Origin of the sequence: Paenibacillus tritici (genome assembly GCF_018207515.1) — a bacterium.
GTDB lineage: Bacteria > Bacillota > Bacilli > Paenibacillales > Paenibacillaceae > Paenibacillus_AQ > Paenibacillus_AQ tritici.
Genome location: NZ_CP073365.1, coordinates 6,280,326 through 6,337,390 on the forward strand (window position 1 = coordinate 6,280,326; position 57,065 = coordinate 6,337,390).

The following is a 57,065-nucleotide window of genomic DNA, read 5'->3' on the forward strand; positions in this document are numbered from 1 at the left end:
AAAGCACAGTTCTATCTAAGTCTCAGCGTCCCCGGCGGCGGTTGCCCAGCCACAGCGGGAAGCGGAAAATAAAGTTGATCAGCAGGACAACAAACACCAGCACCGCAGCGGATTTGTCGGCGATCTGCCGCGCATCCTCGACAATCGCCTCGGATTGCACGTACCACAGATGAACAGCCAGCGTCTCGCCCGGTGAGAACAGGTTGAAATCCCACATCTCGCCGGAGGTGCTGAGTCCGGCGGTCAGGATAATGACCGCCGACTCCCCGAAGGCGCGTCCGGCCACCAGGCAGACGCCGGTGACGATGGCCGGCAGGGCTACCGGCACGACCACCTTGCGGATGACATGGAACTTCGTCATGCCGAGGGCATAGCCGGCTTCACGGATCTCGCCGGGAACCGCACGCACCGCTTCCTCGGTGACGCGGGCGAGCATCGGCAGGTTCAGCAGCGCCAGGCTGACTCCCCCGCCGAGGATCGTGAGGCCGACGCCGAAGTACTCGGCGAAGATCGCGAGTCCCAGGAGGCCGAACACGATAGACGGCACCGAGGACAGGGATTCCACGCAGATGCGCAGCGCACCCGTGAAGGCATTATCCGGCGCATACTCCGCCATATAGATTCCTGCACCGATCCCGACGGGAACCGAGATCAGTAGGGAGATGAACAGGATGTAGAAGGAGTTGAAGAGGACAGGACCAATCCCGCCGCCGGGATCAATCTCTTCCGGCTGCTTGATCAGGAAGTCCGGCCTGAGCGCCGGCAAGCCTTTGCTAAGGATCGTGAAGAGCAGCCAGAAGATCAGCAGCATGACCAGAGCGCCCAAGGTATAGAAGCCTATAGTCGCCAGCTTATTGCGCCGCTGGGCTCTTGCCGAATGACGTGTGCGGGTGAATCCGTTCATCAGGCATCCCTCCGTTTGCGGCCCAGGAGCCGGATGATCAGGATCAGCACAAATGAAATGAGCAGCAGCAGGAATGCCATCATATGCAGAGCATAGTTCCAGGTAGAATCGAATTCGACGTTGGAAATCTGCATAACGATATTGCTGGTCAGTACGGAGGTTGGCGCGAACAGGCTCTTCGCCAGCTGCGGCGTATTGCCGATGACCATAACCACCGCCATGGTCTCACCGACTGCACGGGTCATGCCCAGAATCACGGCCGAGATAATTCCCCGGCTGGCTGCCGGGAGAACGACACGCATAATGACCTGCAGACGGGTCGAGCCGAGCGCATAAGCAGCGTCCCGGTATTTGCGCGGAACAGAGACGATCGCATCATCGCTGATCCGGCATATCGTCGGCAGCACCATCAGTGCGAGCACAAGGGCAGCGGCGAGCAGCCCGTCTCCCAGACCTTCCCCGCTGACTCTGCGCAGGAAGGGAAGGAGGACGGTCAGGCCCAGATAGCCATATACTATAGAAGGAATACCGACCAGCAGATCCAGTACCGGACGGATGAAGCTCTTCAGCCATTTCGGCGCAATCTCCGCGCAGAGTACGGCCATTGCTACCGATACAGGCACAGCAATAATCAGGGTCAGCGCTGTAAGCGACAATGTATTTACAATGAAGGCCGCGGCGCCGAACGCCTCCTCTTCGGGCGTCCAGTTGAACGAGAAGAAGAAGTCCTGCGGTGAGATGCGGGCGAAGAGCAGCAGCGCCGTTTGGCCGATGAATACAATAACTAGTCCAAGCACGAGACACAGCGCAAGGATGCTGAACAAGAAATAATAACGGGATATGCTGTTGCCAAGCAAATGTCTTCGGTGTCTTTTGGTGTTACGTTTAACTTCCTCTAGCCTTGCCTGTGTCTGTGCCGTCTGTGCTGTCAGGCCATGCACCGGTGCGCCCATACTTTCCCTCCTGTAAGAGGCCAACCCCGTATAACCGGAGCTGGCCGCTGTTGCCTATCCATCTATGGTCTTGCGTGCTGCTGAAGCTTAGTTCTGCATGGCAGAGATCGGAATGAACTTCAGCTTTTTGAGCGAACCCTGCTGGAATTTCTTGCTCTGCACATATTCAATGAATTCTTTGGTCGCGCCGGTTGGCTGTCCATTCGTCATATAGTAGCCATATGCCCAGATCTTGTACGAGCCGTTGATCACATTATCTGTAGTAGCTTCGACACCGTTGAACTTCACGGCTTTGATATCGCCGCCGGTTACATAGACAAGGTCGATGTATCCGATAGCATTCGGAGTAGTGCCTACCGCTGTTTTCATGTCGCCGCTGGAGCCGGTTTCCTTGTAGTTCTTCTCTTTTTTGACGATATCTCCGCCACCCAGAGCCTTGGCCTGATAGTTGACACGGGTACCGGAACCGAAGGCACGGGTGATCACTACGATATTTCCATCCGCTCCGCCGACTTCTTTCCAGTTGGTGATTTTGCCGGAATAGATTCCTTTAAGCTGCTCTGTGGTCAGGTTGTCTACGCCGACGTTCTTATTGACGATGGTTGCAAAAGGAATAACTGCGACCTTATTCGCCACCTGCCCGTCAAAAGCCTTGAAGCCCGGAACATCAATGCTGGCATCCCAGTCACAGGCTCCGATATCGGCAATCCCTTTCTTCACGGCCTGGGGCCCGGTCACGGAGCCTTTGCCGGAAGCCGCGATCTTCACTTTCGGGTGAAGCTTCTGGAATTCTTTGGCGGCCTGTAAGGTCAGCGGAAGCAGGGCCGTAGATCCGTTAACGGTGATTTTACCCTTAAGGCTGTCTGCTGCTGAAGCTACCCCTGCAAAAGATGCGGTAAGTGCGATAACTGCGGTGAGCGCTGTAACTGTTAATTTTCGAAAAACCTTCATGTCTGAATTCTCCTCCCGGCGACCTGCGCCGATATATGTTGTATTAATTAACGGCTTCTGGTGAACTGGACAGCTCCAGAGCTTTGCCGTTCTGAATCACTAGCACTTTACCATCGCTGACAATGGCCAGCTTGCTGCCGTCGCCCGATACAGACACTTCCGATACATCATCCGCTGTACGGTATAATTCAACCGGAGCGGCGTTGCCGGCAATGGAGTAGATCACTGTGCTGCCGTCTGCTGTAGTGCCGGAAACAATCAGGCCGGTGGTGACACCCTTGGACCAGTTAGCTTCTGCACTGAGGGCGATGTCTGAGGTGGTGCCGTCTGCGGCAATCTGCTTCAAGGTATTAGCGGCATTGCCGTCTGGATCAGCACTCAGGTACACTACGCTGCCGCCTGCAAGAATCTCAGGATACAGCTTGTTGTCGAGTGCCGTAGTCAGAGCTGCCGGCTTGGCGCCTTTGGTGGTGAGATCCAGCTTGTACAGCTGTTCTCCCGCCTTGCTGTAGTCTACGGTAAGCGAAGCTTCTGTGCTGTCAGCGTCATTCTTGGCAACGCCTGTCACATTGACAATGTACACGGCACTTTTGCCGTCGGCCGATACACGAAGCTCCGATTTGTTCTCGACTTTATCTTCAAGCAGAGACTTGACCTCTCCGGTCTCCACTGAAATTTGTGCCAGCTTCTCCTGCTTGTCGCCCTGGACGAAATAGATCGTCTTGCCGTCGCCGGACCATACGAGATCCGTCTTCACGCTGGTATCTTTGCCAAGGGAGCTGATTACGCCGGTGGACAGGTTGATCAGCTTCAACTGGCCGGTCTCATCGTTAAATGCGCCCCACTGCTGATCGGCAGACACCGCATAATCCACTGCACCTTCGCTGGTAGTAAACAGATCATAATTACCCGGGGTCTGGGTGAATTTATAGAGCAGCGTAGATTCAGCGTCGCTCTGGCTGGCGATCAGGCCGCCGTCCGCACTCCAGTGCAGGGTATCGAATGAACCCGCCGGCCGGGCGAAGCTCAGGATAGTGCGGGCATCGGCCTGCAGTTCGCCGCCAAGTGCCGTAACCAGCTTCGTTAGCTCCACGTAGATTTTACGGTCATGCATTACAGGCGCAACTGTAAATTCCAGGGTCTCTCCGTCTACCTGATAGCTTCTCACACCTGCCTGGATCTGTACGTTATGTAGTCCTTTGCTGTCATTCAGCTGGAATCCGCTGCTTCCCCGCACAAGTCCGGCGCCCTGCTCTGCGGCTACCTGGCTTAAGGAGTAGAGCTTATACCCGCCGCTGTTGATGGTGCTGAGTGCAACCTGCGTACCGTTGATGCTCCAGGTCGTGCTGCTCTCCTCAGCTGCGGCTGTCTTCACGGCTGCGGCACTCACATGGCTGCTTGTGGCCAGAACGCTAACGGCTCCCCCTGTTACGAGAAGTGCTGAAGCCAGGGCCGCACCGATCCATTTACGATTTGTCAATTAGATTCACCCTTTTCCTATAGGTAACTGCTACTGTTATTTTCGTCTACGAGTGTCAATTCTGTTGCGCAGGAATGTTATGGAAATATTAACTGTACAAATAAAAATAAAAGACCCGCCCGGGAAAAGTATCCCGGGCCGGTCTATTGTCAAACCTGTGTTAATTCTCGATCCATGTCACGATAATCTCGTTCCCGCCGCTCTGCGATTCCGAGCTGCTCCCAATAATGGAATAGGAATAGGCCCCCTTCACTTTGCCGTTAATGAGAATGTTGCGGCTGTCCACAATCTCCGTCCCGCGTTCCAGCGCCTTCTCTCTTACATACTTCTGATAGGCAGTGCCAAGCGCGGCCATACTCTCATTCGTCTGATAGATCAGCATGGACGATTTCTTGCCCTCTGCCAGATCGCCTTGTGTAAAAGTAATCCCCGCACCTTCGGGAATCGGCAGATCCTCAGGCAGATACTGCTGTGCCTCTGTGTTCTCTTCGGCCAAGGTATGAAAACGTCCGCCGCCGGCCTCCTTGCCTGAATCGGAGCAGCCGCTCAGTCCGGCCGCAGCCAGCAGCACTCCCAGAGTCAGGAGCAGCTTAGGTCCTGCCATGATTCCACCGCCTTTAGGGAATGGGGTTCCAAGATGCCGGATATCTTAAATGTCCCCTTTATTACCCGGATATAGGGTGGGGGTAAACGGACAATCTATAGAATTCAAAATAATTTTGCAGGCCAAAGAAAGAGATTTACTTTTGAACGGGATATCATTAGTATAATGAGTGAGCGCTCACTCATTGCTGTGAGAATGGAGGAATTAGGCATGAATCAGGTGAAGCCTGTGATTAAGGTTACCGGTGTGGACCGGTCTTTTGGTAATAAAAGGGTACTTAAGAATATTACGCTCCAGGTGGATGAGGCAGAGACCTTCGGGATTCTGGGACCTTCCGGCTCCGGCAAAACTACGCTGATCAAGCTGCTCACGGGCATTGACGAGGTGACCTCCGGTGAGGTTCAGCTCCTCGGTGTTAGGATGCCGAAGCTGAAGATGCTTCAACAAATCGGGTATATGGCCCAGGCGGATGCCTTGTATACGGAGCTGAGCGCCAAGGAGAATCTGGAATTCTTCGCCTCTCTCTATGGACTGAAGGGCGGCAACCGCACACGCCGGATCAGAGATGTCATGGAGCTGGTGAACCTGCAGGAGCATCTGCGCAAAAGGGTGGATCAATACTCCGGAGGCATGAAGCGCCGTCTGTCCCTGGCGATCGCCCTGCTGCATGAGCCGCCGCTGCTCCTGCTGGATGAGCCTACCGTGGGCATTGATCCGGTGCTGCGCAGGTCCATCTGGCAGGAGCTGAAGGCGCTGAACCGCAAGGGAACGACGATTGTGCTGACCACACATGTGATGGATGAGGCGGAGAAATGTGACCGGCTGGCGATGATCCGGGATGGCGTTCTGCTGGCTGTGGATACTCCGGCCGGACTGCTTCAGGCTACCGGCTCCGCCACCATCGAGGAAGCCTTCCTCTACTATGGAGGGGTGCGCCAATGAGAATCCGTGCGATTACCCAGAGAATTCTGCAGCAGTTCATCCATGATAAAAGAACCATGGCCCTGATGTTCATCGCTCCCCTGCTGGTGCTTAGCCTGATGAGCCTGGTGTTTAGCAGCCCTGCCTATGAGCCTAAGATCGGTGTGTCCGCCGATACGGCGGTGTTCCGCACAGCCCTGGAAGCCCAGCAGGCGGAGGTTACCGGATATGGCGATGTAGAATCCGGCAATGCCGCCCTGAAGGCGGGCGACATTGATGCGTTCATTACAATGAAGGGAAGCACTCCCTCCGTTGTCCTCGAAGGCAGCAACCCTGCGGCGAACCGCGCCGTAATCATGGCGCTGCAGGAAGCTGCGCAGAGTCTCCAGCCTGTGGCATCCGGCAGCGGGTCACACATGCCGCAGATCAGCTACCTCTACGGCTCCCAGGATATGAAGACGATTGACCGCTTCGGCCCGATTATGATTGGGGTATTTGTCTTCTTCTTCGTCTTCCTGATCGCAGGTGTCTCCTTCCTGCGCGAGCGGACAACAGGAACACTGGAACGTCTGCTCTCCACCCCGCTGAAGCGCTGGGAGATTGTAACCGGTTATGTCTGCGGCTTCGGCATCTTTACTATCTTCCAGGCCCTGCTGATCTCCTGGTTCTCGATCCAGGTGCTGGGGATTATGATGAACGGCAGCTTCGGCTATGTCCTCCTGATGACCCTGCTATTGTCGATGTCGGCGCTGACGCTCGGTACACTGCTCTCCGCCTTTGCCGCCAATGAGCTGCAGATGATCCAGTTCATCCCCCTGGTCATTGTGCCGCAGATCTTCCTGAGCGGGTTATTTCCGCTGGATACCCTTCCGCTCTGGCTGCAGCGCATCGGACTCGCAACTCCCATCTACTATGGCTCGGAGGCATTGATGGATATCATGCTGCGCGGCCAAGGCTGGGAAGATATCGCACGGGATGTCTTCATGCTGATCGGCTTCTCCCTGCTGTTCATGCTGCTCAATGTGCTGGCTCTGCGCAAGCACCGCAGAATGTAAAGTGTGAACGGGCTATGTTACACTAGGAGGAATTGCAAGAGTCTGGAGGTTCTATCATGGAGAAAGACCATGCTGCCGGGCAGCTGGAGGAGGAGCAGTGGGTCCAGGAGCTGCTGGCTCTCAGCGAACAGGAGCAAGTAACACCCAAGCAGCTGTCCATTCTGCGGGCGGCCATTGATGTTTTTGCAGAGAAGGGGTTCTCGGCAGCCGCCACCAGCGAGATCGCCCAGAAGGCAGGCGTGGCGGAAGGAACGATCTTCCGTTATTACAAAACCAAAAAGGATCTGCTGCTGGCCATCGTTGTCCCGACGATGAGCCGGATGATTGCTCCGTTTGTCCTGCGCAATTTCAGCGGGGTACTGGATGTCCCCTTTGAGAGCTACGAGGCTTTCCTGAGGGCCTTCATGGTCAACCGGCTGGATTTCGTCCGCAGGAATCTGAAGATCGTCAAAATTCTGATCCAGGAGATCCCCTTCCAGCCCGCGCTGAAGGAGCAGCTGGTCCAGAATATTTTCGAGCAGGTGCTGGCGCGTGTAACTGCAATCACGGAACACTTCAAGCAGCAGGGCGAGATTATTGATGCCCCAACCCCTGCGATCATCCGCTTCACCATCTCGGCCATTATCGGCTATCTGCTGGTCCGCCTGCTGCTGATGCCGGACCATGACTGGAACGACGAGGAAGAGATTGAACAGACGCTCCGCTTCATTCTGCACGGCATTGGCGGAGTGGGATGATTCACCTGCAAGGCCTAACCCGGAGGACAGCATCTATGGCTGCTCTTCCGGGTTTTTCAGCATACCGGTATAAGCAAGATAAGAGATATGGGGACGAGGAGATCATACTGGTATTTTCTCCTTTTGAAGGCGTACGCCTGTTCTGTTATTATGGGTATTACAGCTATTACAGAACGGGGCAGCTTAGTCACAAGGAATAGAAGGAAGTGATCATACGATGGGTTATCAGGTACCGGAACGGGTTATCAAGCTGCTGTGCGGCAGCGCTGCTTACGACCAGGGAGTGGCTTATTATCATGCCCGTAAGGTGGAGCTTGTCTATACGGAGCATAATCATGAAGAAGAGTATTCCAAATACCGCGCTGAGGTGCATGGACTGGAGAGCCATGAGGTCGCGCTGATCATAGACAGTGACGGGGATGTGCAGGGGGAATGCTCCTGCCCGGCCTATTCTCACGGCGGACCCTTCTGCAAGCATATTGCGGCAGCGCTGGTTGCTGTTCTCTACGCCGGCCGTGCCGCTGAAGCTGAACCGGCTGCGGATGCAGACGGCGGGGACGCGGAGGAGCCTTATACCGGGGAGACCGGCAGGCTGCTAACGCCCCGCAGCGCCGGCCCTTCCGGGGATGGGCGCAGGGGACCGGGCGGAGACAGGCAGCTGGTGAGCAGCATGCTCGGGATGTTCACCGGCGTCCGGCAGCGTCCAAGCGGTGCCGGAACTTATGTGGATCTGCGGACACCGCTGCAGGTAGAGTTCATCTGCAAGTCCTTCTCCTACAGCTACAGCAGCACGATGCTTGGGATCGAACTGAAGGTAGGCCCGAAGCGCCTCTACATCGTGCCGAGGATCAGAGTCTTTCTGGAGCATGTTCACCGTGGCGAGCCGTTTGAATTCACCAGGCATTTCACGTATGATCCCGACCAGCACAGCTTCTCCAAGGAGGATAATGCGGTCCTGCAGAAGCTGATTGACATGATGCTGAACGAAAAAATCTACCACAACACCCTTAATCCCTATGCTCCCCATGGCAGCCACCCGGGAAATGAGCGGCTGCTGCCTGTTGCTCCGTTTTTCTGGGAGAGCCTGTTCCCTGCACTGGAGGCGGCTCCCGCCGTACGTCTACAGCACGGACAGCATCTGCACGACACCTTGTCTCTCTCGGATGAGCCTCTGCCCCTGAGCTTTCAGTTCGACCAGGCGCAGGAGGAAGGATACCGGCTGGACGTTCAGGGGCTTGAGCAGCTTACGGTTCTTGAGAATTACGGGCTGGTCTTATCCGAAGGCAAGCTGCTTAAGCTGCCTGCACAGGAATGCGGGCGTCTCTCCGAGCTCAAACGGATGCTGAACAACAACCGGCGGGACGCCATTACGATTGCGCCTGAGCAGATGGAGCCGTTCATGGAGGCGGTCATTCCGGGACTCAAAAAATTAGGCCGGGTGAGCATTGCCGATGCCATTGCCGGCCGCATTGTCCAGGCACAGCTTCATGCGAGACTCTACCTGGACCGGGTGCGGGACCGGCTGCTTGCCGGGCTTGAATTCCAGTATGGCGGAATCGTCATCAACCCGCTGGAAGAGAAGGCCCATGAGCGGAGCAGCGAGGTCATTCTGATGCGGGACGGGGAGGCGGAACGGCGGATTCTGGACCTGATGGCCCATGAGTCCTTCGCGCGGACGGAGAGCGGCTATATCATGCGGGATGAGGACGGGGAATTCGACTTCCTCCACCATACTATCCCGCTGCTGGAGCCGCTGCTTCAGGTCTACGCCACCACTGCGGTCAAGGGACGAGTCCTGACTGATCATGCTGCGCCCAAGGTCAGCCTGAGCTGGAATGAGAAGACCGACTGGCTGGACTTCAAGTTCGCCATGGAGGGTATCGCGGAGAAGGACATTACACTGGTGCTGAAAGCCCTTCAGGAGAAGCGTAAATATTACCGGCTGCCGGACGGTGCCCTGCTCCCGCTGGATACTGCGGAATTCCAAGAAATCATCGCTTTGATGAATGAGCTTGGCCTCCGCGGCAGTGATATTCACAGCACAGAGCTCTCCTTGCCGCTGGTCCGCGCCCTTCATCTCCAGACGGGTAACGTCCAAGGAGAGAATATCCAGATCGGCCGCTCCTTCCGGCGGCTGCTGGCCAATATGTCGAGTCCCGAGAATCTGGACTTCCCGGTGCCGGAGAGTCTGGCCCCCGTGCTTCGGGATTACCAGCAGTACGGCTTCCAGTGGATGAAGACGCTGGCTCATTACCGCTTCGGCGGGATTCTGGCAGACGATATGGGCCTGGGCAAAACGCTCCAGAGCATCGCCTTCCTGCTCTCCGAGCTGGCGGATATCCGGCAGAGCGGCATACCTGCGCTTATTGTAGCGCCGGCCTCCCTGCTCTATAACTGGCAGAACGAGCTGAAGCGCTTCGCCCCGGAGATACAGGCCGTCATCGCTGACGGCAACGCCGGTGAGCGCAGCCGTACCCTGCGGAATGCCGCGGGGCACGATGTCATTATCACCTCGTATCCGCTGCTGCGCAGAGATGTGGAAGAGTATGCCAAGCGGTCCTTCCATACCCTCATTCTGGATGAAGCGCAGATGATCAAGAACCACGAGACTATGACTGCCCAGGCGGTCAAGCTGCTTCAGGCCCGCTACCGGTTTGCGCTGACCGGAACACCGGTGGAGAATGCGCTGGAGGACCTGTGGTCGATCTTCGGCGTAGTCTTCCCCGGGCTGTTCCCCGGCAAGAAGGCCTTCCATGACCTCCCCCGGGAGACGGTGGCCCGGCGCGCCCGCCCTTTCCTTCTCCGCCGCCTCAAAAGCGATGTGCTGAAGGAGCTGCCGGATAAGATCGAGTCCCTGCAGGCCTCGGAGCTGCTGCCCGAGCAGAAAAAGCTCTATGTGGCCTATCTGGCCAGACTGCGCAAAGAAGCGCTCAAGCATCTGGACAGCGATAGCTTCGGCAATGGGCGGATCAAGGTCCTTGCCGGACTTACCCGGTTGCGCCAGCTATGCTGCCATCCCGCCCTGTTCGTGGACGGGTACACAGGAGGCTCCGGCAAATTCGAGCAGCTGCTGGAGATTATCGGCGAATGCCGCAGCTCCGGCAAACGGATGCTCATCTTCTCGCAGTTCACGCAAATGCTCGGCATGATCAGTCGTGAAATGGCTCTGCTGGGGATTCCGCATTTCTACCTGGACGGGCAAACCCCGGCCTCTCAGCGTGTAGAGCTGTGCAGCCGCTTCAATGAAGGCGAACGCGACCTGTTCCTGATCTCGCTGAAGGCGGGCGGCACCGGTCTCAATCTGACCGGTGCCGATACCGTCATTCTCTATGATCTGTGGTGGAACCCTGCTGTTGAGCAGCAGGCGGCTGACCGGGCCCACCGGATCGGGCAGAAAAAAGTCGTCCAGGTGATCCGCCTGGTGGCCCAGGGAACGGTAGAAGATAAAATGTACGAGCTGCAGCAAAAGAAGAAAAACCTGATAGACGAAGTCATTCAGCCGGGGCAGGAGGCTCTGTCCAGCCTGAGCGAGCATGACATCCGTGAGATCCTCTCGCTCTGACCTGCCGGTCTATGGCATGCTGTTACTCATGCCAACGCAGCCTGGGGCTGGTGTATTGCTGCTTGTTGCATTGCTTGCTGCTTGCTGCTTGCTGCTGTACCACTCTGCCATTCTGCTGTATTTTGTACAACAGAACACCTCCAAACTCGTTGAGAAATTGAATCTATTGTACTTCGTACACTAGAATTTCGGGTCAGCGCTGTTTTTGAGTAGAAATCCGGGAATCAAATTTATGAAGTGCAATAGAATGCTTTTCTGAGCGGAAAAGTACGGTTTCTATTGCACTAAGTGCAATCACCTCAAATAGCTAAGGTGTGTTGCGACAGGTTGGTAGAGGCGTGGCTCTGAGATTCTGGGAATGATGTGGCTGGGAATGATGTGGCTGGGAATGTTGTGACTGGAAACGCTGAGGTAGCGAGAAGCTGACACATTGGGCGCAGCAGCACTCCCTATTATCCGCTGGAGGCAGCCTGTCCCGATTGGATGCTTCCAGCAAGTCCGGTATAATCCAAGGTCGACTTATAACTTACTCAAGAGGTGCTTGTTCATGAGCTTTATTCTGGCGCATGGAGACTCAGCCCCTGACTTGCGCCCTGGTATAACGCCAGAGCAGGGACTCTCCTAAGCGATCACGCTTGGAAGAGTCCCTGTTCTTTATATCCTATGGCATTACCAGTCTAATCTTCCGGGTTTAGTTGCTCATGCGAAACCACACGATGAGCATTCACCAGCTGGCCGGTTGATGTTTTGCCCCAGACTGAAATCTCAACGTCCTCTACATCTGCATCTCCAACCGTAAAAATAAATTCATAGCCATCCAGATCGGCAAAATAATTCCGGGTCACCACTTCATTCGGATTAACATTAATAGTCTCACTGACATACAGCGTTCTTGTCGCTCCCAGTACATAACCCTGAATAGTGACAGCGGAGCCTCCCGGCGCATTCCGTTTCAATATTCTTACCGTAACAGTCTGCGTAGGCCTGACTCCGGAAACGGCATTATTTTCAATAGGTCCTGTTGACAAAATTGCCATCCTGTCTCATCCTTCCTGTTGTAATTGGTATTGCTGCCTGTGATACTCCACTTCCGGCAATGATTAATTATTACTTGCACAATCTATTCATATTCGGGCAATGGCATAACGGTGTGGACATAGGTCTGAACCTATTCACCAATATCTGCAGAGACGCATATCTTTTACTAAGGAATACCGCCTATACTGCGCTTCCCATACGAACGCCGAACGGAAGAAGGGAGTCCCATGCCCCCTCCTGGAAAAGGAAAGAAGCCCGCCGCCAAAAAAACTGCGTCCAGCTCCAACACTCAAACGCCGAAAGGGCTTGAATTTGCCGTAGCCGCACTTCTGTTGACCGGCAAGCTGAAAGTTGACTCCATCCAGATGTACACGGACGCCTCCATGTTCGTCAGTCTGGTGGGCAAATATAAAACCTTAAGTGATCTGAGCAATGACAATGTCGATAAGCTGGTCAGCTTCCTCGATAACAACAGCAGCCTTACGCTGAACGAGATCATGACCGCTTTGAAAAAGAAAGCCGACAACTCCTGAACACCTAAACGGAAGTGAAAGTGAGGCACGGGGATATAGACAGTTTTGACGGAGAGGGGTTTGCCGGAGGAATCCTGCTGATTATTGTAATTATGCTGCTGATTTATGGCTCAACGGACATCAAGAATCTGACAGGAGCGCCCAATGATGAGTAATAATAGCCGGAGATCGGCCAGCTGCATCACAATCTGCTATTGCTTTCTGTCAGAAATTCGCTATACTGATAAAAATCCATATTGAATCGATGATCAGGAGAGTAATCGCCCTCAAATCTAGTCCCCAGCGAGCCGGGAAAGTGGAAGCCGGTACAGATTCGGACGATGAAGCGCACCTGTGAGATGGACTTCTGAACCCTAAGAGTAGGAAGCCCCGGCTGAGGACCGTTAACCTGTAAGGTGGCTGAACTGTGAGGTTTAGCAACGAGAGTGGTACCGCGAGCGCATAAGCCTCGTCTCTTTTGAGACGAAGGCTTTTTTTGTCGTCCAATTACATGAATGATCAGGAGGTCTTGTCCATGCCAATGCTAAGTGAGCTTATTCAAGAGAGTCTGAAGCAGTGTATTCACCAAATATCCGTAAGCCTGGGAACTCCCGCCGTCTCTCAGGTGACTGTTGAGCTGGAACAGCCTGCGAATGCGGAGCATGGGGACTATTCCAGTAATATAGCCATGCAATTGGCCCGTACCCTGCGCAAAGCTCCGAACGCCATAGCCGAAATGATCGTCAGTGAGCTCCAAGCCTCAGGCTCCGTAAACGGACTGCTGATGCGAATCGAGGTGGCCGCGCCGGGGTTTATTAACATGTATATGGATTGGCAGGCTTGGGCGCAGACCAGGGATACCTTTGCGCTGCCCCGGAACACCGGCGGGAAGGTGATTGTCGAGCATACGTCTGTGAACCCCAATAAAAGTATGCACATCGGGCATCTAAGAAACTCCTGTATCGGAGATGCACTGGTTCGAATGCTGAGACATACCGGCTATTCCGTCGAGGTGCATAACTACGTGGATGATCTCGGCAATCAGCTCGCTGATACGGTAGTCGGTCTGCTGAATATCCCGCTTGCGGGAGAACATGTGCGCTTCGGCGATTACTGCTGGGATATTTATGCCGAGATCAACAAGGCATACGCGCAGAAGCCGGAGACCGTACAGAAGCGGACCGAGATTCTTCATGCGCTGGAAGAGGGGCACGGCAACACGGCGTGGATTGGCAATCTTGTCGCCGGGCAGATTGTAAAAGAGCATGTGGAGGAGATGCGGAATTTCGGTATAGAGTACGATCTGCTTGTATGGGAGAGCCATATTCTGAAGGAAGGCTTCTGGTCTTCCGCGTTTGACCTTTTGTCGCAGACCGAGGTGTTCGTTCAGGAGCATGAAGGCAAGCTGGCCGGCTGCTGGATTCTGAAGCAACCTGCCGGAGATCATGCTATGCCGGATACGGGAGAAGAACATCAGAAGGATAAAGTACTGGTACGCTCGAACGGGATTTTGACCTATACAGCCAAGGATATCGCTTATCATCTGTGGAAATTCGGTCTCTTGGGCAAGGATTTGAGCTACAGTGAATTTAACAGCGGGTTGTGGACGACTGGCATGACCGGCCAGACCCTTCCGTTTGGACAGGCGGACAAGGTTGTGAATGTTATTGATTACAGACAGGAGTATCCGCAGGCGATGGTGAAGCAGGCCCTCAAGGCACTCGGATTCACCAGACAGGCCGACTCACTGCATCATGTAAGCTATGGGGTAGTCTCGCTTAGTCCAGCTTCTGCAGCAGGGCTCGGCATTGATACCTCCGGCGGCAAAAGCTCCTATGCCATGTCCGGCCGCCATGGAATCGGCATCAAGGTTACCGAGCTGGTCCGGCTCATGGAGGATATGATTGAATCCACCCGTGCGGATAAAAATGGCCTGTCCAGCCGTCTGATCGCCACCGCCGCCATCCGTTACTACCTGCTGCGCTTCAATCTGGGCACAGAAATTGTGTTTGATTTCAAGCAGGCGATGGAAATCTCCGGCAACACCGGTGTCTACCTGATGTATGCCTATGCCCGTGCGCAGCGTGTGCTCAGCAAGGGCGGCGCTGCGGCGGAAGGCAATAGCACCGGTGCAGTTAGCGGCAGCGGGACCGGTGCAGTTAGTGGCAGCGGGACCGGTGCGGTTAGTGGTAGCGGGGGTGACGCGGTTAGTGAAAAAATCAAGCTGCCGCTCTTTCCGCCGCAGCTCGAAGCCGCCGAGCTTGCCTTGCTGAGGCAGCTCAGCCTGTGGCAGGACACACTCTATACAGCCAGTCAGGAGCTTACGCCGAATACGATCTGCAACTATGCCCATGGCCTGGCCTCGCTGTTCAACCATTTCTACTCCTCCTGCCCGATCCTCAAAGGCGGGGAGGCCAGTATCGCTTTCCGCCTCTGGCTGACCCGCTGCTTCACCGGCACTCTGGGCGAGGCGCTGGATGTACTCGGTCTGCCCAAGCCGGACCGGATGTAAGCCTGGGGCTTCTCATCCTCCGAACGCAGAAACAGCCCTCCCGAAGGAAGGCTGTTTCTTGACGTCCCGGAAGGGATGCAGCCCATTCGGGCTGATTGCGAAGTAGTGCTATCGTAGCTTATGCTCCAACGTCCCCGGCTGGCGCCTTGGGTTCTCATCCTCCAGACGCAGAAATAGCCCTCCCGAAGGAAGGCTGTTTCTTGACGTCCCGGAAGGGATACAGCCAAAGTACGGCTGATTGCGGAGTAATCCTATCGAAGCTATGCTCCAACGTCCCCGGCTGGCGCCTTGGGTTCTCATCCTCCAGACGCAGAAACAGCCCTCCCGAAGGAAGGCTGTTTCTTGACGTCCCGGAAGGGATACAGCCAAAGTACGGCTGATTGCGAAGTAGTGCTATCGAAGCTTAGGCTCCAACGTCCCCGGCTGACGCCTTGGGTTCTCATCCTCCGAACGCAGAAACAGCCTTCCCGAAGGAAGGCTGTTTCTTGACGTCCCGGAAGGGATACAGCCCATTCGGGCTGATTGCGAAGTAATCCTATCGTAGCTTATGCTCCAACGTCCCCGGCTGGCGCCTTGGGTTCTCATCCTCCGAACGCAGAAACAGCCTTCCCGAAGGAAGGCTGTTTCTTGACGTCCCGGAAGGGATTCGAACCCCTGACCGTGCGCTTAGAAGGCGCATGCTCTATCCAGCTGAGCTACCGGGACATATAAAGAATATTGTACGAATTGAATCCTTTGTATTCATATGTATTAGTGCAACGTTATTCATTATACCTGATTCAGCCAAATTATCAAGACCAAACTCTTCCAAAAAAAATAAAGCTCTCCATGCCTCAGCACGAAAAGCCTCTTCTTCTAGGGTTCAGCCTATAAATCAGTGTAGGAGATGGAGCTAGGACAGCTGCCGGAAATGCTCACCCAGCTGTTTTTTCAGCTCGCCGAAGATCAGCAGTTCGCGCTGGAACTTGGAACGTTCATCCTCCGGGCTCATCACCGTGCTGCCGGTGAAGCCGCTGACCGTAACATCCTCGAAGGCATCATGCATATTGTTGTCGAACCAGTCGGTGGCCGTATCCGCATCATTCGTCAGAATACGGACAATTTCGTAGCCCTCCTCGCGCTGGTCCTCAACAATATACACCAACAGCGGGGAATCGCCCACAGCTCCAGGCAATACGCCAACCTCTGCGCATGGCGCACCGTCGTAGTCAGTCATTCTGCGGATTTTGGCGTCTTTAATGTAATACACTTGTCATCATCCCTCCTGGCAAATTTCCCTCTTCCTAGTGTTCGGATAAGGACATACATTTTATCCCTTCAATCGGCATATATCTGTATTACTTGGCAAAAAAGAAAGGACAGACAACAATCGCACAAAAGAGAGGATGAACCAGACATGTGCGGAATAACCGGATTTGTCCAGTGGCGCGGTGATCTTACAGGGCACTCGCAACTGCTTGTCAGAATGACGGAAACTCTAGCGAACCGCGGACCGGATGCAGCCGGAACCTGGATTTCAGGCCCCATCGCCTTTGGACACCGCAGACTCAGCGTCATTGACCCCGAGAACGGTGCCCAGCCGATGATTGCCCGCCATGACGATAAGCTGTACGCAATAGTATATAACGGTGAGCTATATAACGCCCCTGAGCTGAAAAAAGAGCTGAAGCAGCGCGGCCACCATTTTGTCACAGAATGTGATACGGAGGTTCTGCTGCATGCCTATATCGAATGGGGGCCGGACTGCACGGAGAAGCTTAATGGCATCTTCGCTTTTGCCGTCTGGGACAGCTTGCGCGATCAGGTATTTCTGGCCCGCGACCGGCTGGGCGTGAAGCCTTTGTTCTACAGCCAGGTGGACGATGTCTTCGTATTCGGCTCCGAGCCCAAGGCGCTGCTGCAGCATCCCAAGGTCCAGCCGAAGGTCGGACCGGAAGGTCTTGCCGAAGTCTTCATTATCGGTCCGGCCCGGACACCGGGACAGGGTGTATACAAAGATATATTCGAGCTTCGCCCCGGTCATGCCATGATTTATAGCCGCAGCGGAATCCGCACCTATGCTTATTGGAAGCTGGAGAGCGTTCAGCACACGGATAACGTAGATGAAACGGCAGCACGGGTGCGTGAATTACTTCAGGATACGCTTGAACGCCAGCTGGTCTCCGATGTTCCGGTCTGCTCTCTGCTCTCCGGCGGGCTGGACTCCAGTGCCTTGACTGCACTTGCCGTAGATTATTACAAACGGACCGGCCAGGGCCGGGTCGATACCTTCTCTGTGGATTATGTAGACAACGATAAGCATTTCAAAAGCCATGCCTTTCAGCCCGGAGCCGACGGCCCCTGGATTCAGCGGATGATTGACGAGCTGGACACGAACCATCACTTTATCGCCTTTGACACCCCGGAATTGGTAACGGCACTCGATAACGCCCTCTACTCCCGCGATCTGCCGGGGATGACCGACGTTGATTCCTCACTGTATTTGTTCTGCCAGGAGATCAAAAAGAAAGCGACCGTAGCGATATCAGGCGAAGCCGCAGACGAAATCTTCGGCGGCTACCCCTGGTTCCACCGGGAGGAGATGTTAACATCCGGCACCTTCCCCTGGTCGGTAGCTCCCGCAATGCGTGCGAGTCTATTGTCGCCAGAAATCAGGGACTGGATACATCCGCTGGAATATTTGGGTGACCGCTACAGCGATGCTGTGGCCGAGGTACCGAAGCTTGACGGCGAGACCGGCAAACAGGCGCAGATGCGAGTGATGTCCTATCTCAACATAACCCGCTTCATGCCTACACTGCTGGACCGCAAGGACCGGATGAGCATGGGGGTGGGTCTGGAGGTTCGTGTCCCTTATTGCGACCACCGGCTGGTGCAATATGTTTTTAACATTCCCTGGGAGATTAAGACTGTAGGCAACCGTGAAAAAGGGATTCTGCGTAAAGCGCTTGAGGGTGTATTACCGGACGATGTGCTCTACCGCAAAAAAAGCCCGTACCCCAAAACGCACAACCCCGCTTATCTGAATAAGGTGCGTTCGCAGGTACTGAGCATTCTGGATGATTCTTCATCCCCTATTCTGCCGCTGATCGATCCGGCCAAAATCCGTGAAATCGCCGCATCCCCGGAATCCTCCAGCAACCTGCCTTGGTTCGGCCAGCTGATGTCCGGCCCGCAGTTATTTGCTTATCTGGCCCAGGTGGACCTGTGGCTGCGGACATACAATGTCTCCATCGGCTGAGGCTGCACAAGAAGTAAATATGCCCGCCAAGAACGTATAGCTTACGTTCAGGCGGGCCATATTTTTTTACCTCCGCTCCATGACCTCCATGACAAAACGGCTTAATGCCTGCGACGACAATCCATGCTTCCTGGAAGATCTCTAGTTAATTCCACAGGTGCACCTCCCAATTGATTCTATATGTACTTATCATAAAAGCCTGGGCAGCGTATGTCGATGAGCTTTGACTTCAAGTCGTTAGGAGCTTTGTTCCCGAACACAAAGAACAGACCACCAGTAAGGGGTCTGCTTTTTGTGTTAACGGCCTACGCCTCCACCTACAGATTGATCTGAGAGAAAAACCAATAAAAAGATGAAAGTATGGAGGGGGATTTTGGAACTGTAGGAGCGTTAGCGACCGCCTGAAAGCTTTCCGTAGGAAAGCTCGCTTCGGAAGCATCAGCAGTCACCGGATTTCCACCGCGAACAGCGGTATTAATCAAGAAATCTGGGGACAACAGCGGCCGGAAGTCCAAAATTCACCGCAGCTACGACCAACATCAATTTTATCCAAAAAATCTCCGTTCAATCTATCCCACCTTAGAAATTGAAATTATCCGGGTCCGGGCCGAAGCGGTGGTTCTGATTCAGGTTTCCGATAGCCTTAACGTCGTCGTCGCTGAGCGTGAAGTCGAAGAAACCGGCATTCTCCACAATGCGCTCCGCATGGACGGACTTCGGAATCGTGATGACACCCTGCTGGAGATCCCAGCGCAGGACGATCTGCGCCACGGTCTTGCCGTAACGTTCCGCCAGTTCCTTAAGCAGCGGCACATCCAGGTTCCCCTGCATCAGCGGGCTCCAGGCTTCCAGCTGGATGTCATGCTCCTGTGCATATTTGAGCAGTTCGCGCTGGGTCAGCAGCGGGTGGAATTCGACCTGGTCCACCACAGGCACCACTCCGCTGTCTTCAATAATATCCTGAAGATGATGGGGCTGGAAGTTGCTTACGCCGATGGATTTGACCAGCCCTTCCTTTTGCAGATGGATCAGCGCTTTCCAGGTCTCTTTATATTTGCCGGCAACCGGCCAGTGGATCAGATACAAATCAACCTGCTCAAGGCCTAGCTTCTTCCGGCTGACTTCAAAAGCCTTCAGGGTCGATTCGTAGCCTTGATCAGGATTGCGGACCTTCGTGGTAATAAACAGCTCTTCCCGGGGTACTCCGCATTCACGGATCGCTTGTCCAACGCCCTCTTCATTGTTATAGCCGGCGGCCGTATCAATACTGCGGTAACCAGTCTCCACCGCAGCCTTGACTGCACGGATCACTTCATCGCCATCCTTGGTCTGCCATACGCCAAGACCCAGCCACGGCATGGTCACTCCGTCGTTCAAGGTAGGCCCGCCTGTAAATGGTGCGTTCAATTGACTCATATGTTTACCCTCCAAGCCTATTTAGTTTTCATCAAGCATCCTTAACCTTAAAAACGCCTTCATAATCATCCAAAATCAGAATCAGTATACCAGATCGGGAAGAACACTCCAAAAGTGACAAAAGCATGTCCTGAAAGAGTATGCCCGCTGGGCAGAACAAAATCACCCTGCGGGCGGATAATGTAAGAACCTCTACATTCCAGACCACTCGTATGGCTATCTCCCCCCTGCCCATCTGCCCATTCCCAGGGCATCCGGCCTACGAACCTTCGCATCCGCACATTGTATTCGGTTTTCCACATACATCCGATCCACACTTACTCGCACCCGCACATTGTATTCGGTTTTTCACATACATTTGGTCTACGCGTATTCGCACCAGCACTTGTATTCGGTTTTCCGCATACATTCTAGGCTCCTCATTTACTTTTGCGGCCTCCGGATCATTCAAAGAGCACTTCTCCCCACGCTATGTACCCTTATCTACAACAGACGGATATTATAATTCCCTCTACAATTACAATAAAAAATAGAGCACAGCCAATTTACCGGCTGTACTCTATTCTCATACTCCGTTATTTCTTGTCGATCAGCTTGAAATCATCGAAATGGAATTCCGGAGACACGATGCAGGAGACCAGCGCCGGCTCTTCACCGAGCGGACGGGCTGCCTGCCACACTCCAGCAGGAATAACTACCTGCGGCTGCTGGCCTGCGGCAATGTCCAGACCCAGAATCACTTCCGTCACGTTCTCCGGCTGTTCACCGCTGCCGCCCAGACTAAGCACAATCGGGCTGCCCGAATGATACAGCCAGATCTCGGAGGACAGCACGGTGTGCCAATCCGAGGTCTCGCCTTCATGAAGCAGGAAATAAATCGAGGAAGCTGAAGCACGCGGCCCCGAATAACTTCCGCCCAGCGTCTCCTGGGGAATCTCGAAGGATGAATTCCAAAGTCTCTTGTACCATCCGCCTTCAACGTGAGGCTGCAGCCCCAGCGCTTCTACGAGCGGGGAAATCTTTTTTTGCGTCACAATATCTTCTCCTTACAGTTTATTTACCTTCTTTGCTCGCCTTGAACACTTCGGCAATCGCACCCAGACTGCCAAGCGTTTCAACCGCACTGGTTGGCAGGAATACTTTGTTTGCCGGTCCTTTGGAGATTTCAGTCAATGCTTCAAAGGACTGATAAGCCAGCACTCTTTCATCCAAACCTGCACTGGCGATCAGGGCAATCCGCATCTTCTCGGCTTGAGCGACCGCTTCGATCGCCTTCGCCTGGCCGAGGGCTTCCAACTCCTGCGCCTGACCGAGACCTTCCGCCTGACGGATACGCGCTTCCTTATCCCCTTCGGCCTTCAGGATCTTACTCTGCTTATCCCCTTCAGCCCGGAGAATCATATCCTGCTTGGCTGCTTCCGCCTCCAAGACAATCGCGCGCTTGCTGCGTTCTGCCTTCATCTGTTTGTCCATGGCTTCCTGAATATCAAGCGGCGGCTTGATGTCGATAACTTCGACACGCTCGATCCTCACGCCCCACTTCTCTGTTGCCTCATCCAAGGCAAGACGGATGTCGGAGGAGATTTTTTCACGGCCGGACAAGGTTTCATCCAGCTCCAGCTTACCGATAATCTGCCGCATGGTGGCTGTGGAGATATTTCGCACACCATAGACATAATCGGAAATTCCGTATGTTGCTTCTTCAGGTCCAACTACCTGGTAGAAAATAATCGTGTCGATCTGTACCTGTACGTTATCCTTCGTGATCACTGTCTGCGGCGGTACATTCGCCTGTTGAATCCGCAGGTCATGGTAGACCCGCACCTGATCAATAACCGGAATCAGAATATTCAGACCCGGCGTCAGCAGGCGGTTGAATTTACCGAGACGCTCCACAACTCCGACTCTTTGCTGCGGGACAATTTTGATAGTCAGTGCGATAAATACTACAACAACAACAATAATAATCCCGATAATAGCCATTTCCATCAGTACATATCCCCCCATCGTTCTACTTCAATAATTGTGGTGCCTCTTCTTACGACTATAACCTGTTGCCCCTTGCCCAGCGCCATCGTTGACGTTGCACTCCAAGTATCGCCGCCTACCTTGACCTGCCCGTAACGGCCCGGCTCAATCGGTTCAACGACCAGCCCCTGCCTGCCGACAATATCGGTACCGGTATCCTTGAAGCCCCGGGAGTTGCGCAATCTCTTCGCCAGGGGTTTGGTGAAAACCGTCAGGATCAAAGCTAACAATGAACCGGCCACCACTTGCAGCAGCAATGCATCCGGGAGCAGCAACGCGACCAGACCGGCAGCCAAAGCCCCAAGACTAAGCCATAATAAATAGAATGTAAACGTAAACATCTCTACAACAAATAAGGCACCAGCGGCAATCAACCAAAATACCCAAACAACCATCGGTGAACCCACCACCTTCCGCTATATACTACTATAACGAAATAAACGGCATCACGTTTCACAAATTTTTGAATCCGGGACAGCCGCAAGTCTCTTCATTATATTTCAGCCTGTGGAAGCTTATGTACACCCCCACAAAGAGAATGAAGACAGCCAACTTGTATTAAACATAAATATGTCCAAACGAAGCACAAAAAACTCATAATGGCGCGAAGCTCCACACAAACGGGTGAATGAAGCATGAAAATGTACAGCCCATGCAACTTGTAAGGCAGCCTCAGCATTCTCCATTCACCTACTTTTGGCGGCATGCGGAATAATGAGGTGCACTTATGCTCCTTATTGGCTCAGTTGACCCGCGTCCGGTGAATTCAGGTGCACTTATGCTCCTCATTGGTTCATTTATCCAAGGACGGCATCAGTTTCAGTGAGAAAGCTAAGGAAGGTTTATTACACGAAGCATATAAATTCTTATCTTTCCAAAAAAAACGGTACCAGCTACAAGCTGGCACCGTCTCTTCTAATTATAGTCAGGCTGCTGCCCCTTTCGCCCTCAGTTCAGCTTCCAGAGCGCAGGAGTGACAGCAGGCTCCCAACCGGCCAGCGAGGTATGCGCCTGGAGGCAGGTGTACGATTGCCCGCTGTAAGTTACGTTGTTGCCAGCACTATAAGCGGTTCCCGCTGCCCAGGCTGCGGCGCCCGGGGTAGCCGAAGGCGTTGTCGTCGCTACAGGCGTGGACGTTGGCACCAGGGTCGGCGTAGCAGACGGGCTAACTGTCGGGGATGGCGTTGCAGAAGGCTGCGGCGTAGCGTTACCGCAGGTGCCTATCACTCTCCACACCCCGAAGGCACCGCTGAGATCCGGCCGATCCCCTTGCGTCCACCACTGGGCTTGATAGATCAGTCCGCCGTAAGATACCTGCTGGCCCTGCGTGTAGACGGCAGCCGAACTCCATGCAGCCGCCGTGCATTGACCCGGAGTAGCTGTTGGCGATGGCGTTACAGTCGGCGTAGCCGATGGCTTGACGGTCGCGGTCGGCACAGGCGTTGCTGTTGGCGTAGCCGACGGCTTAACCGTTGGCGATGGCGTCGCGGTTGGCTTGACCGTTGCGGTCGGCACCGGTGTTGCTGTTGGGGTCACTACTCCGCCGCCCAGCTCTGCACTGAGCTTGGTCTGCAACGTTTTGTTGCGGTCCCCGCTGGTCTCCCAGAACATCGCCCCGGCCAGACCTTTGGATTTCAAATAAGAGGCTTTGTAACCGATGGATTCGGCATCATCATAGCTGATGAACGTCTGGTTTGAAGAGTTATAGAGATACGGAACTTTGGAGGTATTGTTCCAGTAGCGGGTATAGCCGTTTTTATTGATGTAATTGGCTTCCAGATCACTAAAATCGTAGTTCCCCTTCTCCCACGTTCCTGTTGAGGAGATCCCGGCGGACACCTGATATTGGCCGTTGCCTGCACCCGGGGCACCGCCCCAGCCCCGTCCGTAGAACGGCATGCCGAGCACCAGCTTGTTAGCCGGTACGCCTGCACTCAAATAGCTGGTAACCGCCTTGTCGATATTGTAATTCGCCGGCTCGGTCAGTCCCGAGGAAGCGGCTGCCGGGTCATAATACAGCGGCGCATTATGGCCCGTTGTGGGGTTCCAGCTGCCGTTGAAGTCATAGGTCATAATGTTGATCCAGTCCACCACAGCAGCGATTCCGCTGAGATTATTGTTCTGGATGTATGTGGGTCCTGCACCGGAAGCGATGGTCAGGAGATAGGTTTTGCCGTCAGCAGCCCCGGCCGCATTCAGCTTTTCCCGGATCTTCTGGAGCAGCAGGATATAATTCTGCTTATCCTCTGCACGGTAGCTGTTGCCCGCGAGTCCCCCGCTGACCGGATATTCCCAGTCCAGATCGACACCGTCCATCTTGTATTTGCGGATGAAATCAACGGAGGAATTAGCGAACACCTCGCGGGTTGCCGCAGTAGCGGCCACATCCGAGAAGCGGTTCGACCATGTCCAGCCCCCGACGGAGATCATCGTTTTGAGGTTAGGATTCTTCTCCTTCAGCTTCCAGAGCTGCTTCAGATTCCCCTTGATCGGGTCATCCCATTTGTCATCGCCGAAGCTTTTCTGGGCATCGATCCAAGGATCGCCCAGCACAACCGTACCGTTCGGAACGCTGATCGTCTGTCCCTGCTCATTCTGGCATGACCACGTAACCGGATTCGGCCCGGTGGGGTCAGGGTTACCATGAATCCCATTCCAGCAAATGTCGGCAAAGGCGTAGTTGATGACATTCATTTTGGCAGGATCAATATCCGTTACATTATACGCCCGCCCATAAGCGGCCCATGAAGCATAATAGCCGACAATCTTGTAGTCTGCGGCGGCATTAGCGGTTCTGCTGTTGGCACCAAGAGCCGAAAAAAGGGTAAGAATAAGGACTGCCGCCAAACCAAGCACAAAGGGTTTGCGGATCTTTTTTTTGATAAAGGCCATTTCGTGATTACCTCCCCGGTTCTATGCGTAACCTGTAAGCCTGCTTCATAGACATACTTGCGTTCTGTCATCCAAGGACATCAAGTGACCGTTCTTCCCTAGCCGCGAATGCGAAAGCTCCAGTGCTCACCTCCCGGACCTCACTTAAACTTCACCCGGCGAAACTATTAAATTCCTGTCAGTCTGACTGATAGAGTAGAGTAACACAGCTCAAAAAGGCGCAGTTCAGCCGCATACGGAGCGCTCGCTCCGCTGCAATCGTCTGTATTTCTTCCAGGGTAAGTTACTTGCGGCTGTAGTTGTTAGTGGGAGGATGCAGGATATGCGAAGGGGTGAAGTCAACCTTATTGTCATACAAAGTCTGCGGATATGCTAGGGATAAATTTCCATAATTAGGGGGGATTATTATCTAAAAAAATAGAAGCAACCCCAAAGCATACGCTGCTTAAGGGTTACTTCTATATGGGATTACATCTTCTATTGACCGCCGTTCTGCGCAGCGGCAAGCTTCTCTGTCAGCAGGCGCAGCGCCATGCCCCGGTGGCTGATGGCCTGCTTCTCTTCCAGCGTCAGCTCAGCCATCGTCTTCTCATTCTGCGGGAGATAGAACAGCGGGTCATAACCGAAACCGCCGCCGCCCGCAGGCTCCGAGGTAATCCAGCCTTCAACCGTGCCTTCAGCCGTCCACTCCCGGCCATCGGCCGGATCGTACAGGGACAGGGCACAGACGAACCGGGCGGGGCTAAGCAGCGGCTGACCGGTGTCCTCCCCCTGCTTCAGCCGCTCCAGCTCGCTCATCAGCTTCAGATTATTCGCCTCATCATCCGCATCCTCGCCGGCGTAACGGGCCGAATACACTCCCGGACTTCCGTCCAGCGCCTCTACACACAGACCGGAATCGTCTGCAAGCACTGGCAGTCCAAGTGCGTCCCCTACGGCGCGGGATTTCTTGAAGGCATTCTCGGCAAAAGTTGCCCCGTCCTCTACTACATCCGGCAGAGCCGGGTAATCGTACATGCTTTTGACGGTGAGTCCCAGAGGGGCAAAGGCATGCTGGAACTCCCGCACCTTGCCTTTGTTCTTCGTCGCGACAATCAGAATTCCGCTGCCGGACTTCATCTTACACCTCTTGGCCGGTCTGGCCGGAAGGGATTTTGAGCGCGATGGCGCCAAGGACTTCTTTTTGCACAGCGATCAGCTCATAGATCCCCTTCTCGCCAAGGCCCAGCAGCTGGTCCAGCTCCTGGCGGGTAAACGGCCGGTCTTCGCCCGTGCCCTGGACTTCGACAAAGGCGCCGCCGCCCGTCATGACCACGTTCATATCCACCTTCGCCTTGGAGTCCTCTTCATAGTTCAGATCGAGCAGCGTTTTGTCGCCGACCACACCCACGCTGATCGCAGCCAGGTAGTCCGTAATCGGGAAGACGGTCACCTTATTCTGGAGGGCAAGCTTATTCATCGCAAAAGCCATAGCTACAAAAGCACCTGTGATCGAAGCCGTCCGCGTTCCCCCGTCAGCCTGAATGACATCGCAGTCCAGCGTGATACTGCGTTCGCCGAGCGCCTGCAGGTTCACTACCGAACGCAGAGCCCGTCCGATCAGACGCTGAATCTCCATGGTCCGTCCGGTCAGCTTGCCGCGTGCCGCTTCACGCTGGTTACGGGTCTGGGTCGCCCGGGGAAGCATCGAATATTCGGCGGTCACCCAGCCCTTGCCCTGTCCCTTCAGAAACGGAGGAACCTTCTCTTCTACGGTTGCCGTACAGATGACTTTGGTATCTCCCATCTCAATAATGACGGAGCCTTCTGCATATTTGTTGGTTTGGGTCGTTATTGTCAATGGCCGGAGCTGGTCTTCGTTGCGTCCGTTTGATCTCATCTTTTCTGCCTCCTACATCGTATAGCGCGAAGTTGTGTGCGTGTATCCATCCTCATCTTATACGCAGATTATACGCAGAAACGGGTGCCGTCCTCTATGGAAGAGAACGGCACCGCTGCTTCTGCCCCGTTATGCGGATGAATAATAGTTTATTCTATCAAAGAGTAGGCACAAAAGCATCTTTTTAAAAAGCTACGGAATGATTTACAACGGCAGCTCGTTTACATATTCCGGTGCGGAAACCGGCTGGCCGTAGTCAATGTTGTTCGTTCCCGTAACGTTGTCTTTGCCGTTCAGGCGGATCTGTACCAGTGAATCATCTGTATTCTGGGCAACCGTCAGCACAACCGACTCCAGCATTTCCTCCGGGATGCTTGTGCTGCCGTCGAACATATCATCGGTCAGCGATACGGTAACTACCCCGTTCTGTCCTGCCTCGACGGAATCGACCACCGTTCCCTCTGTCATCACCATCTCCAGGCCGTTCTCGGCCTGCGGTCCGGCGATCAGCTCACTCAGCGCAGCCTTCACCGTATCCCCGCCTGCGGGTACAAAGCGGGTAACCGGAACATAATACTGGTGACCGCCATCCGGTGAAGCTGCGGCGAAATAGACCGTCACTGCGCTGGAATTCATCATCAGTGCATTATGCTTCGGCAGGTTAATGCCCATTGTACGGGTCAGCGGCCGGTCTAGCGGTGTACCCTGCAGCGGCATTTCGGTAAGCTTTTTGCCATCGACCCAGAGCTGTACCCCTTTGATATCCTCCTGCCCGGTCAGTGTCCAGGTAAGCGCCTCAAGGATTTTGCGTTCATCGGAAGGATTGTAGTCATTAAATGCGGAGTTGAATTCAACAATGGCTACATTGTCCTGGCCGATAGACACACTGTTCACCTTCGTCCCTGCCGGCAGTATACCCTGGAAGCCTTCAGGCAATGCAGCGGCGTAGGCGCCCTTGCTCACCAGCGCAGTAAGCGAATCCTTCAGCATGGCCGTATCTTTACCTTTGGGAAAAGACAGGGACACCGGGGCCAGCAGGCCGTTCTGATCTTCCAGATATACAGTGGTCCGCTCTCCTGCCGCAGCGGAACCTCCTGGTTCCTTAACTTCGGCTGCCGAGAGATTGCCCTCTTCCGAGAAGACAGGAGCGAATACCCCGGTATCCAGAGTGTCTTCGCCGCTTACTTGCAGCATTTGTGCTTCCACGGCGGCCGGAGGCGGGTCTACAGCAGCCGATTCCGAACCGAACAGACTGCAGCCGGAGAGCATGAGCGGAACGGCCAGCAGGCAAGCCGCGGAAGCCCCGCGGATGTGTTTCACAGGTTTCATCAATCTTCATTACCCCTTTCAACGCTAAGATCAGTTTGTACTGCTATGTATACGAGCCCTGTGTCCAAAAAATAACAACAGCTTATCCTAAATTACAGAAGTTCTGCCGGAACCCCCGCTTGGGGGCGGACACTGCCGGATTCATACAGGTTCGGCCTGCTTGCGGGATACAATACCGGACGTTTCTGGACATCGGTCTGCTGCTTGCGTACAATTTAGTACATACCTACTAATACAACCCACTCACGAATGGAGGACTTCTCATGACTGATGCCAAAATTCCTTACAGCCTCAACAGCAAGGCCGTTGCCGAAGCCACCCGGTTCTGGCTGCAGAAGCGCGGGGTCACCCTGCAGGAGATTGCCGAGCTTGTCATGCTGCTGCAGAAGAAATACTATCCGAACCTGACCATGGAAGAATGTATTCATAACGTGGAGATGGTACTCAGCAAGCGTGAAGTGCAGAATGCGGTACTGACCGGCATCCAGCTGGATGTGCTCGCCGAAGAAGGCAAGCTGTTTGCGCCGTTGCAGGATATGATTGAGAATGATGAAGGGTTATACGGGGTGGATGAGATTCTCGCCTTCTCCATCGTGAATGTATATGGCAGCATCGGCTTCACCAACTACGGTTATGTGGACAAGCTGAAGCCGGGCGTGCTGGAACGGCTGAATGACAAAACCACCGGCCAGATCCACACTTATCTGGATGATATCGTCGGTGCAGTGGCTGCAGCAGCCAGCAGCCGTATTGCCCACCGCAAGCAGGCGGAACGCGAGCAGGAGCTGGGCCTGCCGCATGCGCCGGAGGATGCCGAAGAGGCCGCGCGGCGCAGTTCTTTGGAGAACACCGAGCCGGAGTAAGAGGAGAGTTAGACTATCTAATTTTGGAAAGGTGCGAGTATGCATGACTTATTCGTTCGTAGTAGAGCCTGTGGCCGTCCAGGAATTCGAGAGTGAGGATGAGCGGATTGAGCGGTGTAAGGAATGGAATCTGTTGTCTGGAACCGCCACGCGGGTCAAAACCTATATGTACAAGCGTCAGGCCCTGACGCTGCCTTGTGAAATTGTGGGGTTTGTGGATAATCAGACCGTTGTGATCCAGTTCGAGAATAAACAGCAGCACTGTATCCACCCTGCTTACCTCAAAGAAATGCAGACAGCAGGCTTCGGACAACGGTCTGCGGCAGCGGATGCAAGAGCCGAGGATCTATCCGAAGAGGTTTCAGTAGCAGATACGATGGAGGATCAGGTTATTGAAGCCGCTGGCGGGGAGGCTCCGTCTTTTGCCGAAAGTGCGGAGGGCGAGGGCTCATCTGAGAGCGTGACTTCTAACGAGAAACCGGCTCCTAAGCCTAAGCAGCCCAAGCCAGCCACCTCCAAAAAGAAGGCTGCGCTGCAGCTGCCTGAAGACAAGCTCAAGGTTACAGCGGTGGTAAAAGAGTTCACAACCGTCCCCAACCACTTCTCGGATAATGATGATGAAGTTATCATCTATGAAGGAGTAACCGTAGAAGGACATGATCTCGCCATTGAAGAGGTCTGGTCAAGCCATAGCGCTACGCTGAAGAAGCTGGAGCTTAAGGAGGGCGACACCGTCTCTTTTGAAGCAAAGATTGTCGCCAAGAAGCTCACCCAGCATCCGGTCAAATACAAAATCAACAATCCGTCCAAAATGAAGGTCATCCAGCCGGATTCGTAGAGAATCCCCGGAACACATGGATGGAGCCCCTGCCCCGGTAGGGCAGCAGGCTGCTGGACAATCCTTAGCGCGATAATCTGTCTATTGTGCACTGTCCAGCTGCCGGGGCGCCATCTGGTTGCGTTCCATCAGGACAAGGATGTCTTCGATCAGCTCCTTGGCAGGATAAGGCATCGAATGTGTGATCCACCACTCCATGACTCCAACAACGGCCGATGCCAGAAATTGCTGCAGCATCTCCTTGTTCATCCCCCGGTTCAGGCCGGTCATATCAATTTGCTCACTCAGACCCTGCAGCAGAATTGTATGCAGACGGGTTCTGAAGGCAGAAATACCATTGTTGTTAAGCAGTGTGGTGAAGACAAAGGCATGCCGCTCCAGATATTCAGCCGTCCGCAGCAGCGGACCGGAGGAGACCAGATGAGTGTTCCCCCCAATGTTCATGCAGCTATTACACAGCTCCGTCATCTCCTGTTCAATACACTGATTCAGCAGATCATATTTGTCCACAAAATGCAGATAAATCGTTCCCCGGCTGACATTAGCCCGCTCCGCAATTTCATTAACCGTAATCTGTTCAAAATTCTTCTCCGCCATCAGACTGATAAATGCCTTGAATATAGCATCCCGCGTCTTCCCGATTCGTCTGTCCATACGTATCTCCTTCCTCTTCCTCTTCTTTTCTATGACTTGGGTCTATTGCAATGTCAAACCATTATATTTAACAGTTGTACATAAATCAACAGATGTTCTGTTTATTAGCCCCCTTTGCCCGCTTTTGGCAGATTCAGAGGGATTTATACCTTTGGTTTCCTTATGTTGCCCGCTTCCGGCTGAATCAGAGGGATTTATACCTTTGGTTTCCTCATGCCGCCTGCTTCCGGCGGATTCAGAGGGATTTATACCTTTGGTTTCCTCATGTCGCCTGCTTTCGGCGGAATCAGTGGGATTTATACCTCTGGTTTCCTCATGTCGCCCGCTTTCGGCGGATTCAGAGGGATTTATACCTTTGGTTTCCTCATGTCGCCTGCTTTCTGCCGAGTCAGAGGGATTTATACCTTTGGTTTCCTCATGTCGCCCGCTTTCGGCGGATTCAGAGGGATTTATACCTTTGGTTTCCTCATGCCGCCTGCTTCTGGCAGAGTGGGGTGCACTTTTGCTCTTTATTCCCGCCTGACGCCCGCTTTCGGCGGATTCAGGTGCATTAGTGCTCTTCATTGACGCCCGACACCCGCTTGCGGCGGATTCAGGTGCATTAATGCTCTTCGTTGACGCCTGACGCCCGCTTGCGGCGGATTCAGGTGCATTAATGCTCTTCGTTGACGCCTGACGCCCGCTTGCGGGGGATTCAGGTGCACTAATGCTCTCCATTAACGTCTGCCACGCGCTAGCAGCGGATTTAGGTGCACTAATGCTCTTCGTTGACGCCTGACGCCCGCTTGCGGGGGATTCAGGTGCACTAATACTCTTCGTTGACGCCCGACGCCCGCTTTCGGCAATTCAGGTGCATTAATGCTCTTCGTTGACGCCTGACGCCCGCTTTCGGCGGATTCAGGTGCATTAATGCTCTCCATTGACGTCTGCCACGCGCTTGCGGCTGATTCATGTGCATTAATGCTTCTAGTCCTGCTTGGCGGTCACCTTTAAAATGTTCAGCATAAAAAAGCGATGATACCGACAACTGGAACTCCAGTATATCAGTACCATCGCTTCATCTGCCCGAAACTCTGCCTGATGGTCTTCCCCAGTTAAGGGTTACATGCTGCACCTAACCGGTAGCGGTTAGCTGGCACTCCTCACTAACTCGGCTTATTCCAATACAGCCGAGAACAACAGTCCGGAGCCCGCCTCCGTCTCGGCCGCCCGCCCCCGGCGCACCAGCTCGGCCAGATGGGCCAGCGCCTCGCTCATGGCGAACCGCATCTGATGCGCGGTCGCGATCCGGCTGCGGAACAGCCCCTCACAGACGGCGAACCCGCTCAGCGGTCCGCCTGCAAGCAGCGCGGCTGTGGCATCCAGCCGCTCCTCATGATGCCGGAGCAGGCTGTCCGCCCGCGCCGTGAACCCCGGGAACGGTTCCCGGTGGCCCGGGAACGCCAGCTCCACCCGCAGGCTGCGCAACTCCTGCAGCCCTTGCAGGAACGTTAGCAGCGGCTGCGGATCGCTGCCCGGCTGCAGGCCGACATTGGGCGATATCTGCGGCAGCACCGCATCGCCGCAGAGAATCTGCCCGCTGCCGCCATGGTAGAACGACACATGCCCCGGCGCATGCCCGCCGGTGATGATGGGCTGCCATTTACGGCTGCCCATCACAAACGGCTCCGCGGCATTGATGTAGGTGACCTCCGGCTGCGGGGTCACCTCAGGCAGGAAGCCCTCCAGATGCTCGCGGATGCCTGTGATCCACTCCTCCGGCATGCCATGCCGCCGGAAAAAGACCGGCAGCGCCTCATTCAGAATCGCTTCATCGCCCCAGGCGAGACCGGCTTCGGCATGAGCCCGCTCGGTCATCCATACCCGCGCTCCGCTGCGGGACTGCATCCAGCCCGCAAGGCCATAATGGTCGGGATGATGATGGGTAACCACGATATCCCGCACCTGTGTCCATGTAATATTCATGGCCTCCAGCACCCCCTGCCAGGCAAGCTCAGCAGCCAGTGTATGAGGACCGGGATCAATGACCGTTACCCTGCCGTCCTGGTCCGGCAGAAGGTAACTGTTGACCTGGCGCAACGGCAGCCCCATCGGTACGGATACCCGGAGAACTCCACCCTCCCAGGATTGAATATTCTCCATGTTCAAGCTTCCTTCCTCTCCTCTAAGCCTTCTCTCCCGCGCCATTAGGGTCTCACTCCCGTGAAGATCATCCGGGACGAGGATTCTGCGTCATAATCCCCTTCGTCATAGCTGCCATGGACAGTCTCCAGCTGCAGTCCGGCAGCGGCAATCATGCTGCGGAAATCCTCCAGCGTATAGAGCTTCACCCGTTCCCGGCACCTCCGGGAAGGGCCGCCTCCGTTCTTCGGGGTCAGCTGGATATCCTTCTTCACATACCCTTCCTCGATCCGGCGGGATTCGTCGATCAGAGTATCCCCGTCCTCACGGACAGAATGGGGAACAAGATGGCGGATAACATAGGCCGGATTCAGAAAATCAATAATAAACCGGCCCCCCGGCTTCAGCATCCGGAAGATCTCCTTCAGCACCCTGATCTGTTCCTCATCCTCTTCAAAATACCCGAAGGAAGTAAACAGATTAACCACAGCGTCGAATCCGCCTGCAAGCGGAAGACAGCGCATATCGGAGCGCAGCCAGGTTACCTTCTCCGCACCATCCTGCGAACGCGCCTCACGCAGCAGCACCTCCGACAGGTCAACACCGGTTACCTCATACCCCGCCTGGGATAGAGCCAGCGAATGGCGGCCCATGCCGCAGCAGAGATCCAGCACCTTGGCCCCCCGGGGCAGGCGAAGCCACTGAATCATACTCTCCACCTCATGGCGCGCACCGCTGAAGTCCCTGTGTCTGTATACGATCAGATAGTCCTCGCCAAAACATGTTTCATACCACTCACTCATCTCTCTATAACTCCCTCCACAGCTTATTTCACAGTACGGTCCTCGTGTCTTTCTGGTTCTAATAACGCTTATTGTACCGTCTTTCCCTATAGAAACATAGCCGAGTCACAGACATGCAACATTTTAGCTAACACAAACAGCAGTCCCGGGAGACTACACCGGGACTGCTGGACTGCTCATCGTAATAGGGCCGGGGGCCACATTCCCCCCCTTATGAACTAGTGCTTATGTGCTGGAGGTAGACGCGCGCTTCATAAGGACGAAGCTTCAGCTGGCGCAGATCCTCCTCTTTGACGGGCGGATAATTAGAGATCAGCAGCTCCATCTTCCCGGCGGGCTGGAATTCCTCCGGCAGCTCAAATACAGGCTCTTGCTCGTAGAAATTGAGGATCACCAGCAGCCGCTGATCCTCCAGCGTCCGGGTGTAGGCATAAATCTCGGGATGCTCCTCCAGCAGCAATCCGTATTCACCGTAGACGATGACCTGATGTTTTTTACGCAGCTGGATCAGTTTCTTATAATAATGGAAGATGGAGTCAGGGTCCTTAACACTGCTCGCCGCATTGATCTCCCGGGAATTCGAGTTCACTCTGATCCAAGGGACCCCTGTCGTGAATCCGGCCTCATCACTGTCATCCCATTGCATAGGCGTACGTGCGTTGTCGCGGCTTTTGATGTGGATTGCAGCCATGATGTCGGCTTCCGGAATGCCGTTCTTTCGCTTTTCCTCATAATAATTCAGTGTCTCCACATCCCGGTAATCATCAATCGACTCGAAGGCTACATTGGTCATTCCCAGCTCCTCACCCTGATAAATATAAGGCGTGCCTTCGAGCATGTGAATGAAGGTGGCGAGCATTTTGGCCGACGGAATGCGGTAGAACAGGTCATTGCCGAACCGCGACACCGAGCGCGGCTGGTCATGGTTGCACAGATAGTTGGCGTTCCAGCCCCGGTTATGCAGCACGGTCTGCCAATCGCTGATGATCCTCTTGAGATCCGTCAGCTTCCAGGGCACCACATCCCATTTCCCGCTGCCCGGCGAGGCGGCATCCAGATTCATATGCTCGAACTGAAAGGTCATATTGAGCTCGCGGCGTCCGTCACCGACATAATCCAGCGCCTGTTCCGGCCCGAGCCCCGAGGTCTCCCCCACCGTCATAATATCGTAGTAATAGAGCACCTTATCATGCAGGTTCTGCAGCAGGGTATGCACATGCTCCAGGTTCGAGAACATGTCATAGGCGCGGACGGTTGGCGTTCCGCCGGGGTTCAGCGCATCCGGGTAACCCTCCGCCTTCACAATATGGGCAATCGCATCAAAACGGAAGCCGTCCACTCCCTTCTTCAGCCACCACTCCACCATCTCATGCAGCTTGTCGATGACTGCAGGATTCTCCCAGTTAAGATCCGGCTGGAACCGGGAATACAAATGCAGGTAATATTCATCCGTACGGGGATCAAGCTCCCAGACCGAGCCGCTGAAGTAGGATTCCCAGTTGTTCGGCGGACCGCCGTTTTTACCTTGTCGCCATATATAATAGTCACGCTTGGGATTGTCCTTCGAGCTTCTGGATTCCACGAACCACGGATGCTCATGCGAGGTATGATTCAGCACCAGGTCCATCATCAGCTTCATCCCGCGGGAATGCATCTCGCGCAGCAGCAGGTCGAAATCATCCATCGTGCCGAATTCCTTCATAATGTCGCAATAATCGCTGATATCATAGCCATTGTCATGGTTCGGGGATTTATAAATCGGGCAGACCCATATCACATCTACCCCGAGGTCCTGCAAGTAATCAAGCTTCGATAATATTCCGCGCAAATCTCCAATTCCGTCACCGTTAGCGTCCATGAAGCTGATCGGATAGATCTGGTAGACAACACTCTCTTTCCACCATTTAGGGTTCACTTCAGATACCTCCGCTTCTCTCGATTCCTGTTGCATAAGACACATTAATATATTTTAACCAGAACCACCGCCTTCAACCAACCTGCGTATTCACAAGCCTGACCGAACTTTGCCGCACAAAACAAAAGACGGACACCCTGATCGGGTACCCGTCTTCTGCCGGGACGTATCCGGCCCAATCAGTGGAATTATTCTGGTCAAAAGAGTCACTAAGCCAGCTGCTTAATGACAATCGAAGCATTGACATTGGCTTGTGTTCCTCCAGCCAGCGTCTGCAGGGTGACTGCAGCAGCCGAGCTGTGATTCCGAAGCGTCAGCACATCGCCTGACGATAATGCGATGATCGCCTGGCCGGTATTCTGCTGGGTGCCTGCACCCGACCCATAGACCGTTCCCGGAACCTGTGCCCCGTTCACGAATAAGGCAAACTGGTTGGGCTCCACACCCGAGACCGAGAAATTAACCTCATAGATCCCGGCATTGGTCACCGAAATTGTAGTTGTACCAGGGGCATGTGTAATTCCGGGAGTAAGCAGCCCATTTGTATCAAAAGACACATCTGCCTCAATCGGCACTACCTGCGCACCGAGGTTATATACATAACCGAACTGGGCGATTCCGCCAGCCGCCCCTGTGGCACCCGTCGCTCCCGTTGCCCCGGCTGGACCGGCAACCCCTGTTGCACCCGTTGCTCCCGCCGGGCCGATGGCTCCCGCCGCTCCCGCTGGCCCCGCCGGGCCAATGGCTCCTGCCGCTCCCGCTGGCCCCGCCGGGCCAATGGCTCCTGCCGCTCCCGCTGGGCCTGCCGGGCCTGCCGGGCCGATCCCGCCCAGCGCTCCGGCCGCGCCTAATGCTCCCGCCGCTCCCGCTGGCCCCGCCGGGCCGATGGCTCCTGCCGCTCCCGCTGGGCCTGCCGGGCCCGCCGGACCGATCCCGCCGAGCGCTCCCGCCGCGCCTAATGCTCCCGCGGCGCCCGCAGCTCCGAGCGCACCTTGGGTACCGGCGGCGCCCAGCCCCCCGACGGCTCCGGCCGCGCCGAGCAGCCCGGCTGCTCCCGCTGCTCCACGGGCACCTGCTGCACCTGCGGCACCTGCGGCGCCAAGTGCGCCGGCCGCGCCGATGGCCCCCAGTGCCCCTGCGGTTCCCTGTTCGCCCAGAGCTCCGGCTGCTCCCGCAGCTCCGAGCGCACCTGCTGCACCTGCGGCTCCCGCCGCTCCCAGTGCTTCAACAGCGCCTGCCGCGCTTAAGGCTCCGGCCGCGCCCGCTGCCCCCAGCGCACCTAATGGAATATTGACGCGGACAATTTGCTGCTTGACGATAATTTTCTTGCAGCCGCATTGGTTGTCCTTCCGTTTTCTCACAGGACGCTTCGCTTTTGGCAGCGGGCATTCTGCGATCTCATCTTTACAGATCCGCTTCTTTCTCTTATGTTTGGTAAGACCCATGCTCAACACCTCCTACAGACTTTATGTATCCTACTCCGTTAACCCATAAAGGGCATGGACATTCACCCTGTAGGCAGGAATTTATTTTTATTAAAAGCGGGTATTTGTGCAGGAGGGACAAGCTGAATTCACCCTGAGCGCCCCAAAGTCAAACTTTTGCCCTCTCACCCCCCGTCCACATAAAACATATACTATTGCCGGACAATCCAGTATCGCTCCAAAAAAGCCGCGCCAGTACTCCACATGGAGAACCGCCGCAGCTTAAAGATCAGCCTATAAAATTACCGTTCAGCCTACAACAGGCTAACTGCCCAAGCGGAATCCATCCTTCTATACCGCATTCTGTGCGCGCTGCTGCTCTTCCATCAGCCATTGCACCAGCATATATTCCGGTACCGTGCCTTTGCGGGCATCCGCGTAATCGCGGACCTTCTCCAGCAGGCGGCCAGCCGTCTCGGCATCAACCTCAAGTCCCTGCCGCTCCAGCACATGCGTCACACCGCCGCTGCCGGAATGCTTGCCGAGCACGAAGCGGTGCGCCCGGCCCACCTCCGCCGGATCGAAGGACTGGTATGTGGACTTCTCCTTCATCAGCCCGTCCACATGAATCCCGGATTCGTGGGTGAAGGCAAGCTCCCCCACAATCGGCTTCGCATCGCCGACATGGCGGCCGGAGGCAGCGATCACCTTGTCGGCCAAGCCTTGGAACAGGTCCAGCCGGACCGCACATTCCCCTCCGTACAAATAACGCCAGGCCATGGCTACTTCCTCCATGGCCGCATTGCCGGTCCGTTCGCCGATTCCGGCCACTGTCGTGCTGGCCCACACCGCTCCGGCAGCGATGCCGCTGAGCGTGTTGGCACAGGCCAGCCCAAAATCATTGTGGCAGTGCACCTCCAGCTCCACATCACCAGGCACTGCACCCAGCAGCAGGTGTACCCTGTCTGCGATCTGCCCCGGATGATGGGCCGAGACGGTATCGGCATAACGGAACCTGCGGATACCTTCCTTATACAACGTATTGACCAGTTCAATGAGGAAATCCATCTCTGCCCTGGAGGAATCCTCCAGGCCTACCGACACTGTCAGGTCTTGCTTCAGCCCGTATTCTACAGTACGCAGGAGCTTGTTCAGACCTTCCCGGGGTGTGAGCCCCAGCTTCCCCTGCAATTGAATCTCCGATACCGGAATGGAGATATGACTCCAGTTCACTCCGGTAGCCTTTGCCTTGTCAATATCCCCCGGGACCGAGCGGTTCCAGGTCATCAGCTTCATGGGTAATCCCAGTTCAGCGACAGCGGCAATATCCTCCTGCTCCCGCTTGCCCATGGCAGGGATTCCTACCTCCGCCTGCTCAACTCCGCACTCCGACAGCAACTTTGCGATTTCCAGCTTTTCCGCCCTCGTGAATGAAACTCCAGCCGCCTGTTCACCATCCCTCAGTGTCGTGTCACATAGCTTGAGACTTTTCACGGTTTACCTCCTTCTCCGCAGCAAGCGCAATTCGGATTACGGGTAATATGGACGCTGTTACAGGCGAAGTCGAGTGAGCTGAAGCGATGCATTACGCCCGCATAAGTTGTCCCTACCCCTGTAATCCATTTTACGGCCTCCAGCGCTGCCAGACAACCTGCAATCCGGGAAGCAGCACCCAGAACAGGCAATCCGAACGGCTCACTTCTTTGAAACTACTTCGCAGGATAACTCGCTTAGGAAGCATTCGTGTTAGATTATCATCTTTCCTTTTACAGGCCAGTCATTTCTATTGATATTTCTTCTCACAAAAACATTGACAATGTCTCTTAACTCGGATATGATACTTTTAGCCAGAAGCGAAATACCTTATAATTTCATATAATCCCGTAAAGGGGAGTAGCTGTTAGATAAAATCGTCAATACGAGAATGTGAGGATGTTCTCCGGTTTTATCGGCAATAAATTATTGTTAGCGAGACCTTTACCAATCAGGTTACCTTTATTCCAAAGGCTAATCTGTTTGGTAAAGGTCTTTTTTATATAATTTTGGTTACAATATGGGTATCATGGGTATTTTTCAACAAAGCAGCTAAACCATTTGAGGAGGAAACAGCAATGGATTGGGGATTATTATTAGAATACGGATGGGTATTGCTCGTTCTCGTAGCACTGGAAGGGCTGCTTGCCGCAGATAACGCACTTGTACTGGCAATCATGGTCAAACATCTTCCTGATGAGGAACGTAAGAAGGCGCTGTTCTACGGATTGGCCGGGGCCTTTGTGTTCCGGTTCGGATCGCTGTTCGTCATCTCCTATCTGGTGGATATCTGGCAGGTACAAGCCATCGGTGCGCTTTATCTATTATTTATCGCGGGGAATCATATCTTCCGAAAAGTGTTATTCGCTAAGCCGGTCACGGAAGAAGCCGCTGAAAGCGGAAGCCCCGGAGCTGTTAATAAGAAGAAAGCCAGCTTCTGGTTCACTGTATTTAAGGTGGAAGTTGCCGATATCGCCTTTGCGGTAGACTCCATCCTCGCAGCCGTAGCCCTTGCCGTTGCCCTTCCGCCAAGCGGAATCGGCCACATCGGCGGCCTCGACGGCGGACAGTTCCTCGTGATCTTTGCGGGCGGATTCATCGGACTGGTCATTATGCGGTTCGCTGCTTCCTTCTTCGTTAAGCTGCTTCATACCCGTCCGGGCCTTGAGGTTGCCGCATTCTTCATCGTTGGCTGGGTAGGCGTTAAGCTTGCCGTCATTACTCTGGCCCACCCTTCCCTGGGAGTATTGTCCGAAGACTTCGCGCACAGCACCTGGTGGAAATTAACCTTCTATGTGGTTCTGATTATTATTGCTGCTACAGGCTGGTTCCTGAGCAGTGTCAAGACTGAAGAGAATGTCGGCGAGAACCCTGTCAAGGAAGTCGATAAGCAGCTCGGTAAATAATCTCAATTAGAAAGAAAAGCTGGTCCATAAAATAAAAAGAAATCGCCCCCTTGAGATGGATGATGAATTTTCCATCTTTCCAAAAGGGCGATTTCTTTTTTGAGTTTTTGGAACTTAAGTTTATCGCATCCAGCTTAAACAGCGGAGAGAACGGAACGACCCGCGGAGAAGCGATAGCGGTCGCCTTGGTCTCCGGATTTTTACCGATTAGGGAAATAAATAAAATCTGGAAACCACAGCGATTGTAACAATGTTCCGATCGCAGAGCGTCCACCCAAGTGCTCAAGTTGATCCTGCTTAATATGTATAGCTATCTCCGCCACTTCATAAATCTGTAATCCAGCACATCCACCAGCAGGAACAGCACAAACCCCACCAGACTGAACAGCATAATTCCGGCATACATCTCCGGGTAATCCAGCCGCAGCCAGGCATCCATGATGAAGAAGCCCATGCCGTGCTCCGTACCGTAGATCTCGGTGAAGAAGAGAACTGAAATGGCTGTACCCAGCGAAATGCGAATTGTACTGAGGATCACCGACAAAGCGCCGGGAAGCGTCACATTCCAGAATTTCTGCATCGTGCTGGCACCGATACTTGTCAGGACATCATAGGTACTCTCAGGGATGGCCTTCACGCCATCACGCACTGAGATAATGACCTGGAACAGCAGAATCAGCATAATCATCAGCACCTTGGAGGTCTCCCCCAGTCCGAAGAAGAGCATAACCACCGGCAGCAGTGCGATCTTGGGAATCGGATAAGTCAGATAGACGACCGGGTCCAGCAGCCTGTTCCAGAATGGAGAGCGGCCCATCAGCAGACCGGCAAGCAGACCAAGCAGCAGAGCCAGCAGCACCCCTTCAGTGATCCGCATCAGACTGTAGCCGACATTCAGAGCCACCTCACGGGCCCCCAGCTCAAACATCGCCTTATAGACCGCGCCGGGACTCGGCAGAATGGAATGATTCATCAGCAGGTAAGCAACATACCAGATGACATTCATCCCGGCAAAAACGAACAGCAGGCGCAGCAGGTGAAGCATATGCCGTTGTTTCACCATTTCTCCATCATTACCTTTCGGATTCTCTTGCTCTGCTCGAAGTACTCGTTGCTCTCCCGTTTATCCGTATGCTTCATTGCGAATATAGCAGAGTTGTCAAGAATCTCCGGCGGCTCCTGTTGCCCGGGCAGCATGATGATAATCTTCTGTCCCAGGAGAATGGCCTCTTCCACATCATGGGTGACGAACAGCGTGGTTGCCGGATGGGCCTGCCAATTGTCGATAAAAATCTGCTGGAGCCCTTCCCGCGTAATCGCATCAAGCGCCGAGAACGGCTCATCAAGCAGCAGGATGGTCGGCAGAATGGCGAAGGCACGGGCAATGGCTACACGCTGCTGCTGTCCTCCGCTCAGCGAGAGCGGAAACCGGCCGGCCAGTCCGGCTATCCCCATAGACTCAAGCCAATGCAAGATTTGCCCGTCCTGCTCCCGCTTATTGGGGCTCAAGCCGCCAGGACGGGCGATTCGCATCGCAATCCGGATGTTGTCACGGACCGTCTTCCAGGGCAGCAGACCGTAATTCTGCGGCACCAGTCCAATCAGCGTCTCCTTGTCATGGACAGAGCTGCCGTTGAAAAGAAGCTCCCCCTCATAACCCGGCAGCAATCCGGCAATCGCCCGCAGCAGTGTGGATTTGCCGCTGCCCGAAGGGCCAATTACCGTATAAATCCCGTGCTCCGGCAGGGTCAGGTTCATTCTCCCCAGCGCCAGCTGCCCGTTCCGGTAGGCAACATGCAGGTTCTGAATGCGGAGTCCGCTATTTTTTGAACTGGACATCGGAGATCACTTCTTCAGCCGATAGCTCTTTGGTCAGCAGACCCTTTTCACGGGCCCAGACAAATGCAGCCTCCACTTCCTTCACATCCACCTGGTTCGCAGGCAGATACTCCGGCACCTTAATCTCATTCTTCAGCGTGTCAGGATAACCTACTTCCTTAATAATCAGGTCGATATATTCGGACTGGTCATGCGTTTTCATATAATTCACAGCTTCATCGTAAGCGGCGTACATATCGCGGATACCTTGTCCCTTGGCCTCAATCGCACTCTGCGGAAAAGCCAGCACAAACGGATTGATTCCGGCACTATGGGTAGAGCTGAGGACGCGCAGACCGGCAGAGCTACCCATGGTTACAAAAGGCTCCGGCAAAACAGCCGCATCGGCCTTATTATTCTTCAGCAGCTCCAGCCGGGTCGGAATCTGCGGCACTTCAGTTACGGTAATATCGTCTTCCGTCAGACCTGCCTGCTTCAGCATCATCGCCACGGTATACTGGGTCGAGGTATTCTTGGACAGAATCACGGTCTTCCCCTTCAGATCCTTGACCTCTTTCACTTCGTCGTTTCCGGTCAGCAGATCAAATTCGCCTGTGGTGGTGCTGGTGATTTTGACATCGAGTCCCGCTTCATTATAGATCGAGATAGCTACCAGATCCGCACTGAGGCCATCCACTTTACCGGCTTGAAAAGCTACATCACGGTCCTTGGCACTCTTGAAGGTCTGGATATCCAGATTCACATGATGCTGTTTATCGAAGCCTTGCTCATGGGCAATAATAAAAGGTATGGCATCAATGGAAGGCAGCAGCCCAAGCGATATTGTAACGGCCTCAGCAGGTGCTGCAGCATTTCCGGAATTTGCTTGTTTGGCATTGCCTGCATTATTCGGGCTGCCGCAGCCGGCAGCGACCACACTGACAGCAGCAGTCAGCACGAACAGCTTCATAAGGTGTTTCCAGTTTTTAGTCTTCATGAATCTTGATTCCCCCATCTCTTATCGGTTACGCTTCTTGGTGTCGCTTCACTTGCACTTCCAGGAACAGGATCAGAAGAACCATGCGCATTTATTCACATGCAGGCATAGAAGTAGAAACGTCGAAGCCGCCCTTTCGGGATGGCGCCCGTTCTCTGCACACCTATTCAACTCATACGCTCCGGGAAGTCTAAGTAATGCCATATTACACCCATTGTCCTATTTTGTATATTTATAAATTGAAATATCAGTGCCGGATAGTGTAGAACCCCGTATGATTTTGTCCCCTTATGTCCAATATTTTCTTGGAAATCTTTTTACAGCAGCGGCCCGTTCAAGCCCGTATATGCTATAATTACCTAAGCTAATTCCACCAGCATTCACTCTTTATTGTCAGTTCTATTCCCACCCTATTGAAGGAGCTGTGTCTATGAGCGATATAATTCTCCAGCAGATTCTTGCGGAGCTGCAAGGAATGAAGTCAGACCTAACGGATGTGAAGTCAGAAATAACAATTTTAAAGTCAGAACTATCAGATGTGAAGTCCGATGTAAAAAGCATCCAGTCGGAGCTTGTTACAATCAAGGCAGATATTGAGAGCATAAAAGAAGATACGAGGCTTATACCGCTTATTCAACAGGCGGTGTCCGAGGTCAATGCTGAAGTCGTTGCCAACCGGGAGACGCTGGAGCGGATTGACCGAACCTTAAGAGGACATGACGCAACGCTGGATGTGCTGGCCCGGCGTTCTATAGATCAGGAAGCAGAATTGAAACGTTTAGCCTCCTCTGCGTAATTTTTCCCCAAGCGACCGCCCTATCCGGCTGTCGCTTTTTTGTTGAACCGCTACAGTCTCCTCCACGAGGACATTGTTCTCTTCATTAAACACAAACCCTTTTATAACAACATTTTTATTTATTTATTTGTCTTTTTCAGAGAGACATCCATTGGATTTCCACTTCTTTTGTGGTATGATGAAAACGTAAACAAAGGTAATAACTGTTGAATATATCCACCGTATTTCATTGCCAAGGAGGATGAATGCAATGCTGGCAGGAATTAAGGAACTGAAGAATTGGGTAACCGGTATGTGGCAGCCTGGGATGGCTTCGGGAGAAGAGGATTACCGGAGAATGGAATACAGCGCACACCGCCATCTGCACACACCGCCAACGCCGAGCCCGCTGACTTATGAACAGGAGTCGCGCATCAAGACTGTCAAATTTCACTAACTTACAGTTAGATGTATATATAGAACACCCTTCACCTATCAGGTTAAGGCCGCTAAGGAACGGGAGTATCCCGGTTCAGGCGGCCTTTTATTTGCTGCACTATATTATCTTGCCAACCACTGCAGGATCGTCTGTGCCGCTTCCAGATAGCGCTGTCCTACGAGCAGGCCGGTATGGGTGGTGCTCCAAAGACCTGCATAGGCTGCGCGGAAATACGCTGCATTGGCTCTGCCCCGGCGTTCATCCTCATCACTGTTAACCGCATGGATCACCAGACAAGGGCAAGTAATGGACGCGCTGTCTACGGATACCCCTGCTGCACCGAAGTGATAAGAAAAAGTTCGAAACGCCTTGGCGGACTCCATCGTCAGGTATTTGCGCTGAAACGCTATGTCTTCTGCCGTCTCATCCAGGCTGGTCTCCTCTTCGCGGACCGGAGCGGCTACTACGTTATCCGGTACTACCCTGAAGATATCCGTATAAGGCACCTTATCATGAACCTCCCTGCATAGACTTGAATCAATCAGTACAAGCCCGGGCAGTCCGGCCGTCTCCGCCACCTTCTGGCTAAGAATTCCGCCCATGCTGAACCCGATCAGAGCAGGAGTAACTCCGCATTCAGCCTGTACCACCTGCACCACCTCATGGATATCCTCCAGATAATCTTCAAAGGTAATTTGCGTCATATCCAGCACCCGGCTCCGGTAATGACTTCTCAGATTCATCACATAACAGGTCCAGCCTTCGCGGATGAAGTGGGGAAGGTACTTGCTCCACATCCAGCTTCCGGTATACGCACCGTGCACAAACAGCAGGGGTGCCTTATCTTCCTGTTCCTGGCTTTCCCGAGCCTCCTCTCCCTTGTATATCTCTAGATACAGATCATGCTCACCGACATATCTCACTGTATGCGGCGGTAATTCATCAGTGTAGTCTCTCATCGTAATGTCCTTTCCATAATTAGTTTGATATCAAACTATCATGCAAATTTTTTAGAAATTATGATTGATTTTCATCAAAATCGTCAGCAAAATCGCCTGCTCCTCTTCCGTGATATCGCGGTAGAACTGCTTCAGCATGGCAGAAGAGACCGATTCAAATACAGGCTCCAGCTCCTTCCCCTTCCCGGTTAGAGTGACGTATACGTACCGGGTGTCCTCCTGATCCCTCTCCTTCATAACCAGTCCCAGCCGGACCAGCTTATCCACAAGTGCTGTAACCGTAGATTTGTCCTTATGAATATGTGCCGAGATCTCGGCCATGGTAAGTCTGTGCTTAGACAGCAGCGCATAAAGAATATCCCCGTGTGAGGTAGCAATGCCGTTTACTCCCTGCTTCGCCATCTCTTGTACGATGAACCGGTTAACCTTCTCGCGGATCTTGGATATAAGTGAAATAGCATCTCTGGTTTCCATAAAGGGATTATAGTTTGATATCAAACTATTGTCAATAGTTTAGTATATCAGTTCTGCTCCTCTTCGGGGTCCTTATCAAGCAGCATGACTTCCTCGCCCCCCTGCTGCCGGATCGCAATATTGGTTCTGCCCCAGGAGCACATCAGGTCAATGATCTCATTGGCTGTAATTCCATACTCTGTGATACAGTATTCCACTTTGGGCGGCATCTGATTGTAGACCTCCCGGCTGACGATTCCATCCCTTTCAAGCTCGCGGAGCTGCTGGATCAGAACCTTTTGCGAGATACCCGGAATCCTGCGCTGCAATTCGCTGGTCCGTTGGGCCCCGGACATCAGTATACAAATGATTAACGACTTCCATTTCCCCCCGATAATCTCCAGCGTTGCCTCTATCCCTAAATGATATTGTTTCATACCCGGCACCCCACCCGCTTCAAAATGAATAGTACTGATCTAATCATGCCACATCCCTGCGCAAAGTCCAATGCACACCTTGAGGTAACCTTGTTACTTCATTGTGTGTATTTACATTTTCGCAGGCTTACAAAATAATATAAGCATCTGCATAAAGCAAATATACGCAAGGATAGGTGATAAATGATGACAGCCCTCGTGATACTGGCACATCCTGATATTGAGGCTTCAAGAGTGAATAAAAGATGGAAGCAGGAGCTGCTGCAGCATCCGGAGCAGGTTACGGTCCATGAGCTGTACAAGCAGTATCCGGACCTCCGCATTGACGTTCAGCAAGAGCAGCGTTTACTGGAAGCACATAACCTTATTATTTTTCAATTCCCCTTGTATTGGTACAGCTACCCGCCTTTATTAAAAAAGTGGATGGATGACGTCTTCACTCACGGATGGGCTTACGGTTCAAACGGGAACAAGCTGAAGGGAAAGAAGCTGGGGTTAGCCCTGTCCATTGGTGATAAGCAAGAAAACTACCTGCCCGCCGGCTCTGTTTCTTTTACCGTAGATGAAGTTATAACCCCGTTCAAAGCCAGTGCAATCCATGTCGGCGCCACCGCCCTGCCCTATTTCGCCGTCTTCGGCGCTTCCTTCCAGGCCAGTGATGAAGCCATTAACCAGAGCGCTGCGGACTATGTTCAATATATTATTCAGTCAGAAGGCTGCTAATTGTCATCGCTGAACACAAGCACACGGCAGCTATTCGCGCTTCTTCCCGACCGCACCAAGATAGATTACAAATTCCTCATCGCCGTCAAGTTCCAGGACCTCATCAATCAGCTTCTGATCATAGATTCCGATGGCACAAGCCCCGGCGCCGATGGATTCACTGGCCAGATACAGGTTCTGGCAGACATGGCCGACATCAATAAGAATTTTTTTGTGCGCTGAAATATCGTATTTCCATTCGGAACGGTAGGGCGTGGTACTCCAGGCGAACAACACCGAAGCCTTCTTGGCGAAGTTAGGCACGAAGGGCTGATCCAGAGTAATCGCGTCAATCTTCTGTTCCAGCTGGTCTAATTCAAACATGAACAACAGCTTGTGCTCCACAGGAAGGTATCTGTAGATGCCCTGCGGAATGCCTTCTACACGCATAATCAGCAGATAGGTTTCAAAGGTGTGCGTCGCCCCGCTACAAGGTACCGTCCGCAGGGTAAGCCCGTTCTTGCTCATGCCCGTAATTCCCTGGGTCGCCCATAACAAATAGGATAACTCCTCTAGACTTAACGCATCAGCCGAATAGAACCTTGTGCTTCTTCTTTGTGCGATACAATCATAAATACTGTTCTGGCTCACAGGGTCCCGGCTGACCTTAGGCAAATCAATAATCCGCGACCCCGCATCAAAAGGCTTGACAATCGGCGGCTGCTCAAGCCCTTTGATCTTATCTGTCTTAATTGTTTTGAATTCATGGAAATTAGATTTCAGTAATTGTCTTTGCTGCTCATATCTTGTCATCACAGATCCTCCCGGATTCCCTTAATCCCTATAATTTATCACTCCGAACAAAATAGTTTGTGATTTGAATCACTTCTGAAGGCAGTTTCTCACCACACTCACTTCCGTTATCCTAAAGCATCTATGCTATACTAAAAATATGATAAACTAAACGAGGTGAAGCCGATGAAATGGGGAGAAATTACTAAGTTGTACCCTAGTCGCTTTGTACTGGTGGAAGCAATCAAGGCAAGTTCCAACAACCGTGTGCGGTATTTGGAGGATATGGCGGTCATTCAGGACTACAACAATTCGCAAGAAGCGTGGAGCGGCTATAAAAAGCTGCATAAGCTTCATCCAAACCGAGAGTTGTATGTATTTCATACGAGCAGAACTGATGTTGAGGTTGTTGAGGAATTGTTCTCAGGAGTGAGGCAACGGATATGAAGCTACAATTACAGCATGGCTTGCCTATCGTTTCTCTGACTGTAGCTCAATATGACAAATGGATTGTTTTGCAAAATGTTCTATTTGATACAGGTTGTGCGGCAACGGTTTTTGATTCCGATGCATTAGCTGCGATAGGTATCGACATTGATTTTATCAATGGGCGGGCCAAACGGATGTATGGAGTTGGGGGAACGAGTGAAATTTGCTATGAGCAGCAGATTCACGACTTTACCATTGAACATATTGCTTTGAATGATTTTCCGATTCAGCTCGGTTCGATTCAAGAGCCTTATGGCTTCGAAGGAATTGTTGGTATTGATTTTATGATGAGAGCCAAATGCAAAGTGGATTTTGAGACAATGACTATTGAGTTTGAGAAACAGACTAAATGATGCCCTCCTCCAAGGAATGCAGTCGTTTGGTCTATTTATTTACCATGATCTCCAACAAAAAACCTCCCTCTCCCCCGAAGGGGAAAAGAAGGCTTAAACGCATCACCTCTGAAGCACGGCAGCTATATTTTCAGCTCCCCAAGCTTGATCAGCTCGACAACCGCTTGCGAACGGCCTTTTACGTTTAATTTTTGCATTACATTGGAAATGTGATTGCGGACGGTTTTTTCGCTAATGAATAACAGTCCTGCAATATCCCGTGTAGTTTTGTCTTGCACAAGAAGCTCGAATACTTCGCGTTCACGATGCGTCAACAGGAATTTACTATGATGTTCGTTCCCCTTCAATGGTGTCACCCCTCCTTGCTCTGGGTTTGTTTGGTATAACAAGGTAAAGGGATACAGTCAAACCATACTATGTGGTGGGGCAGTTAATGGTGCTGTCGCAGGATTAAATTGGGCGGAGGCAAAAAACAACAAGCGTTACCGGTCCGTCACGCCCTCGCGGTCACGCCGGTTTCTCCGGTAAGGATTGTTGCACCCCTAGTGTATTTTATGAAATGGATTCCATAGCAAGCTTTTTATAGGCCAAAATGCGAATAAGTTCTATGGTAAAATAAAACCATTCCATGTCTTACTCAGGGGGCAGCGTACGCAATGGCTAATATTAAAGAAATCGCCCGGATGGCCGGAGTTTCTGTAACGACCGTCTCCCGGGTGCTGAATAATCATCCGTACGTCAGCAAGGACAAAAGAGCCGCCGTACTGGATACGATTGAGCAATTGAACTATACCCGCAATATGAACGCCGTTCATCTGATTACCGGACGTACCGGCGCTGTGGCGGTGATTCTTCCTTATATTAGCGCTTTTTATTTCTCAATTATTATGAACGGTATTGCCCGCGAGGCGCTGCTCTCGCAATGCCGGCTGATTCTGTGCCAGAGCAATTATTCGGTGGAAGAAGAAATCAAAGTGCTGGAGATGCTGCGCAATAAAGAGATTGACGGTGTCGTTATTGTATCTACTGCACTGAAGCCGGAGATCATCGAGGAGTACACGGCCTACGGTCCGGTTGTCACCTGCCAGGACAGCGGGCAACGCCGCTATTCTTCTGTGTATATTGAGCATTATGCGGCTTTTCGGCAGGGGCTGCAGTATTTGACAGACAAGGGCTGCCGCACGATCGGTTATTGCGAGGGGCGGCAGAATGGCAGCAGCGCGGTTATCCGGCAGACGGCTTACCGCGATTTCATCGCCGAGCATAAGCTGGCATTTCAAGAGGAATGGATGATCTATGACTGTATTACGGAAGAAGACGGCGCCGCCGTGGCACAGTCACTGCTGGAGATGCCTGAACGGCCGGAAGCCATGATTATCACCGGAGATCATGTGGCAGCCGGACTAATCATTGAAGCGCGCAGAGCCGGACTCAGCATCCCTGGAGACCTCGCGGTGATGGGCTTCGATAACCAGCCGATCGGGCGGCTGCTGGAGATTACCACCATAGACAATCATCTGTATGAGATGGGGGCCGCCGCCTTCCGCATCATTCATGAACAGATCAGCTCGGGCAGCGCTGAGCCGACCTACCGCAAGCTCGATTACCGGATTATTGAGCGGTCCACAGTATAGAGTGGGATGAATCGTTCGAGCTAAGGGAAGTCAATTATGCGGTTGAACGAATCGAAGTTTTGAGACAATGAATTATGTAAAAGCAAAGGAACATTTCAGGAGTTGCAGTGGATTGCTGTGTTGTCTTTGACCCTCGCCCGGCAGTAATGTGAGTTCCTTAAGATTCCCTCCGCCTGGACAGGCATAATGTTGCACATATTACAATTCCGGTTCGTGGGTAACCTGCTATCCGGGAGGAATGTTTGTACGGACTACGTCTTCCGCCTGTCGGGAGGCGTTTTGCGTTGTTCTATGGGTGCACGTTCGTAGGAGTATGATAATTATCACATTTATATTGACAGGTTAGATACGGAGAATTATGATAAATCCATTATTGATAATGATTATCAGTTTCATAACAAAAGGAGTGTCCAGCCGAATGAAGATAGGTTATGCAGTGCCTGCGGGTTTGCTTGCAGCTTCGCTCTTGTTTGCCGGATGTGCGAGCAATGATAACAGTAATAATGGCAAGAACAGCAATAACTCCGGGAAAAATGCTGCAGCACAGACTGGCGGCGGGGCAACCCCTTCCCCCGCAGTAACTGCAGCTTCAACTACGGCGGCGGATTTTACTACTGCCATTAACGAATACCGGAAATATGTCATAGAGCAATGCGACGAGTTCGTCAAGCAGACCGAAGGCTTCACGGATGCCGTCAAGGCAGGCAAGCTGGAAGAGGCCAAGGCGCTGTATGCTCCGGCCCGTATGTACTATGAACGGATCGAACCTATCGCCGAAGCGCTCGGGGATCTGGACCCGAATATTGATGCCCGTGAGAATGATGTGGAGGCGGCGCAGTGGCGCGGCTTCCATAAGATTGAGCAGGCACTCTGGCAGAACAAGACAACGGATGGTATGAAGGATGTTGCGGACCGTCTGCTGAAGGACGCGCAGCTGCTGCGCGCCAAGGTTGAAACCGCCGAGATTGATGCCAACCTGCTCGTTACGGGAGCCGTTGAGCTGCTGAACGAAGTCTCCTCCTCCAAGGTAACGGGGGAAGAGGAACGTTATTCCCACACGGATTTGTATGATTTTGTCGCTAATGTGGAGGGTGCCCAGAAGATCTATGAGCTGCTGAAGCCTGAGCTGGCCAAAAAAGATCCTGCCCTGGAGCAAACCATCGGCGAACGGTTCACGGCCTTGATGAATGAGCTGGCTCCGTTCAAATCGGGTGACGGCTATGTCTCTTACGAAACACTCCAAGCAGATGAGGTCCGCCGGTTAAGCCAGAATCTCGACGCCCTGGCAGAACCACTATCCAACATGGGAACTATTCTGGGAGTGTGACTTATATGAACAAGAAGGACAAGAAGGCCGGGAATGACGCTGAAGCAGGGAGCGGGCTTCCTGAGACCGATGCTAAGCTATTGGATAAAAAATTCAGCCGCCGCGATATGCTGCGGCTCACCGGCGCCTCGGGCCTTGGCCTGCTGCTCGGCGGTAGCGGTGTGGGCGGCATAATGGCTGCGCGCCAAGCTTCAGGACCGGCTGTCCCCGCCATCGCCCCTGTGCAGGCTGCCGCCGCGGATACAATTCCTTTCTACGGAATTCATCAGGCAGGCATTATTACACCTGCGCAGAATTTCCTCTGCTTCGCCTCATTTGATCTGACAACCACTAAGGTCAGCGATGTCCGAAAACTGTTGGAAGCCTGGACTACCGCCGCCGCAGCCCTTACTGCAGGCACGCTGATCGGCAGCATGAATGACAACCCCAATCTCCCGCCCACCGACACCGGTGAAGCCGATGGTCTTACCCCTTCCAAATGCACGCTTACGTTCGGGGCGGGGCCTGCATTATTTGACGGACGGTTCGGACTGGCCGGTAAACGGCCCGTCTCCTTCACCGATCTCCCGGCATTCACGGGAGACAGCCTGGAGCCGCAGTGGTGCGGCGGCGATCTCTGTGTGCAGGCCTGCGCCGATGATCTGCAGGTGGCCTTCCATGCCATCCGCAATCTGGCCCGCATCGCCCGGGGAACGGCCGTACTGCGCTGGACGCAGGAAGGCTTCCAGCGCAGCGGCAGCGCCGACCCGTCAGGCGGCACGCCCCGTAATCTGCTCGGCTTCAAGGACGGTACAGGAAATCCGGATGTCACAAGTGACGCCGAGATGCGGAAGATCGTCTGGAGCGGCAGCACCGATGGCCCGGCCTGGATGAACGGCGGCACGTATCTTGCGCTGCGCCGGGTGCGTTTTCGCATCGAGGTCTGGGACCGCTCTTCCCTGAGCGATCAGGAGGCAACCTTCGGGCGTCACCGGCAGAGCGGCGCCCCGATTGGAGCGCGGGATGAATTCGCCAAGCTGAATCTGGAAGCAGCCGATGCCAGCGGCAGGCCGGTTATCCCGCCGGATTCCCATTCAGCTCTCGCCCATGGGGACGGTTCGGTCCAAATGCTGCGCCGTTCCTACTCCTATTCCAGCGGCATGGATCTCAAGACCGGACAGCTTGATGCCGGGCTGGTCTTCATCAGCTTCCAGAAGGACCTGATGAAGCAGTTCGTGAGCATTCAGCAGCGCCTCTCCCGGAATGACCGGCTGAATGAATACATGGTTCATACCGGCAGCGCCGTATTCGCCTGCTTCCCCGGTGTCCGGGAAGGCGGATATATCGGGGAGACGCTGCTGGGTTGACGGCAGACGGAACGCTGTGCGGAAGCTGCATGACTAATTGAACATGCAGCGTGGCCCGCAACAACAAAGACGAATGTTGTGGAATCCAAAGCTGTGTCGAGCTGGTGCTGGAGTGATGGATAACGGCAGATGTTTTCCAGCTAACCAGCTAAATACTAGTACATTAGTGCGGCTGAGGTTGTTATGAGCAGTAAGAAGCGGAGGGGAAATTGGAACGGCAGGAGCCGAAGCAACCGCCTGAGGCTCACCCGCAAGAGCTGCTGCTGATTCCTACGTTCTACCTATGCAGAGGATGGATAAGAGTATGTTTATTCTTGAAGGGAATGATCCCGATGACCACAAGGTTTAAAATCAATCCATGGCGGCAGATCAGAGCAGCACTGCTGCTGCTCTGCCTGCTTCTGCTGCTGCCCGGCACGCCGGCTTCTGCATCAGGCGCACCGCTGGATGAGCTGCTGCCGCCTGTAGGCAGCGCGCTGGTCGAGGCCGGCCAGAGCCGCTGGGATGCGGCGGCGGCCGATGTTGAATCATTCGCGGCGCTGTGGCGCAGCGCGAATGAAGGTACGCCGGACCCGGCACTCGCCGGTCCGGCAGCAGAGGTGGACGCCGCGCTGGCAGCCGCGGCAGAGGCCCTGGCGGACGGCGGCGGCGCACCCGCCAAGTCCGCACTGTCCACGCTCGCCCGGAGCGTGGACGCCTATGTCACCGCCGCCGCAGGCGAGGGCGGCGGTGACACGGGCGCCGCCGGACGCGCAGCGGCGGCGAAGCTGCTGCCCGCGGCGCAGCGCACGCGGGATGCGGCGCGCAGCGCCGACTGGGCGGCGGCGGCGGAAGCCTACCGCGCCGTCGTGAACGGCTGGACGCCGGCGGAACGCGGCATCCGGGCGGACAATCCCGCCGTCTACGGCTTGCTGGAGACGAAGATGAGCCTGCTGCGCATTGCGCTGCAGGCGGAGCCGGTCCGCGGGGAGGCCGCGCTGGCGGAATCCGGGGCGCTGGTTACGCTGCTGTCCGACTACAGTGAAGGCCGGGCTGTCGATATGGGGGGGACGCCAGCAGAGCCGGCTTCCATTCAGGGACTGATCAGCTACCTGAAAAAAGCCGCAGCCGCTGCCAAAGCCGGTGACAGCGCATCAGCCGCAGCCGTGATGGAGCAGTTCATCACGGCCTGGCCTTCGGCAGAAGGAAAAGTGCAGCTTGCCTCCCCCAAGGTCTATGCCAGTATTGAGAATGAGAGCACCGCCGCTTCCGGCTATCTGCTCTCCAGTCCTCCGAAGCTGGCCGAGGCACTGAAGCTCATGAATACGATGCTCGCTGAGCTCACGCCGCTGGCGGGGGAACGGACGTATACCGCATGGGATGCGGCATTGATTCTGCTGCGTGAGGGGCTGGAGGCGATTCTTGTCCTCGCCGCTCTCCTTGCCTATCTGCGCCGGGAAGCTGAACCGGCTGCCCGCCGCTGGGTCTGGTCCGGTGCAGCCGCAGGGCTGGCCGGAAGCATCGGCCTCGCTGTATTGTTAACTTATACCCTCTCGCAGGCCGCCTCCGGCGGAGCACGTGAGCTGATTGAGGGCATCACCGGGCTGGTCGCCGTGGTCATGATGCTCACCGTCGGCCGCTGGCTGCACAGCAAATCCAGTGCGGCTGCATGGAATAAATATGTAGACCGCCAGATGCAGGGCGCCTTGGCCAAAGGCAATCTATGGTACCTGTTCTTCATCGCCGCGCTTGCCATCCTGCGCGAAGGTGCGGAAACCACTATTTTCTACGCAGGTATGGCACCGGCTATCGCTACCTCCCAATTGCTGCTCGGGATAGGCGGCGCGCTGGTAGTCCTGATCATTCTGGGCTATGCCATGATTGCACTCAGTGCCCGATTGCCGGTTGCCGCCTTCTTCCGCACCGCAACGGTGCTGATCTACTATCTGGTGTTCCGCTTCCTCGGCGAGAGCATCCACGCGCTGCAGATCGCCGGCAAGCTGCCGGCACATACCGGGAGCAGCCTGCCTTCCATCGGCTGGCTCGGCATGTATCCGACCTGGGAGACCACGGTTCCACAGCTGCTGATTCTCGTCTTCATCCTTTGGGAGCTGCTGCGCGGCAGACGTACAGCCAGCAGAACACGAACCGCAAGCCGGATCACCAAATAAACACATCCATTGTAACAGCTGCAACCTGTGCGGGTAAGCTCAACGCGCAGGTTGCAGCTTCTTATATTACTGGCAGCTCCATTGCCTCCTAAGCACCACATTCCCTCCCTAGCACCTACCTCCCCTGCTCTGCCTCCCACCCTTCCTCCGCTCTCTGTTATTCCTCTGCAATCCCTCTCCCCTTTGCCGTCTACCAACCACCGCACTTTTCCTCGCTACTATCTCTGCAACCGTTTTTTAACTAACCATGCTCTTTTCAGAAAGATCAACAAGTGGATAAACGTCATCTAATAATGAAAGAAATCCGGCACGAAAGGAAGCAGTTGGAAAAACATCACTTAATTTTTGTCATACCAGCTAATATGGGGGATATAGTCAGAATTAAGTAGCACAAATCCAATTAATTTCTACAGAACGCAGAAAATGAACTAATTAAATGACAAAAATCCAACTAATCTTCTGCAACAGCAGCTTCAACGCTGATCCGCACACACTCTTCCACAATAGCTCTCCCGGTATGCCCACCCGCACTCTTCCGCAACAGTGCTCCAGCAGGCCCGCCACCTTGCTCCACAGCAGCCGTGGTGGATAAGGTTGTCGACAAAAGAGGAACCTGTAAGGCATTCATCCTTTCTTGCCTTCGGCGTGTGGCCGAACACCACCTTGACGGGACCCCGCCCTGCAAGATTCAGCTTACCTGTTCTGCCTGGCTCCATACCAGCTTCATCACCGATCCGCACACACTCTTCCTCAACAGCGCTCCCGCTAGCCCCGTCCCCACTCCTCCACAGCGGCTTCAACGCTGCTCTCCAACCCTCCCTCTTCCGCCCCAACTCCCCTCCAAGACCCTCCATACACCCTTTAATCAAACTTCCTATTGCAACCGTCTGCAATTTGTTTTATTCTAGTTATGAAAATAATTTTCTTTTTTATTAATTATATTATGTAAAATAATTTCACAAACATCCTCTCGCCCCCAGCTATGCAGGCCCATTCAATAAATACAGAAAAATTAGAGAAAGCTACATGAATCTATAGAAAAGAAGGTGAGTGCTTGTCCCCCATTCTGCATGCCCTGGAGCATGGCAAGCCCAAGCTGTCGCAAATGGAACGCAAGCTGGCAGAACGTATCCTGGCTTCGCCTGGAGAAATTGTCCATATGGGCATCACGGAGCTGGCGGAGGAATGCGGCATCAGCACGGCAACGATTACGCGGTTCTGTAAATCGCTGCACTTCAAAGGTTATCCCGACTTCAAGGTCAAGCTGGCGGCGGAGCTTGCGCATAGCGACGGCTCACCGCAGGATGGCAGCTCCTCCTATCAGGACATTGTGGCCGGTAACCCGCTTCAATTCATCGTAGAGGCGATGCAGGCCAATCATCTCGCCTCGATACGGGACACCACCTCGCTGCTGGATCTCGGACGGCTGCAGGACGTTATTGATCTGCTGTGCCGGGCGCGGCGGGTCGATCTGTACGGGATGGCGACCTCCTCCATCGTGGCCCAGGATTTCTATCAGAAGCTGATCCGCATCGGCGTGAACTGCACCGCTTTTGCCGATTCCCATATGCAGATTACTTCCGCTTCTTCGCTCTCTTCCGGCGATGTGGCCTTCGCTGTGTCTTATTCAGGGGAGACTCCGGAGACAGTAGATGCCTTAACCTGTGCTGCCGCAAGCGGTGCTTCCACAGTGTCGTTAACCTCGTACGGAAGCAGCACACTGGCCACACTGGCCGATATTCCGCTGTTCTCCTCCTCTCTGGAGCAGGGCATGCGGCGCGGCGATATGGCTTCACGGATCGCACAGCTGCATATTATTGATATTTTGTTCACCGGCATGGTCAGTACCCGGTTTGGAGATTTCATCCCCAAGCTGGAGCAATCTTATCTGAACGTCCAACATTACCGTCATAAACGGGGAGGCCAATCTTAATGAATATTTTGAAATTTCAGCATGAACATGATTTTGCAGCCACAGGAGCTAACCTTATTGCCAGCCTGCTGCAAAGTAATCCCAGAGCGGTTCTGGGTCTGGCTACCGGAAGCTCTCCGGTAGGTGTATACGAGAAGCTTGTGGAGATGCACCGCAAGGGCATCGTCAGCTTCGCCAAAGCCTCATCCTACAATCTGGATGAATATGTCGGCCTGCCTGTGGATCATCCGCAGAGCTACCGCAGCTTCATGAATGAGCATCTGTTCAATCACATTGATATTGACCCGGCCCGTACCCATGTCCCGAACGGGAATGCCCCGGATCTGGATGCCGAATGCCTTGCGTATGATAAGCTGCTTGAAGATAACGGCCCGGTAGATCTGCAGATCCTGGGGATTGGCAGCAACGGCCATATCGGCTTCAATGAGCCGGATGCCAGCCTCAGCAGCGGGACACATGTGGTAGACCTGCTGGAAGAGACGCTGGAAGCCAACGCCCGCTTCTTCGACCGTGTCGAGGATGTTCCGCGGCAGGCGGTAACGATGGGCATCGGCGGCATTCTCAAAGCGAAGCAGATTGTGCTGCTGGTGCGCGGCGAAGAGAAGGCGGAAGCGGTCAAAAATGCGCTGGAGGGTCCAATCACGACCCAGTGCCCCGCCTCGCTGCTGCAGAGCCATCCAAATGTAGTGGTCCTGCTAGATGAAGGAGCGGCAAAATGGCTGAAATAAACCATACTGCCGGGGAACTGTTCTACGGCAAAGTGCTCACTCCTGCCGGAGTGATTGAGAAGGGCGTACTTGCCGTATCGGAAGGCTTGATCCAATACGCCGGGGAAGCGGCTTGGCTGCCCATAGCTTATGCAGGCTGGCGGACGGCCACCCAGGAGCCGG

At 53.9% G+C, this 57,065-nt stretch carries 55 protein-coding genes, 1 tRNA gene and 1 other annotated feature (1 of these 57 only partly in view); of the genes, 23 read left to right on the forward strand and 33 right to left on the reverse strand.

Features of this window, described 5'->3' with window-relative positions; all coding sequences use genetic code 11:
* Positions 1–22 precede the first annotated feature (22 nt).
* The 5 genes from pstA to KDC22_RS26890 form a co-directional block, all read right to left on the reverse strand.
* Positions 23–904 carry a phosphate ABC transporter permease PstA gene (gene pstA / locus KDC22_RS26870; protein WP_211720961.1) on the reverse strand — a complete coding sequence of 294 codons (882 nt, stop codon included), beginning with the start codon at positions 902–904 and terminating at the stop codon, positions 23–25.
* Positions 904–1,857 (reverse strand): phosphate ABC transporter permease subunit PstC, encoded by a 954-nt coding sequence (gene pstC, locus KDC22_RS26875; protein WP_173132101.1) that lies wholly within the window; start codon positions 1,855–1,857, stop codon positions 904–906. Before pstC ends, pstA begins: the two co-directional genes overlap by 1 nt.
* An 87-nt stretch (positions 1,858–1,944) precedes the next feature.
* A complete protein-coding gene (locus KDC22_RS26880; protein WP_173132097.1) occupies positions 1,945–2,808 on the reverse strand; it encodes a phosphate ABC transporter substrate-binding protein in 864 nt (287 codons plus the stop codon).
* Positions 2,809–2,851: 43 nt separating this feature from the next.
* On the reverse strand, positions 2,852–4,288 hold the full coding sequence (locus tag KDC22_RS26885) for a hypothetical protein (RefSeq protein WP_211720962.1): 1,437 nt from the start codon (positions 4,286–4,288) through the stop codon (positions 2,852–2,854).
* A gap of 160 nt (positions 4,289–4,448) precedes the next feature.
* Positions 4,449–4,892: a hypothetical protein gene (locus tag KDC22_RS26890; RefSeq protein ID WP_173132091.1), complete on the reverse strand. Its 444-nt coding sequence runs from the start codon at positions 4,890–4,892 to the stop codon at positions 4,449–4,451.
* A gap of 210 nt (positions 4,893–5,102) precedes the next feature.
* Between KDC22_RS26890 and KDC22_RS26895 the strand changes: the two genes are divergently transcribed.
* From KDC22_RS26895 to KDC22_RS26910, 4 genes are all read left to right on the forward strand, one after another.
* Entirely contained in the window at positions 5,103–5,834 is a 732-nt protein-coding gene (locus tag KDC22_RS26895; RefSeq protein ID WP_211720963.1) for an ABC transporter ATP-binding protein, read from the forward strand.
* The gene (locus KDC22_RS26900) at positions 5,831–6,868 is read left to right on the forward strand and encodes an ABC transporter permease (RefSeq protein WP_211720964.1); all 1,038 of its coding nucleotides are present in this window, start codon (positions 5,831–5,833) and stop codon (positions 6,866–6,868) included. The genes KDC22_RS26895 and KDC22_RS26900 overlap by 4 nt, the downstream gene beginning before the upstream one ends.
* Before the next feature lie 56 nt (positions 6,869–6,924).
* Positions 6,925–7,605 carry a TetR/AcrR family transcriptional regulator gene (locus tag KDC22_RS26905; protein WP_211720965.1) on the forward strand — a complete coding sequence of 227 codons (681 nt, stop codon included), beginning with the start codon at positions 6,925–6,927 and terminating at the stop codon, positions 7,603–7,605.
* A 217-nt stretch (positions 7,606–7,822) separates the two neighbouring features.
* A complete protein-coding gene (locus tag KDC22_RS26910) occupies positions 7,823–11,167 on the forward strand; it encodes a DEAD/DEAH box helicase (protein ID WP_211720966.1) in 3,345 nt (1,114 codons plus the stop codon).
* Between the two features lie 677 nt (positions 11,168–11,844).
* Here KDC22_RS26910 and KDC22_RS26920 read toward each other — a convergent pair.
* Complete coding sequence (locus tag KDC22_RS26920; RefSeq protein WP_173132075.1) at positions 11,845–12,204, reverse strand: hypothetical protein; 360 nt, start codon at positions 12,202–12,204, stop codon at positions 11,845–11,847.
* 228 nt (positions 12,205–12,432) lie between these two features.
* Here KDC22_RS26920 and KDC22_RS26925 point away from each other — a divergent pair, with 228 nt between their 5' ends.
* The 3 genes from KDC22_RS26925 (at position 12,433) to KDC22_RS26935 (ending at position 15,229) form a co-directional block, all read left to right on the forward strand.
* Entirely contained in the window at positions 12,433–12,738 is a 306-nt protein-coding gene (locus KDC22_RS26925) for a hypothetical protein (protein ID WP_173132072.1), read from the forward strand.
* Between the two features lie 14 nt (positions 12,739–12,752).
* On the forward strand, positions 12,753–12,893 hold the full coding sequence (locus tag KDC22_RS26930; protein WP_211724289.1) for a hypothetical protein: 141 nt from the start codon (positions 12,753–12,755) through the stop codon (positions 12,891–12,893).
* An 80-nt stretch (positions 12,894–12,973) separates the two neighbouring features.
* Positions 12,974–13,197, forward strand: a binding site (T-box leader).
* A 61-nt stretch (positions 13,198–13,258) separates the two neighbouring features.
* Entirely contained in the window at positions 13,259–15,229 is a 1,971-nt protein-coding gene (locus KDC22_RS26935) for an arginine--tRNA ligase (protein ID WP_211724207.1), read from the forward strand.
* 631 nt (positions 15,230–15,860) lie between these two features.
* Here KDC22_RS26935 and KDC22_RS26940 read toward each other — a convergent pair.
* Together KDC22_RS26940 and KDC22_RS26945 are read right to left on the reverse strand one after the other, a co-directional pair.
* A tRNA-Arg gene (locus KDC22_RS26940) sits at positions 15,861–15,934 on the reverse strand.
* A 187-nt stretch (positions 15,935–16,121) separates the two neighbouring features.
* Entirely contained in the window at positions 16,122–16,478 is a 357-nt protein-coding gene (locus KDC22_RS26945) for a hypothetical protein (RefSeq protein WP_211720967.1), read from the reverse strand.
* Between the two features lie 147 nt (positions 16,479–16,625).
* On the opposite strand from KDC22_RS26945, the gene asnB reads away from it, so the two are divergent.
* On the forward strand, positions 16,626–18,470 hold the full coding sequence (gene asnB / locus KDC22_RS26950) for an asparagine synthase (glutamine-hydrolyzing) (RefSeq protein ID WP_211720968.1): 1,845 nt from the start codon (positions 16,626–16,628) through the stop codon (positions 18,468–18,470).
* Between the two features lie 579 nt (positions 18,471–19,049).
* Here the strand turns inward: asnB and KDC22_RS26955 are convergent.
* From KDC22_RS26955 to KDC22_RS26990, 8 genes are all read right to left on the reverse strand, one after another.
* Positions 19,050–19,886 carry an aldo/keto reductase gene (locus KDC22_RS26955; protein WP_211720969.1) on the reverse strand — a complete coding sequence of 279 codons (837 nt, stop codon included), beginning with the start codon at positions 19,884–19,886 and terminating at the stop codon, positions 19,050–19,052.
* Between the two features lie 575 nt (positions 19,887–20,461).
* Complete coding sequence (locus KDC22_RS26960) at positions 20,462–20,920, reverse strand: cupin domain-containing protein (protein ID WP_173132061.1); 459 nt, start codon at positions 20,918–20,920, stop codon at positions 20,462–20,464.
* A 19-nt stretch (positions 20,921–20,939) separates the two neighbouring features.
* On the reverse strand, positions 20,940–21,875 hold the full coding sequence (locus KDC22_RS26965; RefSeq protein ID WP_211720970.1) for an SPFH domain-containing protein: 936 nt from the start codon (positions 21,873–21,875) through the stop codon (positions 20,940–20,942).
* Positions 21,875–22,255: an NfeD family protein gene (locus KDC22_RS26970; RefSeq protein WP_246553025.1), complete on the reverse strand. Its 381-nt coding sequence runs from the start codon at positions 22,253–22,255 to the stop codon at positions 21,875–21,877. The genes KDC22_RS26965 and KDC22_RS26970 overlap by 1 nt, the downstream gene beginning before the upstream one ends.
* Positions 22,256–22,862: 607 nt before the next feature.
* Positions 22,863–24,806, reverse strand: coding sequence for a glycosyl hydrolase family 18 protein (locus KDC22_RS33835; protein ID WP_211720971.1), 1,944 nt, complete (start codon positions 24,804–24,806; stop codon positions 22,863–22,865).
* A gap of 477 nt (positions 24,807–25,283) precedes the next feature.
* On the reverse strand, positions 25,284–25,925 hold the full coding sequence (locus tag KDC22_RS26980; RefSeq protein ID WP_211720972.1) for an XTP/dITP diphosphatase: 642 nt from the start codon (positions 25,923–25,925) through the stop codon (positions 25,284–25,286).
* Between the two features lies 1 nt (position 25,926).
* On the reverse strand, positions 25,927–26,685 hold the full coding sequence (gene rph, locus KDC22_RS26985; protein ID WP_173132049.1) for a ribonuclease PH: 759 nt from the start codon (positions 26,683–26,685) through the stop codon (positions 25,927–25,929).
* A 204-nt stretch (positions 26,686–26,889) separates the two neighbouring features.
* Positions 26,890–28,014, reverse strand: coding sequence for a GerMN domain-containing protein (locus KDC22_RS26990; protein ID WP_211720973.1), 1,125 nt, complete (start codon positions 28,012–28,014; stop codon positions 26,890–26,892).
* A gap of 263 nt (positions 28,015–28,277) precedes the next feature.
* On the opposite strand from KDC22_RS26990, the gene KDC22_RS26995 reads away from it, so the two are divergent.
* The gene (locus KDC22_RS26995; protein WP_211720974.1) at positions 28,278–28,877 is read left to right on the forward strand and encodes a phosphatidylglycerophosphatase A family protein; all 600 of its coding nucleotides are present in this window, start codon (positions 28,278–28,280) and stop codon (positions 28,875–28,877) included.
* A gap of 43 nt (positions 28,878–28,920) precedes the next feature.
* Positions 28,921–29,715, forward strand: a complete 795-nt coding sequence (locus KDC22_RS27000; protein ID WP_211720975.1) for a hypothetical protein — start codon at positions 28,921–28,923, stop codon at positions 29,713–29,715.
* Between the two features lie 81 nt (positions 29,716–29,796).
* Here KDC22_RS27000 and KDC22_RS27005 read toward each other — a convergent pair whose 3' ends face one another.
* The 7 genes from KDC22_RS27005 to KDC22_RS27035 form a co-directional block, all read right to left on the reverse strand.
* Complete coding sequence (locus tag KDC22_RS27005) at positions 29,797–30,369, reverse strand: TetR/AcrR family transcriptional regulator (RefSeq protein WP_173132039.1); 573 nt, start codon at positions 30,367–30,369, stop codon at positions 29,797–29,799.
* 42 nt (positions 30,370–30,411) lie between these two features.
* Positions 30,412–30,933: a hypothetical protein gene (locus KDC22_RS27010; RefSeq protein WP_211720976.1), complete on the reverse strand. Its 522-nt coding sequence runs from the start codon at positions 30,931–30,933 to the stop codon at positions 30,412–30,414.
* Positions 30,934–31,524: 591 nt separating this feature from the next.
* On the reverse strand, positions 31,525–32,511 hold the full coding sequence (locus tag KDC22_RS27015; RefSeq protein WP_211720977.1) for an MBL fold metallo-hydrolase: 987 nt from the start codon (positions 32,509–32,511) through the stop codon (positions 31,525–31,527).
* A 44-nt stretch (positions 32,512–32,555) separates the two neighbouring features.
* Complete coding sequence (locus KDC22_RS27020) at positions 32,556–33,293, reverse strand: class I SAM-dependent methyltransferase (RefSeq protein WP_211720978.1); 738 nt, start codon at positions 33,291–33,293, stop codon at positions 32,556–32,558.
* A gap of 211 nt (positions 33,294–33,504) precedes the next feature.
* Complete coding sequence (locus KDC22_RS27025; RefSeq protein ID WP_281425134.1) at positions 33,505–35,244, reverse strand: glycoside hydrolase family 13 protein; 1,740 nt, start codon at positions 35,242–35,244, stop codon at positions 33,505–33,507.
* 173 nt (positions 35,245–35,417) lie between these two features.
* A complete protein-coding gene (locus KDC22_RS27030) occupies positions 35,418–36,653 on the reverse strand; it encodes a BclA C-terminal domain-containing protein (protein ID WP_211720980.1) in 1,236 nt (411 codons plus the stop codon).
* A gap of 330 nt (positions 36,654–36,983) precedes the next feature.
* Positions 36,984–38,126, reverse strand: coding sequence for a homocitrate synthase/isopropylmalate synthase family protein (locus KDC22_RS27035; RefSeq protein ID WP_211720981.1), 1,143 nt, complete (start codon positions 38,124–38,126; stop codon positions 36,984–36,986).
* Positions 38,127–38,743: 617 nt separating this feature from the next.
* On the opposite strand from KDC22_RS27035, the gene KDC22_RS27040 reads away from it, so the two are divergent.
* A complete protein-coding gene (locus KDC22_RS27040; protein ID WP_173131993.1) occupies positions 38,744–39,571 on the forward strand; it encodes a TerC family protein in 828 nt (275 codons plus the stop codon).
* Here KDC22_RS27040 and KDC22_RS27045 read toward each other — a convergent pair.
* The 4 genes from KDC22_RS27045 to KDC22_RS27060 are packed head-to-tail and all read right to left on the reverse strand — an operon-like array spanning position 39,540 to position 42,386.
* On the reverse strand, positions 39,540–39,857 hold the full coding sequence (locus KDC22_RS27045; protein WP_211720982.1) for a hypothetical protein: 318 nt from the start codon (positions 39,855–39,857) through the stop codon (positions 39,540–39,542). The two genes, KDC22_RS27040 and KDC22_RS27045, sit on opposite strands and share 32 nt — an antisense overlap.
* A gap of 24 nt (positions 39,858–39,881) precedes the next feature.
* Positions 39,882–40,634 carry an ABC transporter permease gene (locus KDC22_RS27050; RefSeq protein WP_211720983.1) on the reverse strand — a complete coding sequence of 251 codons (753 nt, stop codon included), beginning with the start codon at positions 40,632–40,634 and terminating at the stop codon, positions 39,882–39,884.
* Positions 40,628–41,410, reverse strand: coding sequence for an ABC transporter ATP-binding protein (locus KDC22_RS27055; protein WP_211720984.1), 783 nt, complete (start codon positions 41,408–41,410; stop codon positions 40,628–40,630). Before KDC22_RS27055 ends, KDC22_RS27050 begins: the two co-directional genes overlap by 7 nt.
* Complete coding sequence (locus KDC22_RS27060) at positions 41,391–42,386, reverse strand: ABC transporter substrate-binding protein (RefSeq protein WP_211720985.1); 996 nt, start codon at positions 42,384–42,386, stop codon at positions 41,391–41,393. The genes KDC22_RS27055 and KDC22_RS27060 overlap by 20 nt, the downstream gene beginning before the upstream one ends.
* 430 nt (positions 42,387–42,816) lie before the next feature.
* On the opposite strand from KDC22_RS27060, the gene KDC22_RS27065 reads away from it, so the two are divergent.
* Positions 42,817–43,182, forward strand: a complete 366-nt coding sequence (locus KDC22_RS27065; protein ID WP_211720986.1) for a histidine kinase — start codon at positions 42,817–42,819, stop codon at positions 43,180–43,182.
* 250 nt (positions 43,183–43,432) lie between these two features.
* Positions 43,433–43,618 carry a hypothetical protein gene (locus KDC22_RS27070; RefSeq protein WP_036723496.1) on the forward strand — a complete coding sequence of 62 codons (186 nt, stop codon included), beginning with the start codon at positions 43,433–43,435 and terminating at the stop codon, positions 43,616–43,618.
* A gap of 104 nt (positions 43,619–43,722) precedes the next feature.
* On the opposite strand, the gene KDC22_RS27075 is transcribed toward KDC22_RS27070, so the two are convergent.
* From KDC22_RS27075 to KDC22_RS27085, 3 genes are read right to left on the reverse strand one after another with little or no spacing between them, the layout of a single operon-like run.
* Complete coding sequence (locus KDC22_RS27075; RefSeq protein ID WP_211720987.1) at positions 43,723–44,559, reverse strand: alpha/beta hydrolase; 837 nt, start codon at positions 44,557–44,559, stop codon at positions 43,723–43,725.
* A 51-nt stretch (positions 44,560–44,610) separates the two neighbouring features.
* Positions 44,611–45,033 carry a MarR family winged helix-turn-helix transcriptional regulator gene (locus KDC22_RS27080; protein ID WP_211720988.1) on the reverse strand — a complete coding sequence of 141 codons (423 nt, stop codon included), beginning with the start codon at positions 45,031–45,033 and terminating at the stop codon, positions 44,611–44,613.
* A 47-nt stretch (positions 45,034–45,080) separates the two neighbouring features.
* Positions 45,081–45,449, reverse strand: a complete 369-nt coding sequence (locus KDC22_RS27085; RefSeq protein ID WP_211720989.1) for a winged helix-turn-helix transcriptional regulator — start codon at positions 45,447–45,449, stop codon at positions 45,081–45,083.
* Positions 45,450–45,635: 186 nt separating this feature from the next.
* Here KDC22_RS27085 and KDC22_RS27090 point away from each other — a divergent pair, with 186 nt between their 5' ends.
* A complete protein-coding gene (locus KDC22_RS27090; protein WP_211724208.1) occupies positions 45,636–46,172 on the forward strand; it encodes an NAD(P)H-dependent oxidoreductase in 537 nt (178 codons plus the stop codon).
* A 30-nt stretch (positions 46,173–46,202) separates the two neighbouring features.
* On the opposite strand, the gene KDC22_RS27095 is transcribed toward KDC22_RS27090, so the two are convergent.
* On the reverse strand, positions 46,203–46,964 hold the full coding sequence (locus tag KDC22_RS27095) for a SagB/ThcOx family dehydrogenase (protein ID WP_211720990.1): 762 nt from the start codon (positions 46,962–46,964) through the stop codon (positions 46,203–46,205).
* 165 nt (positions 46,965–47,129) lie between these two features.
* On the opposite strand from KDC22_RS27095, the gene KDC22_RS27100 reads away from it, so the two are divergent.
* Both KDC22_RS27100 and KDC22_RS27105 read left to right on the forward strand, forming a co-directional pair.
* The gene (locus tag KDC22_RS27100) at positions 47,130–47,390 is read left to right on the forward strand and encodes a hypothetical protein (protein WP_211720991.1); all 261 of its coding nucleotides are present in this window, start codon (positions 47,130–47,132) and stop codon (positions 47,388–47,390) included.
* Entirely contained in the window at positions 47,387–47,785 is a 399-nt protein-coding gene (locus KDC22_RS27105) for a pepsin/retropepsin-like aspartic protease family protein (RefSeq protein ID WP_211720992.1), read from the forward strand. The genes KDC22_RS27100 and KDC22_RS27105 overlap by 4 nt, the downstream gene beginning before the upstream one ends.
* 122 nt (positions 47,786–47,907) lie before the next feature.
* Here KDC22_RS27105 and KDC22_RS27110 read toward each other — a convergent pair whose 3' ends face one another.
* The gene (locus KDC22_RS27110) at positions 47,908–48,132 is read right to left on the reverse strand and encodes a helix-turn-helix domain-containing protein (protein ID WP_019908812.1); all 225 of its coding nucleotides are present in this window, start codon (positions 48,130–48,132) and stop codon (positions 47,908–47,910) included.
* Between the two features lie 309 nt (positions 48,133–48,441).
* Here KDC22_RS27110 and KDC22_RS27115 point away from each other — a divergent pair, with 309 nt between their 5' ends.
* The 4 genes from KDC22_RS27115 (at position 48,442) to KDC22_RS27130 (ending at position 54,242) form a co-directional block, all read left to right on the forward strand.
* Complete coding sequence (locus KDC22_RS27115; protein ID WP_211720993.1) at positions 48,442–49,419, forward strand: LacI family DNA-binding transcriptional regulator; 978 nt, start codon at positions 48,442–48,444, stop codon at positions 49,417–49,419.
* 418 nt (positions 49,420–49,837) lie between these two features.
* Positions 49,838–50,746 (forward strand): iron uptake system protein EfeO, encoded by a 909-nt coding sequence (efeO, locus tag KDC22_RS27120; RefSeq protein WP_211720994.1) that lies wholly within the window; start codon positions 49,838–49,840, stop codon positions 50,744–50,746.
* A 5-nt stretch (positions 50,747–50,751) separates the two neighbouring features.
* The gene (gene efeB, locus KDC22_RS27125; protein ID WP_211720995.1) at positions 50,752–52,092 is read left to right on the forward strand and encodes an iron uptake transporter deferrochelatase/peroxidase subunit; all 1,341 of its coding nucleotides are present in this window, start codon (positions 50,752–50,754) and stop codon (positions 52,090–52,092) included.
* 323 nt (positions 52,093–52,415) lie between these two features.
* Positions 52,416–54,242, forward strand: a complete 1,827-nt coding sequence (locus tag KDC22_RS27130) for an FTR1 family iron permease (protein ID WP_211724209.1) — start codon at positions 52,416–52,418, stop codon at positions 54,240–54,242.
* 451 nt (positions 54,243–54,693) lie between these two features.
* Here the strand turns inward: KDC22_RS27130 and KDC22_RS27135 are convergent, their stop codons facing one another.
* Positions 54,694–54,846, reverse strand: a complete 153-nt coding sequence (locus KDC22_RS27135; RefSeq protein WP_211720996.1) for a hypothetical protein — start codon at positions 54,844–54,846, stop codon at positions 54,694–54,696.
* A 450-nt stretch (positions 54,847–55,296) separates the two neighbouring features.
* Here KDC22_RS27135 and KDC22_RS27140 point away from each other — a divergent pair, with 450 nt between their 5' ends.
* The 3 genes in view from KDC22_RS27140 to nagA are tightly spaced (each overlapping or abutting the next) and all read left to right on the forward strand, a layout consistent with a single transcriptional unit that may run on beyond the window.
* Positions 55,297–56,175 carry a MurR/RpiR family transcriptional regulator gene (locus KDC22_RS27140; protein ID WP_173131948.1) on the forward strand — a complete coding sequence of 293 codons (879 nt, stop codon included), beginning with the start codon at positions 55,297–55,299 and terminating at the stop codon, positions 56,173–56,175.
* Positions 56,175–56,903, forward strand: a complete 729-nt coding sequence (nagB, locus tag KDC22_RS27145; protein WP_173131944.1) for a glucosamine-6-phosphate deaminase — start codon at positions 56,175–56,177, stop codon at positions 56,901–56,903. Before KDC22_RS27140 ends, nagB begins: the two co-directional genes overlap by 1 nt.
* A protein-coding gene (nagA, locus tag KDC22_RS27150) for an N-acetylglucosamine-6-phosphate deacetylase (RefSeq protein WP_211720997.1) crosses the window boundary here: on the forward strand, positions 56,891–57,065 show its 5' end (the start). Its footprint extends 1,028 nt past the window's final position; the window shows 175 of its 1,203 coding nt (coding positions 1–175); its start codon is at positions 56,891–56,893; the stop codon falls past the right edge of the window. Before nagB ends, nagA begins: the two co-directional genes overlap by 13 nt.

What these genes read in the sequence shown, in the direction of transcription:
- pstA (WP_211720961.1), bottom strand. Translation starts at nt 904, where the DNA reads ATGAACGGATTCACCCGCACACGTCATTCGGCAAGAGCCCAGCGGCGC.
- pstC (WP_173132101.1), bottom strand. Translation starts at nt 1,857, where the DNA reads ATGGGCGCACCGGTGCATGGCCTGACAGCACAGACGGCACAGACACAG.
- KDC22_RS26880 (WP_173132097.1), bottom strand. Translation starts at nt 2,808, where the DNA reads ATGAAGGTTTTTCGAAAATTAACAGTTACAGCGCTCACCGCAGTTATC.
- KDC22_RS26890 (WP_173132091.1), bottom strand. Translation starts at nt 4,892, where the DNA reads ATGGCAGGACCTAAGCTGCTCCTGACTCTGGGAGTGCTGCTGGCTGCG.
- KDC22_RS26895 (WP_211720963.1), top strand. Translation starts at nt 5,103, where the DNA reads ATGAATCAGGTGAAGCCTGTGATTAAGGTTACCGGTGTGGACCGGTCT.
- KDC22_RS26900 (WP_211720964.1), top strand. Translation starts at nt 5,831, where the DNA reads ATGAGAATCCGTGCGATTACCCAGAGAATTCTGCAGCAGTTCATCCAT.
- KDC22_RS26905 (WP_211720965.1), top strand. Translation starts at nt 6,925, where the DNA reads ATGGAGAAAGACCATGCTGCCGGGCAGCTGGAGGAGGAGCAGTGGGTC.
- KDC22_RS26910 (WP_211720966.1), top strand. Translation starts at nt 7,823, where the DNA reads ATGGGTTATCAGGTACCGGAACGGGTTATCAAGCTGCTGTGCGGCAGC.
- KDC22_RS26920 (WP_173132075.1), bottom strand. Translation starts at nt 12,204, where the DNA reads ATGGCAATTTTGTCAACAGGACCTATTGAAAATAATGCCGTTTCCGGA.
- KDC22_RS26925 (WP_173132072.1), top strand. Translation starts at nt 12,433, where the DNA reads ATGCCCCCTCCTGGAAAAGGAAAGAAGCCCGCCGCCAAAAAAACTGCG.
- KDC22_RS26935 (WP_211724207.1), top strand. Translation starts at nt 13,259, where the DNA reads ATGCTAAGTGAGCTTATTCAAGAGAGTCTGAAGCAGTGTATTCACCAA.
- asnB (WP_211720968.1), top strand. Translation starts at nt 16,626, where the DNA reads ATGTGCGGAATAACCGGATTTGTCCAGTGGCGCGGTGATCTTACAGGG.
- KDC22_RS26955 (WP_211720969.1), bottom strand. Translation starts at nt 19,886, where the DNA reads ATGAGTCAATTGAACGCACCATTTACAGGCGGGCCTACCTTGAACGAC.
- KDC22_RS26965 (WP_211720970.1), bottom strand. Translation starts at nt 21,875, where the DNA reads ATGGAAATGGCTATTATCGGGATTATTATTGTTGTTGTTGTAGTATTT.
- KDC22_RS26970 (WP_246553025.1), bottom strand. Translation starts at nt 22,255, where the DNA reads ATGTTTACGTTTACATTCTATTTATTATGGCTTAGTCTTGGGGCTTTG.
- KDC22_RS33835 (WP_211720971.1), bottom strand. Translation starts at nt 24,806, where the DNA reads ATGGCCTTTATCAAAAAAAAGATCCGCAAACCCTTTGTGCTTGGTTTG.
- KDC22_RS26980 (WP_211720972.1), bottom strand. Translation starts at nt 25,925, where the DNA reads ATGAAGTCCGGCAGCGGAATTCTGATTGTCGCGACGAAGAACAAAGGC.
- rph (WP_173132049.1), bottom strand. Translation starts at nt 26,685, where the DNA reads ATGAGATCAAACGGACGCAACGAAGACCAGCTCCGGCCATTGACAATA.
- KDC22_RS26990 (WP_211720973.1), bottom strand. Translation starts at nt 28,014, where the DNA reads ATGAAACCTGTGAAACACATCCGCGGGGCTTCCGCGGCTTGCCTGCTG.
- KDC22_RS26995 (WP_211720974.1), top strand. Translation starts at nt 28,278, where the DNA reads ATGACTGATGCCAAAATTCCTTACAGCCTCAACAGCAAGGCCGTTGCC.
- KDC22_RS27000 (WP_211720975.1), top strand. Translation starts at nt 28,921, where the DNA reads ATGACTTATTCGTTCGTAGTAGAGCCTGTGGCCGTCCAGGAATTCGAG.
- KDC22_RS27005 (WP_173132039.1), bottom strand. Translation starts at nt 30,369, where the DNA reads ATGGACAGACGAATCGGGAAGACGCGGGATGCTATATTCAAGGCATTT.
- KDC22_RS27010 (WP_211720976.1), bottom strand. Translation starts at nt 30,933, where the DNA reads ATGAAGAGCACTAATGCACCTGAATCCGCCGAAAGCGGGCGTCAGGCG.
- KDC22_RS27015 (WP_211720977.1), bottom strand. Translation starts at nt 32,511, where the DNA reads ATGGAGAATATTCAATCCTGGGAGGGTGGAGTTCTCCGGGTATCCGTA.
- KDC22_RS27020 (WP_211720978.1), bottom strand. Translation starts at nt 33,293, where the DNA reads ATGAGTGAGTGGTATGAAACATGTTTTGGCGAGGACTATCTGATCGTA.
- KDC22_RS27025 (WP_281425134.1), bottom strand. Translation starts at nt 35,244, where the DNA reads ATGCAACAGGAATCGAGAGAAGCGGAGGTATCTGAAGTGAACCCTAAA.
- KDC22_RS27030 (WP_211720980.1), bottom strand. Translation starts at nt 36,653, where the DNA reads ATGGGTCTTACCAAACATAAGAGAAAGAAGCGGATCTGTAAAGATGAG.
- KDC22_RS27040 (WP_173131993.1), top strand. Translation starts at nt 38,744, where the DNA reads ATGGATTGGGGATTATTATTAGAATACGGATGGGTATTGCTCGTTCTC.
- KDC22_RS27050 (WP_211720983.1), bottom strand. Translation starts at nt 40,634, where the DNA reads ATGGTGAAACAACGGCATATGCTTCACCTGCTGCGCCTGCTGTTCGTT.
- KDC22_RS27055 (WP_211720984.1), bottom strand. Translation starts at nt 41,410, where the DNA reads ATGTCCAGTTCAAAAAATAGCGGACTCCGCATTCAGAACCTGCATGTT.
- KDC22_RS27060 (WP_211720985.1), bottom strand. Translation starts at nt 42,386, where the DNA reads ATGAAGACTAAAAACTGGAAACACCTTATGAAGCTGTTCGTGCTGACT.
- KDC22_RS27065 (WP_211720986.1), top strand. Translation starts at nt 42,817, where the DNA reads ATGAGCGATATAATTCTCCAGCAGATTCTTGCGGAGCTGCAAGGAATG.
- KDC22_RS27070 (WP_036723496.1), top strand. Translation starts at nt 43,433, where the DNA reads ATGCTGGCAGGAATTAAGGAACTGAAGAATTGGGTAACCGGTATGTGG.
- KDC22_RS27075 (WP_211720987.1), bottom strand. Translation starts at nt 44,559, where the DNA reads ATGAGAGACTACACTGATGAATTACCGCCGCATACAGTGAGATATGTC.
- KDC22_RS27080 (WP_211720988.1), bottom strand. Translation starts at nt 45,033, where the DNA reads ATGGAAACCAGAGATGCTATTTCACTTATATCCAAGATCCGCGAGAAG.
- KDC22_RS27085 (WP_211720989.1), bottom strand. Translation starts at nt 45,449, where the DNA reads ATGAAACAATATCATTTAGGGATAGAGGCAACGCTGGAGATTATCGGG.
- KDC22_RS27090 (WP_211724208.1), top strand. Translation starts at nt 45,636, where the DNA reads ATGACAGCCCTCGTGATACTGGCACATCCTGATATTGAGGCTTCAAGA.
- KDC22_RS27095 (WP_211720990.1), bottom strand. Translation starts at nt 46,964, where the DNA reads ATGACAAGATATGAGCAGCAAAGACAATTACTGAAATCTAATTTCCAT.
- KDC22_RS27100 (WP_211720991.1), top strand. Translation starts at nt 47,130, where the DNA reads ATGAAATGGGGAGAAATTACTAAGTTGTACCCTAGTCGCTTTGTACTG.
- KDC22_RS27105 (WP_211720992.1), top strand. Translation starts at nt 47,387, where the DNA reads ATGAAGCTACAATTACAGCATGGCTTGCCTATCGTTTCTCTGACTGTA.
- KDC22_RS27115 (WP_211720993.1), top strand. Translation starts at nt 48,442, where the DNA reads ATGGCTAATATTAAAGAAATCGCCCGGATGGCCGGAGTTTCTGTAACG.
- efeO (WP_211720994.1), top strand. Translation starts at nt 49,838, where the DNA reads ATGAAGATAGGTTATGCAGTGCCTGCGGGTTTGCTTGCAGCTTCGCTC.
- efeB (WP_211720995.1), top strand. Translation starts at nt 50,752, where the DNA reads ATGAACAAGAAGGACAAGAAGGCCGGGAATGACGCTGAAGCAGGGAGC.
- KDC22_RS27130 (WP_211724209.1), top strand. Translation starts at nt 52,416, where the DNA reads ATGATCCCGATGACCACAAGGTTTAAAATCAATCCATGGCGGCAGATC.
- nagB (WP_173131944.1), top strand. Translation starts at nt 56,175, where the DNA reads ATGAATATTTTGAAATTTCAGCATGAACATGATTTTGCAGCCACAGGA.